Origin of the sequence: Rhodobacter sp. JA431, assembly GCF_900217725.1 — a bacterium.
GTDB lineage: Bacteria > Pseudomonadota > Alphaproteobacteria > Rhodobacterales > Rhodobacteraceae > Rhodobacter > Rhodobacter aestuarii.
The window spans coordinates 1-55,100 of the sequence record NZ_OBMP01000004.1; the positions used below are offsets into that span (position 1 = coordinate 1).

Annotated in this window: 56 protein-coding genes and 1 tRNA gene (1 of these 57 running past the window's edge); 32 read left to right on the forward strand and 25 right to left on the reverse strand. The window is 61.2% G+C overall.

The features are described from left to right. Window positions 1–486: 486 nt before the first annotated feature. Window positions 487–927: an ion channel gene (locus tag CRO18_RS09200; protein ID WP_076484519.1), complete on the reverse strand. Its 441-nt coding sequence runs from the start codon at window positions 925–927 to the stop codon at window positions 487–489. Window positions 928–1,030: 103 nt separating this feature from the next. Here CRO18_RS09200 and smpB point away from each other — a divergent pair, with 103 nt between their 5' ends. The 6 genes from smpB to CRO18_RS09230 all read left to right on the forward strand — a co-directional run bounded on the left by smpB (window position 1,031) and on the right by CRO18_RS09230 (window position 6,796). Further along, the gene (gene smpB / locus CRO18_RS09205) at window positions 1,031–1,504 is read left to right on the forward strand and encodes an SsrA-binding protein SmpB (RefSeq protein WP_076484518.1); all 474 of its coding nucleotides are present in this window, start codon (window positions 1,031–1,033) and stop codon (window positions 1,502–1,504) included. Window positions 1,505–1,567: 63 nt separating this feature from the next. Next, the gene (gene sseA / locus CRO18_RS09210; protein ID WP_076484517.1) at window positions 1,568–2,425 is read left to right on the forward strand and encodes a 3-mercaptopyruvate sulfurtransferase; all 858 of its coding nucleotides are present in this window, start codon (window positions 1,568–1,570) and stop codon (window positions 2,423–2,425) included. Further along, window positions 2,425–3,606 carry an amino acid aminotransferase gene (locus CRO18_RS09215; protein WP_097081927.1) on the forward strand — a complete coding sequence of 394 codons (1,182 nt, stop codon included), beginning with the start codon at window positions 2,425–2,427 and terminating at the stop codon, window positions 3,604–3,606. Before sseA ends, CRO18_RS09215 begins: the two co-directional genes overlap by 1 nt. Before the next feature lie 120 nt (window positions 3,607–3,726). After that, window positions 3,727–4,185: a MarR family winged helix-turn-helix transcriptional regulator gene (locus tag CRO18_RS09220; RefSeq protein ID WP_076484515.1), complete on the forward strand. Its 459-nt coding sequence runs from the start codon at window positions 3,727–3,729 to the stop codon at window positions 4,183–4,185. After that, entirely contained in the window at window positions 4,175–5,263 is a 1,089-nt protein-coding gene (locus tag CRO18_RS09225) for an HlyD family secretion protein (protein WP_097081928.1), read from the forward strand. Before CRO18_RS09220 ends, CRO18_RS09225 begins: the two co-directional genes overlap by 11 nt. Before the next feature lie 3 nt (window positions 5,264–5,266). Then, the gene (locus CRO18_RS09230; RefSeq protein WP_097081929.1) at window positions 5,267–6,796 is read left to right on the forward strand and encodes a DHA2 family efflux MFS transporter permease subunit; all 1,530 of its coding nucleotides are present in this window, start codon (window positions 5,267–5,269) and stop codon (window positions 6,794–6,796) included. 76 nt (window positions 6,797–6,872) lie between these two features. Here CRO18_RS09230 and CRO18_RS09235 read toward each other — a convergent pair whose 3' ends face one another. Together CRO18_RS09235 and CRO18_RS09240 are read right to left on the reverse strand one after the other, a co-directional pair. Beyond that, complete coding sequence (locus CRO18_RS09235; RefSeq protein ID WP_076484512.1) at window positions 6,873–8,222, reverse strand: ammonium transporter; 1,350 nt, start codon at window positions 8,220–8,222, stop codon at window positions 6,873–6,875. 24 nt (window positions 8,223–8,246) lie between these two features. Beyond that, entirely contained in the window at window positions 8,247–8,585 is a 339-nt protein-coding gene (locus CRO18_RS09240) for a P-II family nitrogen regulator (RefSeq protein ID WP_076484511.1), read from the reverse strand. A gap of 258 nt (window positions 8,586–8,843) precedes the next feature. On the opposite strand from CRO18_RS09240, the gene CRO18_RS09245 reads away from it, so the two are divergent. After that, window positions 8,844–11,096 (forward strand): transglycosylase domain-containing protein, encoded by a 2,253-nt coding sequence (locus CRO18_RS09245; protein WP_076484510.1) that lies wholly within the window; start codon window positions 8,844–8,846, stop codon window positions 11,094–11,096. Window positions 11,097–11,151: 55 nt separating this feature from the next. Here the strand turns inward: CRO18_RS09245 and CRO18_RS09250 are convergent, their stop codons facing one another. Both CRO18_RS09250 and CRO18_RS09255 read right to left on the reverse strand, forming a co-directional pair. Beyond that, a complete protein-coding gene (locus CRO18_RS09250) occupies window positions 11,152–11,757 on the reverse strand; it encodes a phospholipid-binding protein MlaC (protein WP_249276030.1) in 606 nt (201 codons plus the stop codon). Further along, a complete protein-coding gene (locus CRO18_RS09255) occupies window positions 11,747–12,496 on the reverse strand; it encodes a VacJ family lipoprotein (protein WP_097081931.1) in 750 nt (249 codons plus the stop codon). The genes CRO18_RS09250 and CRO18_RS09255 overlap by 11 nt, the downstream gene beginning before the upstream one ends. Before the next feature lie 208 nt (window positions 12,497–12,704). On the opposite strand from CRO18_RS09255, the gene CRO18_RS09260 reads away from it, so the two are divergent. Together CRO18_RS09260 and CRO18_RS09265 are read left to right on the forward strand one after the other, a co-directional pair. Further along, complete coding sequence (locus tag CRO18_RS09260) at window positions 12,705–14,441, forward strand: type I secretion system permease/ATPase (RefSeq protein WP_097081932.1); 1,737 nt, start codon at window positions 12,705–12,707, stop codon at window positions 14,439–14,441. Next, a complete protein-coding gene (locus CRO18_RS09265) occupies window positions 14,438–15,829 on the forward strand; it encodes an HlyD family type I secretion periplasmic adaptor subunit (RefSeq protein WP_097081933.1) in 1,392 nt (463 codons plus the stop codon). The genes CRO18_RS09260 and CRO18_RS09265 overlap by 4 nt, the downstream gene beginning before the upstream one ends. Here the strand turns inward: CRO18_RS09265 and CRO18_RS09270 are convergent. Beyond that, entirely contained in the window at window positions 15,826–16,971 is a 1,146-nt protein-coding gene (locus tag CRO18_RS09270) for a lytic murein transglycosylase (protein ID WP_394341446.1), read from the reverse strand. The genes CRO18_RS09265 and CRO18_RS09270 overlap by 4 nt on opposite strands. 220 nt (window positions 16,972–17,191) lie before the next feature. Here CRO18_RS09270 and CRO18_RS09275 point away from each other — a divergent pair, with 220 nt between their 5' ends. Next, window positions 17,192–17,548 (forward strand): hypothetical protein, encoded by a 357-nt coding sequence (locus CRO18_RS09275; protein ID WP_076484505.1) that lies wholly within the window; start codon window positions 17,192–17,194, stop codon window positions 17,546–17,548. A gap of 6 nt (window positions 17,549–17,554) precedes the next feature. Here CRO18_RS09275 and fmt read toward each other — a convergent pair whose 3' ends face one another. From fmt to def (CRO18_RS09290), 3 genes are read right to left on the reverse strand one after another with little or no spacing between them, the layout of a single operon-like run. Further along, the gene (gene fmt, locus CRO18_RS09280; RefSeq protein ID WP_097081935.1) at window positions 17,555–18,448 is read right to left on the reverse strand and encodes a methionyl-tRNA formyltransferase; all 894 of its coding nucleotides are present in this window, start codon (window positions 18,446–18,448) and stop codon (window positions 17,555–17,557) included. Next, window positions 18,448–18,957, reverse strand: coding sequence for a peptide deformylase (def, locus tag CRO18_RS09285; protein WP_097081936.1), 510 nt, complete (start codon window positions 18,955–18,957; stop codon window positions 18,448–18,450). The genes fmt and def (CRO18_RS09285) overlap by 1 nt, the downstream gene beginning before the upstream one ends. 1 nt (window position 18,958) lies before the next feature. Further along, entirely contained in the window at window positions 18,959–19,498 is a 540-nt protein-coding gene (def, locus tag CRO18_RS09290; protein ID WP_076484502.1) for a peptide deformylase, read from the reverse strand. Between the two features lie 190 nt (window positions 19,499–19,688). Here def (CRO18_RS09290) and CRO18_RS09295 point away from each other — a divergent pair, with 190 nt between their 5' ends. The 6 genes from CRO18_RS09295 (at window position 19,689) to CRO18_RS18805 (ending at window position 22,904) form a co-directional block, all read left to right on the forward strand. Next, window positions 19,689–20,867 carry a MalY/PatB family protein gene (locus CRO18_RS09295; protein WP_097081937.1) on the forward strand — a complete coding sequence of 393 codons (1,179 nt, stop codon included), beginning with the start codon at window positions 19,689–19,691 and terminating at the stop codon, window positions 20,865–20,867. A gap of 111 nt (window positions 20,868–20,978) precedes the next feature. After that, window positions 20,979–21,218 (forward strand): GlsB/YeaQ/YmgE family stress response membrane protein, encoded by a 240-nt coding sequence (locus CRO18_RS09300; protein ID WP_076484500.1) that lies wholly within the window; start codon window positions 20,979–20,981, stop codon window positions 21,216–21,218. Then, window positions 21,218–21,451 (forward strand): hypothetical protein, encoded by a 234-nt coding sequence (locus CRO18_RS09305; RefSeq protein WP_097081938.1) that lies wholly within the window; start codon window positions 21,218–21,220, stop codon window positions 21,449–21,451. The genes CRO18_RS09300 and CRO18_RS09305 overlap by 1 nt, the downstream gene beginning before the upstream one ends. 42 nt (window positions 21,452–21,493) lie before the next feature. Continuing rightward, window positions 21,494–22,393, forward strand: coding sequence for an SPFH domain-containing protein (locus CRO18_RS09310; protein WP_076484498.1), 900 nt, complete (start codon window positions 21,494–21,496; stop codon window positions 22,391–22,393). Continuing rightward, window positions 22,393–22,665 carry an NfeD family protein gene (locus CRO18_RS09315; RefSeq protein ID WP_097081939.1) on the forward strand — a complete coding sequence of 91 codons (273 nt, stop codon included), beginning with the start codon at window positions 22,393–22,395 and terminating at the stop codon, window positions 22,663–22,665. The genes CRO18_RS09310 and CRO18_RS09315 overlap by 1 nt, the downstream gene beginning before the upstream one ends. An 83-nt stretch (window positions 22,666–22,748) precedes the next feature. Beyond that, window positions 22,749–22,904 carry a hypothetical protein gene (locus CRO18_RS18805; protein WP_170952619.1) on the forward strand — a complete coding sequence of 52 codons (156 nt, stop codon included), beginning with the start codon at window positions 22,749–22,751 and terminating at the stop codon, window positions 22,902–22,904. A gap of 79 nt (window positions 22,905–22,983) precedes the next feature. Here CRO18_RS18805 and pyrF read toward each other — a convergent pair whose 3' ends face one another. After that, on the reverse strand, window positions 22,984–23,688 hold the full coding sequence (gene pyrF, locus CRO18_RS09320) for an orotidine-5'-phosphate decarboxylase (RefSeq protein ID WP_097081940.1): 705 nt from the start codon (window positions 23,686–23,688) through the stop codon (window positions 22,984–22,986). A 66-nt stretch (window positions 23,689–23,754) separates the two neighbouring features. Then, window positions 23,755–23,964 (reverse strand): hypothetical protein, encoded by a 210-nt coding sequence (locus CRO18_RS09325; protein ID WP_076484495.1) that lies wholly within the window; start codon window positions 23,962–23,964, stop codon window positions 23,755–23,757. Window positions 23,965–24,171: 207 nt separating this feature from the next. Here CRO18_RS09325 and clpB point away from each other — a divergent pair, with 207 nt between their 5' ends. Both clpB and CRO18_RS09335 read left to right on the forward strand, forming a co-directional pair. Next, window positions 24,172–26,787 carry an ATP-dependent chaperone ClpB gene (clpB, locus tag CRO18_RS09330; RefSeq protein WP_097081941.1) on the forward strand — a complete coding sequence of 872 codons (2,616 nt, stop codon included), beginning with the start codon at window positions 24,172–24,174 and terminating at the stop codon, window positions 26,785–26,787. 118 nt (window positions 26,788–26,905) lie between these two features. Continuing rightward, on the forward strand, window positions 26,906–28,168 hold the full coding sequence (locus CRO18_RS09335; protein WP_097081942.1) for a DNA polymerase IV: 1,263 nt from the start codon (window positions 26,906–26,908) through the stop codon (window positions 28,166–28,168). Window position 28,169: 1 nt separating this feature from the next. Here CRO18_RS09335 and CRO18_RS09340 read toward each other — a convergent pair whose 3' ends face one another. After that, the gene (locus CRO18_RS09340) at window positions 28,170–29,042 is read right to left on the reverse strand and encodes an N-formylglutamate amidohydrolase (RefSeq protein ID WP_076484492.1); all 873 of its coding nucleotides are present in this window, start codon (window positions 29,040–29,042) and stop codon (window positions 28,170–28,172) included. 159 nt (window positions 29,043–29,201) lie between these two features. On the opposite strand from CRO18_RS09340, the gene CRO18_RS09345 reads away from it, so the two are divergent. Both CRO18_RS09345 and ykgO read left to right on the forward strand, forming a co-directional pair. Continuing rightward, window positions 29,202–29,276, forward strand: a tRNA-Val gene (locus tag CRO18_RS09345). A 64-nt stretch (window positions 29,277–29,340) separates the two neighbouring features. Beyond that, window positions 29,341–29,466, forward strand: coding sequence for a type B 50S ribosomal protein L36 (ykgO, locus tag CRO18_RS09350; RefSeq protein ID WP_013069105.1), 126 nt, complete (start codon window positions 29,341–29,343; stop codon window positions 29,464–29,466). A gap of 82 nt (window positions 29,467–29,548) precedes the next feature. Here ykgO and CRO18_RS09355 read toward each other — a convergent pair whose 3' ends face one another. The 3 genes from CRO18_RS09355 to CRO18_RS09365 are packed head-to-tail and all read right to left on the reverse strand — an operon-like array spanning window position 29,549 to window position 31,964. Beyond that, window positions 29,549–30,211, reverse strand: coding sequence for an HAD family phosphatase (locus CRO18_RS09355; protein ID WP_097081943.1), 663 nt, complete (start codon window positions 30,209–30,211; stop codon window positions 29,549–29,551). After that, window positions 30,208–30,771: a 16S rRNA (guanine(966)-N(2))-methyltransferase RsmD gene (rsmD, locus tag CRO18_RS09360; protein WP_097081944.1), complete on the reverse strand. Its 564-nt coding sequence runs from the start codon at window positions 30,769–30,771 to the stop codon at window positions 30,208–30,210. The genes CRO18_RS09355 and rsmD overlap by 4 nt, the downstream gene beginning before the upstream one ends. Continuing rightward, window positions 30,768–31,964 carry an NAD(P)/FAD-dependent oxidoreductase gene (locus CRO18_RS09365; protein ID WP_097081945.1) on the reverse strand — a complete coding sequence of 399 codons (1,197 nt, stop codon included), beginning with the start codon at window positions 31,962–31,964 and terminating at the stop codon, window positions 30,768–30,770. Before CRO18_RS09365 ends, rsmD begins: the two co-directional genes overlap by 4 nt. Before the next feature lie 76 nt (window positions 31,965–32,040). Here CRO18_RS09365 and CRO18_RS09370 point away from each other — a divergent pair, with 76 nt between their 5' ends. Further along, the gene (locus CRO18_RS09370) at window positions 32,041–32,529 is read left to right on the forward strand and encodes a peroxiredoxin (protein WP_097081946.1); all 489 of its coding nucleotides are present in this window, start codon (window positions 32,041–32,043) and stop codon (window positions 32,527–32,529) included. 19 nt (window positions 32,530–32,548) lie between these two features. On the opposite strand, the gene CRO18_RS09375 is transcribed toward CRO18_RS09370, so the two are convergent. From CRO18_RS09375 to smc, 5 genes are read right to left on the reverse strand one after another with little or no spacing between them, the layout of a single operon-like run. Next, window positions 32,549–33,739, reverse strand: coding sequence for a GNAT family N-acetyltransferase (locus tag CRO18_RS09375; RefSeq protein ID WP_097081947.1), 1,191 nt, complete (start codon window positions 33,737–33,739; stop codon window positions 32,549–32,551). Window positions 33,740–33,784: 45 nt separating this feature from the next. Next, the gene (locus CRO18_RS09380; RefSeq protein ID WP_394341447.1) at window positions 33,785–34,540 is read right to left on the reverse strand and encodes a glycerophosphodiester phosphodiesterase family protein; all 756 of its coding nucleotides are present in this window, start codon (window positions 34,538–34,540) and stop codon (window positions 33,785–33,787) included. Next, complete coding sequence (locus CRO18_RS09385) at window positions 34,537–34,998, reverse strand: RidA family protein (RefSeq protein WP_097081949.1); 462 nt, start codon at window positions 34,996–34,998, stop codon at window positions 34,537–34,539. Before CRO18_RS09385 ends, CRO18_RS09380 begins: the two co-directional genes overlap by 4 nt. A gap of 12 nt (window positions 34,999–35,010) precedes the next feature. Beyond that, window positions 35,011–35,475, reverse strand: a complete 465-nt coding sequence (locus tag CRO18_RS09390) for a YbjN domain-containing protein (RefSeq protein WP_076484541.1) — start codon at window positions 35,473–35,475, stop codon at window positions 35,011–35,013. A 53-nt stretch (window positions 35,476–35,528) separates the two neighbouring features. Then, window positions 35,529–38,987, reverse strand: coding sequence for a chromosome segregation protein SMC (gene smc / locus CRO18_RS09395; protein WP_097081950.1), 3,459 nt, complete (start codon window positions 38,985–38,987; stop codon window positions 35,529–35,531). Window positions 38,988–39,172: 185 nt separating this feature from the next. On the opposite strand from smc, the gene CRO18_RS09400 reads away from it, so the two are divergent. Continuing rightward, on the forward strand, window positions 39,173–39,529 hold the full coding sequence (locus CRO18_RS09400; protein ID WP_076484483.1) for a CidA/LrgA family protein: 357 nt from the start codon (window positions 39,173–39,175) through the stop codon (window positions 39,527–39,529). Beyond that, window positions 39,522–40,238, forward strand: a complete 717-nt coding sequence (locus CRO18_RS09405; protein WP_097081951.1) for an LrgB family protein — start codon at window positions 39,522–39,524, stop codon at window positions 40,236–40,238. The genes CRO18_RS09400 and CRO18_RS09405 overlap by 8 nt, the downstream gene beginning before the upstream one ends. On the opposite strand, the gene rnhA is transcribed toward CRO18_RS09405, so the two are convergent. From rnhA to CRO18_RS09425, 4 genes are all read right to left on the reverse strand, one after another. Continuing rightward, window positions 40,235–40,696 carry a ribonuclease HI gene (rnhA, locus tag CRO18_RS09410; protein ID WP_097081952.1) on the reverse strand — a complete coding sequence of 154 codons (462 nt, stop codon included), beginning with the start codon at window positions 40,694–40,696 and terminating at the stop codon, window positions 40,235–40,237. The genes CRO18_RS09405 and rnhA overlap by 4 nt on opposite strands. Next, entirely contained in the window at window positions 40,696–41,646 is a 951-nt protein-coding gene (ispH, locus tag CRO18_RS09415; RefSeq protein WP_097082152.1) for a 4-hydroxy-3-methylbut-2-enyl diphosphate reductase, read from the reverse strand. Before ispH ends, rnhA begins: the two co-directional genes overlap by 1 nt. Window positions 41,647–41,743: 97 nt before the next feature. Next, on the reverse strand, window positions 41,744–42,463 hold the full coding sequence (locus CRO18_RS09420) for a response regulator transcription factor (protein ID WP_097081953.1): 720 nt from the start codon (window positions 42,461–42,463) through the stop codon (window positions 41,744–41,746). Further along, entirely contained in the window at window positions 42,460–44,364 is a 1,905-nt protein-coding gene (locus CRO18_RS09425; protein WP_097081954.1) for a PAS-domain containing protein, read from the reverse strand. The genes CRO18_RS09420 and CRO18_RS09425 overlap by 4 nt, the downstream gene beginning before the upstream one ends. Window positions 44,365–44,552: 188 nt before the next feature. On the opposite strand from CRO18_RS09425, the gene CRO18_RS09430 reads away from it, so the two are divergent. From CRO18_RS09430 to CRO18_RS09465, 8 genes are all read left to right on the forward strand, one after another. Continuing rightward, complete coding sequence (locus tag CRO18_RS09430; protein WP_097081955.1) at window positions 44,553–46,718, forward strand: AMP-binding protein; 2,166 nt, start codon at window positions 44,553–44,555, stop codon at window positions 46,716–46,718. Further along, entirely contained in the window at window positions 46,715–47,533 is an 819-nt protein-coding gene (locus CRO18_RS09435; protein ID WP_097081956.1) for an ABC transporter ATP-binding protein, read from the forward strand. The genes CRO18_RS09430 and CRO18_RS09435 overlap by 4 nt, the downstream gene beginning before the upstream one ends. Next, window positions 47,526–48,512 carry a branched-chain amino acid ABC transporter permease gene (locus CRO18_RS09440; protein WP_076484476.1) on the forward strand — a complete coding sequence of 329 codons (987 nt, stop codon included), beginning with the start codon at window positions 47,526–47,528 and terminating at the stop codon, window positions 48,510–48,512. Before CRO18_RS09435 ends, CRO18_RS09440 begins: the two co-directional genes overlap by 8 nt. A 165-nt stretch (window positions 48,513–48,677) precedes the next feature. Further along, the gene (locus tag CRO18_RS09445) at window positions 48,678–48,863 is read left to right on the forward strand and encodes a hypothetical protein (RefSeq protein WP_076484475.1); all 186 of its coding nucleotides are present in this window, start codon (window positions 48,678–48,680) and stop codon (window positions 48,861–48,863) included. Window positions 48,864–48,912: 49 nt separating this feature from the next. Further along, entirely contained in the window at window positions 48,913–49,989 is a 1,077-nt protein-coding gene (locus CRO18_RS09450) for a branched-chain amino acid ABC transporter permease (protein ID WP_076484474.1), read from the forward strand. A 64-nt stretch (window positions 49,990–50,053) separates the two neighbouring features. Beyond that, the gene (locus CRO18_RS09455; RefSeq protein ID WP_076484473.1) at window positions 50,054–51,340 is read left to right on the forward strand and encodes an ABC transporter substrate-binding protein; all 1,287 of its coding nucleotides are present in this window, start codon (window positions 50,054–50,056) and stop codon (window positions 51,338–51,340) included. 58 nt (window positions 51,341–51,398) lie between these two features. Beyond that, window positions 51,399–52,226, forward strand: coding sequence for an ABC transporter ATP-binding protein (locus CRO18_RS09460; protein WP_076484472.1), 828 nt, complete (start codon window positions 51,399–51,401; stop codon window positions 52,224–52,226). A gap of 77 nt (window positions 52,227–52,303) precedes the next feature. Then, the gene (locus CRO18_RS09465) at window positions 52,304–53,524 is read left to right on the forward strand and encodes a phenylacetate--CoA ligase family protein (RefSeq protein WP_097081957.1); all 1,221 of its coding nucleotides are present in this window, start codon (window positions 52,304–52,306) and stop codon (window positions 53,522–53,524) included. A 50-nt stretch (window positions 53,525–53,574) separates the two neighbouring features. Here CRO18_RS09465 and map read toward each other — a convergent pair whose 3' ends face one another. Beyond that, entirely contained in the window at window positions 53,575–54,384 is an 810-nt protein-coding gene (gene map / locus CRO18_RS09470; RefSeq protein ID WP_076484470.1) for a type I methionyl aminopeptidase, read from the reverse strand. Between the two features lie 112 nt (window positions 54,385–54,496). Here map and CRO18_RS09475 point away from each other — a divergent pair, with 112 nt between their 5' ends. After that, window positions 54,497–55,100 carry the 5' portion of a molybdopterin-binding protein gene (locus CRO18_RS09475; protein WP_097081958.1) on the forward strand. The gene runs 125 nt beyond the window's last position, so only the first 604 of its 729 coding nucleotides appear in the window; its start codon is at window positions 54,497–54,499; the stop codon falls past the right edge of the window.

A 55,100-nucleotide genomic window follows, 5' to 3' on the forward strand; every position in this document is an offset into this window, starting at 1 on the left:
GAAGCTAGAGCGCCGATATGTCTCGGTTCGCAGTCGCATTCGCGCCCAAACCGCCCACATATCTCTTCAGATATCCATCAATGTCAAAGAGCAAGGAAACAAAATCAACCAGTAGCGCCAATCACTCGCGGCGCTGCTAGCCAACAGCATCTCCATTTTTCCGTTCGCTTTCAGTGTCTTGCGACCCGTCCGGCGCACCGTCGCGGTGTGTTCCGCTTCGGTGAGGGGGCTTTTACGGAGACTGCCCGAGGGGCGCAACCCCTTTTTTCGCGCCTTCGTGCATTTTCTTTCACGCCCCTGCCAAAGCCCCTTTTTTCATTGGGTCTGACACGCGCGAAAATCTGCTCCAAGACTTCGCCTCCCCGCTGTTGCGGCGCGACCAACACGGGAATCGCGCTTCCCCAATCCGCAAAAATCCTTAGATGACCTTAGGGAAGGGTGCGAAATCCCGAGTCAGCGTCACGTCCGACGCCCGATTTTCCGGAATCACTTGCCCCGATAGGCCTGCAACTGGCTCAGCCGCACATGCCGCAAGGCTTCGACCAGCATGGCCGCCAGAATCCCGAAGTTGAGGAATCCGCCCGCCCCGGTCATCGCGCCGAGAATACGCCAGTCTTTCGGCAAGATCACATCGCCATAGCCCAGCGTCGTATAGGAGGTGAGCGAGAAATAGACCGCCGCCTCCATCGTGTGGAACACGCCTAAGAGCCGGAAGCAGATCGCCCAAAGCCAGACGCCTACGGTGACCACCCCCATCGCCCAGAGCGATACGACCAAAAGCACCATCAGCAATTTGGGGCGATGCGGCTCGCGCAAGAGCCAGCCATGAAGGCGCGAAAAGCCCCACTCCATGATCCAGGCCGCCAAGCCTGCGGCAAGCACATTGGCCAGAATCATGACCGAGCCGATGAAGATCTGAAGCACCATCTGTATACTCCTATATACGGCGCTACTGCGGCCCTGCCGTCCTGTCCAGCACCTTGGTGCCGCACTGGACATAACGCCCCTGCTCGCCTATCTCAGCGAGACCATGGCCAAGAAATCTGATCCCAACTCCAAGCTGATCGCCGAAAACCGGCAGGCGCGTTACCATTATGCTATTCAAGACGACCTTGAGACGGGGATCGTTTTGATGGGCTCTGAGGTGAAAAGCCTGCGCGTTGGGCAATCGAACATCGCCGAGAGCTATGCCTCGGTCGAGAACGGCGAGTTGTGGCTGATCAACTCTTATATCGCGGCCTACAAGGAAGCGGGCGTCTTTGGCCATGAAGAACGTCGCCCCCGCAAGCTGCTTGTCTCTAAACGCGAACTGGCGCGGCTTTGGGCAGCGATTGGGCGCGAAGGCATGACGCTTGTGCCGCTGTCGATGTATTTCAACGACAAGGGCCGGGTGAAGCTGAAGCTGGGCATCGCCAAAGGCAAGAAGGTTGCCGACAAACGCGAGACGGAAGCGAAACGCGACTGGAACCGTCAAAAACAACGCCTTCTGAAGCAACACAGCTGAGGCTTGGCCTTGCCCCCATCAGCGCGCGAGTCTAAGCACGAAGCGATGACTGGAGGGCATGCGATGGCTTTGGACGACCCGAAAACGCTCGTTTCCACAGACTGGCTGGAGACGCATCTGCGCGACCCCGATCTGCGTATTCTCGACGGATCTTGGTTCCTGCCGCAAATGGGGATTGATGCGAAAGCCGCCTATGATGCGGCGCATATCCCGGGCGCGCGGTTCTTCGACATCGACGAGATCTGCGATAGCCGCTCTGATCTGCCGCATATGGCACCGCCAGTTGAAAAATTCGTCTCCCGGATGCGGGCGATGGGCGTGGGCGATGGCCATCAGGTCGTGATCTATGACCAGAAGGGCATTTTCTCCGCCCCGCGCGTGTGGTGGACCTTCCGGCTGATGGGCAAGGTGGATGTCGCCGTGCTGGATGGCGGCCTTCCGAAATGGGTCGCCGAAGGGCGTGAAGTGGAAGACATGCCGCCGATGCTGCGTGACCGTCACATCACCGTGCAGCGCCAAGCGCATCTGGTGAAGGATGTCACGCAGGTGGCCCATGCTTCGAAACTGGGCGATCATGAAATTATCGATGCGCGCGCGCATGGCCGGTTCATTGGCGCTGAGCCCGAACCGCGCCCCGGCCTGCGCCAAGGCCATATCCCCGGCTCGAAAAACGTGCCGTGGGATACGGTGCTGACTGAAAACGGCACGATGAAATCCCCCGAAGAACTGCGCGCGATTTTCGAAGCCGCCGGGGTGGATTTGTCGAAACCCGCCATCACCACCTGCGGCTCGGGCGTCAATGCGGCGCTCTTGGCTTTCGCGCTCGAACGCATCGGCCATCGCGACCATGCCGTTTACGACGGGGCCTGGGCCGAATGGGGCATGTTTAACGACCTCAAGGTCGCAACCGGAGAAGCATGATGTTCAATTCCCTCAAAGCTCAAGCCCCGGATAAGATCCTGGCCCTAATGGGTCAGTATCGGGCTGATCCGCGCCCCGAGAAGGTCGATCTCGGCGTTGGCGTGTACAAAAACGCCGACGGGCTGACCCCGGTGATGCGCGCGATCAAAACCGCCGAAAAACAGCTTTGGGAAGCCGAAACCTCGAAAAGCTACACCGCACTCGCAGGGGAACCGGCGTTCCACGCGGCGATGGCGGAAATGGTGTTGGGTGCGGACTACCCGGCCGACCGTTTGGCCTGCCTTGCCACCGTCGGTGGCACCGGTGCCTGCCGTCAGGCATTTGAACTGGCGCGGATGGCGAACCCGGATATGACCGTCTGGGTCTCCAACCCGACGTGGCCGAACCACCTGTCGATCCTCGCTTTCATGAAGCAGGAGTACAAACTCTACCGTTATTTCGACAATGACGCCCGCGCTGTCGCCTTTGACACGATGATGGAAGACCTTCAGGCGGTGAAAGCGGGCGATGTGGTGCTGCTGCACGGCTGCTGCCACAACCCGACCGGTGCGAACCTGACGCTCGAGCAATGGGGCGCAGTGGCGGACCTTTTGGAAGCCAAAGGCGCCGTGCCGATGATCGACCTTGCCTATCAGGGCTTTGGCGATGGTCTTGAAGACGATGCCGCGGGCACCCGGCTGATTGCCTCGCGTCTGCCCGAGGTGATGATTGCAGCCTCGTGCTCGAAAAACTTCGGCATCTACCGCGAACGCACCGGCTGCCTGATGGTGCTGAGCGATGCGGCCAGCAAAGACGTAACGCAAGGCACACTCGCCTATCTGAACCGCCAGAACTACTCTTTCGCGCCCGATCACGGCGCGCGTCTGGTGACGATGGTGCTGACCGATGCCACCTTGAAAGCCGACTGGATGGCCGAGCTGGAAGAGGTGCGCAACGGCATGCTGGGCCTGCGCGAACAACTCGCCGCAGAACTGCGCCAACTGTCGAACTCGGATCGGTTCGACTTCTTGGCCCGCCACCGTGGCATGTTCTCGCGCCTTGGGGCGAGCCCGGAGGCGGTTGAGAAAATGCGCGTCGATAACGCCATCTATATGGTGGGCGACTCGCGGCTCAATATCGCTGGCCTGAACACGAAAACGGTGCCGCTGCTGGCCCGCGCGATCGTTGACGCTGGCGTCTGATCTGCACAAAAACGCGTGAGAAGGGCGGTCCTGCGGGGCCGCCCTTTGCATTTTCCGCGTCCAGCCCTTGAAATCATAAGCACGCTTATAATATACCCGCTTATCTCTTAGAGGGTCCACATGAGCGATTGCGAACTTCCCCCCGAAAGCCTTGGCTTTCTTATGCATGATGCGACGCGGCTGCTACGCCGCCGATTTGAGGTGCGCGCCGCCGAGTTGGGCCTGACTTCGGCGCAATGGCGGCTCTTGGTGCATCTGATGCGCGGCGGCCCCCAACCGCAGGCGCGGTTGGCTGAATTGCTGGAAATCGAACCGATTTCGCTCAGCCGACTTGCCGACCGGATGCAGGAAGGAGGCTGGGTCGAACGCCAGCCCGACCCGCATGACCGGCGCATCCGCATCCTGCATGCCACCGACAAGACGCGTGCGGTGATCGGCCAAGCCAAAGAAATCGCCGAGACAATTTACGCCGATGCACTAGCGGGGCTGGACCCCGCCATCGTCGAACAACTGATGGCCGCGCTGCGCCAGATCATTTCCAACCTTTCCCACACGACCGAGACCGACCATGACCGCTGAAACCGTTGCCCCGAAGAAGTCTCCGAAGAAACTCCTGATGGCCGCCCTGCCGCTGGCACTTGTGGCAGGCGGGCTATGGGTCTGGTTGGCCTCGGGCCGTTACGAATCGACCGAGAATGCCGCCGTGCAACAAGCCCGCATTTCCGTAGCCTCCCAGCTTTCGGGCCGGGTGACGGAGGTCTTCATTGCTGACAATGCGGTGGTGAAAGCGGGCGCGCCGCTTTTCCGCGTTGACCCGCAACCCTATGAACTCGCGCTTGCGCAAGGCGAAGCATCGCTTGCCCAAGCCCGGCTCGGGGTCGAACAATTGCGCGCCGCTTGGGCTGCTGCTGTGGCGCAAGAAAAGGTGGCGCAAGACAACGCCGATTACCTGCAAAGCGAGCTTGAGCGCCAACAGCAAATCACCGCGCGCGGCGCAGGCACGCAATCGGCGCTGGATGCCGCGCGCCATGATGCCTCCTCCGCGCTTGAAACGCTTTCCGCTGCCAAGCAAAACGTGGCCGCCGCGCTGGCCGCTTTGGGCGGCAACCCAGATGTCAAAACCGATGATCACCCGACCGTGCAGGCCGCGCTCGTGGCGCGCGACCAAGCCGCCTATGATCTGAGCCAAACCACCGTGAAAGCCCCCGCCGATGGTGTGGTCTATAAGGCGGGCAGCTTCAAAACCGGTCAGTTCGTCACGGCGGGCGCCTCTCTCTTCTCGCTCGTCGAAACCGGCGACACATGGATTGAGGCGAATTTCAAAGAGACCCAAATTGGCCACATGGCCCCCGGGCAAAAGGCCACGATCGAATTCGACGCCTTCCCAGGCCGTGACTATGAAGCGGTGCTCGAAGCCGTGGGCGCAGGCACCGGGGCGGAATTTTCGATCCTGCCCGCGCAAAACGCGACGGGCAACTGGGTGAAGGTGACCCAGCGGGTTCCGGTAACCCTGCGCCTTGTGCCCGGCAGCAACCTTGAGGGGCTGCGCACCGGGCTTTCAGCCTCGGTCACGGTGGATACCAAAGCGCAGACGCATCTCGATGCGCTGGTGATGGGGCTCGAAGCCACCCCCGCGCAGGCCGCGACCGGAGAATAAGCCATGAGCGCGCCCACCGAGGTTCCGCATAAGGGGCTGATCACCGCCTCCTTGATGCTGGCCACCATCATGCAGGTGCTCGACACCACCATCGCCAATGTGGCCCTGCCCGCGATGCGCGCCGATTTGGGCGCCTCCTCGGATACGATCAACTGGGTTCTGACCTCTTATATTGTGGCGGCAGCCATCGCCACGCCGCTGACGGGCTGGTTCTCTGAACGCTATGGCCGCAAAGAGGTGTTCATCGCCTCAATCATTGGCTTCGTAGCGGCCTCAATGCTGTGCGGCATCGCCTGGAGCCTTGAGACGATGGTGCTCTTTCGCCTTGCCCAAGGGGTGTTTGGCGCGGCCATCGTGCCGCTGAGCCAAACCTTCCTGCTCGATATCAACCCGCGCGAAAAGCACGGCCAAGCGATGGCGATCTGGGGCGCGGGGATCATGGTCGGCCCGATCATCGGCCCCACCTTGGGCGGATATCTGACGGACACAATCAACTGGCGCTGGGTCTTTTATATCAACGTGCCTTTGGGCGCGGTGGCGCTCCTCGGCTGTGCCGCCTACCTGCCGCATATGGCACGGCGCATTCGGCGTTTTGACTTCATCGGCTTTGCGGCTTTGGCCATCGGCGTCGGTGCGCTGCAACTGATGCTCGACCGCGGCGGCGAGGTGGATTGGTTCAACGCCGCCGAGATTTGGATCGAGCTTGGCATCGCGCTTTCAGGCTTTTGGGTCTTCGTGATCTGGATTTTGGGGACCGAGCATCCGTTCTTGGAACCCGGCATGTTCAAAGACCGCAACTTTGTCACCGGGCTCGTCTTCATCTTCGTGATCGGGATCATTCTTCTCTCGTCACTCGCCCTTCTGCCGCCGATGCTTTCGGGCATTTTCCAATATCCGATCATTACCACTGGCGTGGTGATGGCCCCACGCGGCATGGGCACGATGATCACCATGATCGCAGCAGGCAAACTCTTGCGCGTCGTCGATGCCCGCAAACTGGTGGTGACGGGGCTTTTGCTCACCGCATGGTCGCTCTACATCATGACCGGCTTTGGCCCGCAGATGGATTCAACGCTGATCGTGGTCTCTGGCTTTGTGCAAGGGCTTGGGTTGGGGCTTGTTTTCGTGCCGCTTTCCACCGTGGCCTTTGCCACGCTGGATCCGCAATATCGCGGCGATGCGACGGCCCTTTTCAGCCTTGTGCGCAACATCGGCTCGTCCATCGGGATTTCGATTGTCACGCTGCTGCTCACCCGCAATACGCAAATCAATCACACCGAACTGGTGGCGAACATCTCGTTGCTCGACCCGGAGTTCGCCGCACGCATGAGCGGGCAATTGGGCGGGCTGATGCAATCGCTCACCCTGACACGCGGCGAAGGCGCGTTTTGGAGTGTGATCAACCAATCGGTCAACGCCCAAGCCGCGATGATCTCTTACGTCGATGACTTCAAGGCGATGATGTGGGTCACGCTTTGCGCCATCCCGCTGGCGCTGTTCTTGCGCAAGCCAACCGCAAGACGGGCAGACTGATACAGGCAGAACGCAAACCAACCAAAGCAAAAGGCCCGGGATGATCCCGGGCCTTTCGTTTTCTTGGACTTCACTCTTACGAGTGGTAGGCGCTTTCGCCGTGGGTCGTGAGGTCGAGACCTTGACGCTCGTCATCCGCAGCCACACGCAGGCCGGTGATGGCTTTGACGATGTAGAGCAGGATCAGCGAGCCCACGCCGGCCCAGACGATCGTCAGCACAACGGCTTTGGCTTGGATGAAGACTTGCGAAGCGATCGAGAAGTCCGCGTCGCCGATGCCGCCGAAGGCCGGGGCCATCAGCACGCCGGTCATGATCGCGCCGACGATACCACCGATGCCGTGCACGCCGAAGACGTCAAGGCTGTCGTCGTATTTCAGCATCGACTTCACTTTGGTCACGAAGAAGTAGCAGATCGGCGAGACAAGAAGGCCGAGCACGATCGAGCCAACCGGACCCGAGGTGCCGCAAGCCGGGGTGATGGCAACGAGGCCAGCAACCATACCCGAAGCAGCGCCCAGACCCGAGGCTTTGCCACGGAAGATCGCTTCAACGGCAGCCCAGCTCACCACAGCGGCGGCGGTGCAGACGAAGGTGTTGATCATCGCAAGGGTCGCACCCGAGGTGGCTTCGAGGTTCGAACCGGCGTTGAAGCCGAACCAACCAACCCACAGCATCGCCGCACCGACCATGGTCAGCGTCATCGAGTGGGGGGCCATGTTCTCTTTGCCAAGGCCAAGACGCGGGCCAATGACGAAGGCGAAGACCAGAGCGGTGATACCAGCGTTGATGTGCACAACGGTGCCGCCAGCAAAGTCAACAGCGCCCCAGTTGAAGATCAGGCCAGCGCCATCCCACACCATGTGGGCGATCGGGAAGTAGACAACGGTCACCCACAGCACGGTGAACAGGATCACGGCCGAGAATTTCACGCGCTCAGCAAAGGCACCCACATAGAGGGCCGGGGTGATCGCGGCGAAGGTCATCTGGAAGGCGATGAACAGATATTCCGGGATCTCGACGCCATCGGTGAAGGTTGCCGCGGTCGAATCCGCGTTCACGCCCGACAGGAAGAGTTTGCCAAGGCCGCCCCAGAACGGCGAGGAGCTGCCGCCGAAGGCGAAAGAGTAACCCCAAAGCACCCAAACGATCATCACCACCGAGGTGATCATCGTGGTTTGCATCAGCACCGAGAGCATGTTTTTCGTGCGGACGAGGCCACCGTAGAACAGCGCAAGGCCCGGGATGATCATGAACAGAACGAGAAGCGTCGCGGTCATCATCCACGCCACGTCGCCTTTATCAACGATCGGGCCGGCAGCTTCGACGACTTCGGCAACGACTTCAGTCGCTTCCTGAGCGAAAGCGGGCAGCGCCAGCGCGGAAAGCGCCGCCGAGAGGCCCGAAATTTTTGCAAGGTTTTTCATTGTCTCTGGTCCCCCTGAGCTTGCTTAGAGCGCGTCGTCGCCGGCTTCGGCGGTACGAACCCGCACGGCCTGATTGACGTCGAGCACGAAGATTTTGCCGTCGCCGATTTTATCGGTCTTGGCGGCTTTCAGGATCGTCTCGACAACTTCATCGGCAAGGCCATCGGCCACGACGATTTCGAGCTTCACCTTCGGCACGAAGTTCACGGCATATTCCGCACCGCGATAAATTTCCGTGTGGCCCGACTGTGCGCCGAAGCCTTTAATCTCAGTCACCATCATGCCGCGCACGCCGATAGCGGTGAGCGCTTCGCGCACCTCCTCGAGCTTGAACGGCTTGATTGCTGCAATGATGAGTTTCACTGGATGTCCCTTCCTATTGTCAGCACTCCCCGATGCCCGGAGGCACCGCACTGCCGTAGAAGGCTTGGGAAGGCCGTCAGGCACAAGGATGGCCGCCTGTTTCCTAAGCAGGCAAAATCCGATTCAACGCCCAAAACGCACAATTTGTGCGCAGCGCACAATATTTAAGCTTTCTAAAAACCGAATCGTGAAAGCTTGTGGCTCGAAATGGGGGAACGGGCGGTGTAAGTTGCCCGAAACAACGGGCATGGAACGACAATGGCGGGAACAGGCGGGCGGCGTGGGCCGCTGGTGGCAGACAAGCGATACCCTTCGAAAGCGGCAGCGAAACCGAAGGCGAAATCCGCCCCAACCCGGAAGGCGAAGCCGCCGCGCAAACCGCGTAGCCCGCGCCCTCGCGGCCCGATTTCTGGCTTTATTCTCGGCCTCTTCAGCCTGATCTGGCGGATTATTTGGGGGTTCACCTGGCGTTCGGGCGCAGTGGTGGTGTTGATCCTTGGCCTTGCGACTTTTTACTTCTACGCGCAATTGCCCGACTACACCGCGCTTTTGGATGGCCGCAACCGAGGCTCGGTCACATTGCTCGACGAAAACGGCAAGGTCTTTGCTTGGCGCGGTGAAACCTTTGGCGGGCAAACCACGGCTGGCAGCGTCTCGCCCTTTTTGAAAAACGCGGTCGTCGCCACCGAGGACCGGCGCTTCTATCGCCATTTCGGCGTTTCACCACGCGGCATCGCCTCGGCGATCAAAATCAACCTATCCGAAGGGCGTGGCCCGCTCTCGGGCAACGGTGGCTCCACCATCACCCAACAGGTCGCCAAGCTACTCTGTCTTGGCGTGCCTTATGACCAAAAGCAGTGGAAGACCGAAGCCGAGTATGAAAACGACTGCCGCTCGGGCGGGATCACCCGCAAGATCAAGGAAATCCCCTATGCGCTGGCGATGGAGGTCAAATACTCCAAGGATGAGATCCTGACGATCTACCTCAACCGCGCCTATCTTGGCGCGGGGGCACGCGGCTTTGAAGCGGCCGCACAGCGCTATTTCGGGATTTCGGCGGCGAATGTGAATGCGCAACAAGCCGCAATGTTGGCCGGGCTTTTGAAAGCGCCTTCAACCTATGCGCCGACAACAAACCTCAAACGCTCGCAAGAGCGGGCGGGCATGGTGCTGGCCCTGATGCATGACCAAGGGTTCTTGACCGATGCAGAATGGCAAAAAGCCCGCGCCAATCCGGCTACGCTTTCGGAAGCCGCGCAAGCGCGCGCGGGCGGCTATTTTGCCGATTGGGTGATGGACAGCATTCCGGACTTTTTGTCGAAAGACACAACGGAAGATGTGGTCATTCGCACGACGCTGGATCAACGCATCCAAACCGCCGCAGAAGAAGCGCTGAAAGAGATCTTTGAAACCAAGGTCCGCGCAGGGTCCACCGCGGAAGCGGCGATTGTGGTGATGTCTGCCGATGGCGCGGTGCGCGCGATGGTGGGCGGGCGCGCCTCCAAAGTCTCGGGCGCATTCAACCGCGCCACGCAAGCGCGCCGCCAAACCGGCTCCACCTTCAAACCGTTCGTCTATGCGGTGGCGCTCGACATGGGCTGGACGCCCGACACGATTGTGGAAGACGCACCGTTGACGATTTCGGTGCCCGGCTCTGGGCCATGGACGCCGAAAAACTATGGCGGCGGTTATTTGGGACCGATCCCGCTCTGGATGGCGCTTGCCAAATCCATCAACACCGCCACCGTGCGCGTGGGCCAAGCCGTGGGCTTTGACGCGGTGCGCCGCGCCGCCACCGATTTTGGCTTTGCCTCGAAACTCGCCGAAGGCCCTGCCGTTGTACTGGGCGTTTCTGAATCGACGCTGTTGGAAATGACCGGGGCTTTCGCGGGCATTTTGAATGGCGGCTCTTCTGTGCGTCCCTATGGGCTCACCGATCTGCGGCTGCGCGGCGATAAAGAACCGCTCTTTGGCGCGGGCGGTGGCATGGGTGAGCGGGTGATTTCGGAAAAAGCCGCGCGCGAATTGATCTGGATGATGCACCAAGGGGTCGAGCAAGGCACCGGGCAGCGCGCGAAGCTTGAGGGGCGCGAGGCGGCAGGCAAAACCGGCACCACCCAAGCCGCGCGGGATGCGTGGTTCATTGGCTTTACCGCCGATTATGTGGCGGGCGTCTGGATGGGCTATGACAATAACAAGCCGCTCACTGGCGTGACGGGCGGCGGGCTTCCCGCCGATATTTGGCACGCGGTGATGACACGGGTGGAAGCGGGGCAGCCTGTGACCCCGCTGCCGATGGCCGACCCTGCCGAATGGCGCGGCCAGCCCGACCCTTATGCGGGCTCCAACGCCTATCCGGGGCAGGTTTGGTCTTCGGGCGACCCGATCCCCGAAGGCGGCGTGCCGGTGGTCAATGGCCAATTGATCCGCCCCGGCGGACCTGCGCCCGAACCACAGCGCCCGCAAAGCCTTGGCGAAGCGATCGACTCGCTCTTGCGCCAGCTTTACTAAAGACAAAACGCGGCCCTCACCGGGGCCGCGTTTTCAATTCTGCTGTCAGCCGTGATTAGCTGGCGTTTTTCAGATCCGCGATCAAAGCATCGATATTGCCGCGCCGCGCGTCCAGCATCGCGCCAATTTCGGTGCGCTCGGCCGCCAACATGTTCACGCCCTCGATGATCACGTTGAAGAAGAGCCGTTTGCCCGAACGATCCGACACATGCCACAGCACCTCAAACGGGGCTTGGCCGCGCAAATGCGCAACGGTTTTCACCTCATAGAAGGTTTTCACCTTCCGCGCGCCTTCTACCTCAAACCGGGCGCCAATGAACTCGCGAAACCGCTGACCATATTTGCGCGAGATGTAACCGCGAAACGCCTTGGTGAAGGCCGACATCTGGCTCGCCGAAGCCTGACGCGCGGCAACACCCAAGGCCGAGCGCCCAATCGTGGCCACATCGGCGTATTTCGTGAAGATCGCCTCGAACTGCGCGTAAAGCCCCGGGCCGGTCTTGCCAGAGGCAATCGCAGCATTCACGTCATTCACCGCACGCGAAACCAGTTCCCGCGCCTCGGCATCGGTGAGCGCAAAAGCCGCACCGGGGCGCAATAGCCCCACAGCCAGCACCGTAGCCCCAGCGCCAAGGATCAATTGGCGCCGATCATTCCGCATAGGGGTCTTCATAGGGATCCCAGGCTTCTTCATCATTCGTCTCCTCGCCCGCCAATTGGTGGCGGCGCATCTGCAGATAGAGCAACCGCTCCTGCGCGTAGCTGTCTGCGCTGTCATAATAGACCGATTCTACGGTTTCGCCGAACCGCTTGCGCTTGGCGACCTTGCCACCAAGCGTAAGTGCCATTGCCCCGGTCGCCTCGGCGCCCTCAAGGACTTGGCCAACCGGGTCCAGCGCGATGTCAACAACACGGCCCAAGGCATCGCGCTCGGTTGAGCCACCGAAGAAGGGCAGTTCCATATAGGCCCCCTCCTGCGCGCCCCAAACGGCAAGCGTCTCACCAAAATCAGTATCTGTTTCGGGCAGCGAGAAAGACGACCCCGCCGGATCAAAGATGCCGCCGATCCCGAGGGTGGAGTTGATAACGAAGCGGAACGTGTTCTTGATTGCAGGCTCTGGACGCCCTTGCAGCAGCGAGTTCACGACCTTCCCGGGCAGGGAAAGGTTGCCGCCTGCGTTCGAGAAACTGCGCGTCAGAAGGGTGTCGCGACTGCGCGGCTGCCCCTCGCGGGCCTTGAACAAAGCTCGGTCCAAACCTTTGTTGAAGGCATGAACTTGCCGGTTTCCGGCCTCATAGGGATCATAGATCACATCTTGCTGCGGCACAGTGGGCCGATGCTCCCCACAGCCTGCTAGCGTCAAGCCCACCACCAATGCGAAACCAAAAAATCTACGCATTCAACCTCCGACCGCCCTTCGCATCGGCAGCGAAGATAGGTGACAAACCTCGTTTTTTGGGCCAAACCCTTCCCAAGGAATAAGGAGCCGGAACCGCAGAGACAAGGCACCGATACATTTTTATGGTCGCAACACATTACCCTTCTTGCGATGTTTCAATACGAGCAGGCTTTGCTCAAAAATCAATCGAGCTCGCGGAGACCACCGAATGAAACGAGACGAACTGGCAGCAGGGAAAGCGGAACTACGCGCCGCCCGCGCTGAAAACAGGCGCCTTTTCTGGGCTGTGGGGCTTTTTTCGGTCTTTGTGAACTTGCTCATGCTGACCGGCCCAATGTTCATGCTGCAGGTTTATGACCGCGTTTTGGGCGCAAGATCCGTTGAAACGCTCACGGCATTGTTCCTGCTGGTCCTGTTCCTTTTCACCGCTATGGGGCTTTTGGATTATGCTCGCGGGCGCGTCACCGCCCGAATTGGTGCGCGGGTGCAAGCCTCGCTTGAAGCGCGGGTTTTTGATGCAGCCCTGCGCCGCAATGCGCTGGCGCCCAATGATGCGATTTCAACCGCCGCGTTGCGCGACCTTGATGCGGTCAACAAATTCCTGTCTTCGCCGGTGTTTTTGGCAATCTTCGATTTGCCTTGGGTACCGGTGTTCCTTTCGGCCATCTTCCTGTTCCACCCGCTTTTGGGGCTTTTGTCGATCTGCGGCGGCGTGCTTTTGATTGCCGTTACGCTGATCAACCAATGGGTCACCTCCCGGCCACTGCAAATGGCGACCGGGGCGCAAATCGCCTCGGAACGCATGTCGGACCAGCTGCGCGAGGAAGCCGAACTCATTCAGGCACTCGGGATGCGCAATGCCGCCTTTGGGCGCTGGCGCAAGGCCCGCAGCCAGGCAGCCGATTCGATGCTGGGGGCGACCGATATGGGCGGGGGCTTCACCACCTTCACCAAAACCTTCCGCATCTTCCTGCAATCGGCAATTCTCGCTTTGGGCGCTTATATCGTGCTGCAAGGCGAGATGACCGCGGGGGCAATGATCGCGGGCTCAATCCTGATGGGCCGCGCCCTTGCCCCGGTCGAACAAGCCGTGGGGGGGTGGGCCATTGTATCGCGCGCCCGCGATGGTTGGGGACGGCTCGCACTCCTTCTTAGCACGATGCCGCGCCAACCCAACCATACTGCGCTGCCGCGCCCGAAAGCCGTGCTTGAGGCACAAACGCTCACCGTCGCGCCCCCCGGCTCCCAAAGCCCGACCTTGCGCGCGGTTTCCTTCCGGTTGGACCCGGGCCAAGCGCTTGGGGTGATTGGTCCTTCGGGGGCGGGGAAATCGACGCTTGCACGGGCGATCTGTGGCTTGTGGCGCCCCGCGAACGGTTCTTTGCGTCTCGATGGCGCGACACTCGATCAATATGACCCGGATGTCTTGGGGCAGTTGATCGGTTATCTGCCGCAGCGTGTCACGCTGTTTGATGGCACCATTGCCGAAAACATCGCGCGGCTTTCTGATAACCCGAACCCGGAAATGGTGGTGGACGCGGCGAAACGGGCTGCCGCGCACAAGCTCATTCTCGATCTGCCCGAAGGCTATGACACCAAGGTCACGCAAGCTGGGGGGCGGCTGTCCGGTGGGCAAATCCAGCGCATCGGTCTGGCCCGCGCGCTTTACGGCAACCCGGTGCTGCTGGTTCTGGATGAACCCAACGCCAACCTCGATAATGAAGGCTCGCAGGCGCTCAACATCGCGGTGCGCGGCATGAAAGCGGCTGGCGGCGCGGTGCTGATTATGGCGCACCGCCCCGCAGCGATTGCCGAATGTGACACGCTCTTGGTGCTCGACAACGGCATCCGGCGCGCCTTTGGCCAGCGCGAAGAGGTGCTCAAGGCAATGGTGCAAAACGCGGCTGAGATTGGGCGCAAACCCGGCCCGGGAGGTGTGGCATGAGCGACGATCAAAAAACCACCTCCCAGAGTGCCCCCGTTGCCGCCGACACGGCCAAACCTGCGGCGCTCAAGCTGGCCTCTGCGGCTCCGGCGGGGCCTGACCGGCTCTCCCCCCGCGGCGCGCTGGTGATTGGCTTTTTGACCCTTGGTGTTCTTGTGGGCGGGTTCGGGGCATGGTCGGTGTTTTCCTCAATCGCAGGAGCCGTTGTGGCCAGCGGTCAGGTTGAGGTCGATCAACACCGCCAAGTGGTGCAACACCCCGATGGCGGCGTGGTGGCCGAAATTGACGTGAGCGAGGGCGATACCGTCACCGCAGGCCAATTGCTGATCCGGCTGGACGGTGAATTGGCGCAATCGGAACGCGCCATTGTTGAGGGCCAATTCTTTGAAATTCTGGCGCGTCGCGGGCGGCTTGAAGCCGAGCGCGCCGATGCGCCCGAAATCACCTTCCATGAAGAGTTGTTGCAAGAGGCCGCCCACAACCCCGACGTGGCAGAACTGGTTGACGGGCAGAAACGGCTTTTTGCGGCACGGCTTGAAACGCTGCAAAAATCGCTCGAACAGGTCGCAAAGCGGCGCGAGCAGACCCAAGCACAGATCGTGGGTATTGATGCGCAGCGCCAAGCCCTGCAATCGCAACAAGACCTGATCGAACGGGAACTGGCGGACCAACGCGGCCTTTTGGAAAAAGGTCTGGCGCAAGCCAGCCGCGTGCTGGCGCTTGAACGCGAGGCCGCAAACCTTGCCGGGCAAGTGGGCTCGCTTTTGGCCGAAAAGGCACAGGCCGAGGGGCGCATCACCGAGCTTGAGTTGGAAGCACTACGGCTTTCCTCGCAGCGCCGCGAAGATGCAGAAACCCAGCTACGCGATATTGGCTACCGCGAATTGGAATTGGCCGAGCGGCGGCGCGCGCTGACCGAGCAAATCGACAGGCTTGAACTGCGCGCCCCTGTGGCTGGCCGGGTATATGCACTTGCCGTCACCACCCCGCGCGCGGTGATCCGCGCGGCAGAGCCCGTGCTTTATATCATCCCGCAAGATCGCCCGTTGGTCGTGGCGGTGAAAGCCTCGCCAATCAATATTGACGAAATCACCGTGGGCCAGCCGGTCACCTTGCGCTTCCCGGCTTTTGCGAGCCGCACCACGCCCGAACTTTTTGGCCAAGTGACGCGCATTTCCGCAGACGCGCTGACCGATGAAGCAACGCGAGCCACCTATTTCCGTGTCGAGGTGATGATTGATCCCGGTGAGATCGAAAAACTCGGGGAATTGGAAATCCTGCCCGGCATGCCTGCCGAAGCCTATATCCGCACTGGCGACCGCAGCCCTCTGGCCTATTTGACCAAGCCCTTCACCGATTACTTCGCCCGCGCCTTCCGCGAAAATTAAAGCCGTTGCAACAACGCGGGCGTGGGCCAGGCATCTGCCGGTAGGCCCAGCCGCTTTTGCACACTTTGCACGGCTTCACGGGTCTTTTCCCCCAAGATCCCGTCGATCGGGCCAACATCAAAGCCCTGCGCCTGTAGCTTTTGCTGCAGCGCCTTCATCTGCGCCACGCTCAGCCCCGGCTCGGGCGATTGCGGATCGACCCGCGGCGCGCCCTCCAACCGGGTCGCGAAATAGGCGGCGGTGGTGACGTAGACAAAGCTCTTATTCCACTCAAACAAGACTTTGAAATTCGGATAGGCGATGAAGGCAGGCCCTTTACGCCCCATCGGCAGCAGCACCGAACCCTGCCCCCCCGCAAAGGCGCCCGAGCGCGGTTTCACCCCCATCCGCGCCCATTCCGCAGTGGAGAGCGAGCGGTTCAGTCCGGTCTTCGACCAATCCATTTCCGCAGGCACCGCGATTTCTTGCAACCAAGGCTCACCACGCCGCCACCCCATGCCCGCGATCATCCGCGCCCCGGACATCAGCGCATCTGCGCTCGAGCCTTTCAGGTCCACATGGCCATCGCCGTCACCATCGACCCCGTTGCGCAAAATGTCATCGGGCAGCATTTGCACCTGACCGACTTCCCCCGCCCAAGCACCGATGGTGCGCGCCGGGTCAAAGTCGCCGCGTTTGAAAAGCTCTGCCGCTGCGATCACCTGTGGGCGGAACAATTGTGGGCGCCGGCAATCATGCGCGAGCGTCACCAGCGCGTCGCGGGTATTGAAATCGCCCTGCACCTGACCGAAGTCGGTCTCAAGCGCCCAGAATGCCAAAAGCACCCCGCGCGAGACGCCATAGTCGCGCTCTGCCCGATCAAAGATCGCATCGTATTTCTGCGCCATCCGCGCGCCATTCGTCAGCCGATTTTGCGAAATCACCCGATTCGCGAAATCCAGAAAGCTCATCCGAAACACGCCCTGCGCCCGATCCGCTTTCAGCACCCGGCTGTCTTGTCGAACCCCTTTGAAAAACGCATCCGCCTGCGCTGCGCTCAGCCCGTGGCGTTGCACCTCTGCCTTCAGCCCGGCCACAAAACTGGAGAAATTTCCCCCGCATTGCGCCTGCGCTGTCACGGGGAGCGAAACAGAAAGACACATGGCTGTCATAAAAGAAGCAGAAAGAATGGAACGCATCAAAGCCTCCGACGTTTTGGGCAGGCTATCGCCTGAGGTCGGTCTGGGCAACTGTCGTTGCAAAGGGCTTCCCCCGACGAAAGTACACCTAGTTTACCCGACGATTAACTTGATTTTTACACAAGATGTCACACACTTGGGACAGGAGCGCCTTGGGAGGGGTAGCCCTTATTGGGAGATAGAGATGGAGTTCTTGCCGAACGATATCGCCGCTGGCCTGCGCCAAGCGAGCCATAAAGAAGGCCGCCGTCCGGCGCGGCTTGCGGTGCATGCTGCCGGGAAAGTCTGGCCCGTGCTGCGCCGCTGGGCAGGCGGTTTTTCGTTAGATGCCTCTGATGTTGCGCATCTGCGCGGCCATGTGGATTTTTATGAAGGTGACAAGCATGTCGCCACAGCGCTGATCATGGCAGCCGAGGTCGAAGGGCCTGAGCTGATCTGCACGACGAAGCGCGAAACCCCGGTACGATTCGGCCCCGCGCTCGATTTTGTGCGCGACAATGGTGCTGGTGGCGCGGCGCTTGGCTATCTGCCGCCGATCTAATGTCGCTTAAAGGCGGTCGGGCAGGCTCAATCCTTTGAGCACCTCGGCCGCCAACATCGGCTTCTTGCCCGCGCGCTGCGCTTGCAAGACCTGCACCGACCCGGTGCCACAGGCAATCTCGAAACCGCCCAAAACAGTGCCCGGTGCAGCTTCGCCTGCGCCTAGGTCTGCGCGCAGCAGTTTTACCCGCTCTTCCCCCACAAGGCACCACGCACCCGGAAACGGCGAAAGCCCGTTGATCTGGCGCACGATCTCTGTGGCGGGGCGTGCCCAATCCACCTGCGCCTCTGCCTTGTCGATTTTCGAGGCATAGGTCACGCCCTCTTCGGGCTGCACTTCGGGCGGCAATTCCGGCAACCGATCCAGCGCCTCGATGATCAGCCGCGCGCCCATTGCGCTCAGCCGATCATGCACCTCGCCTGTGGTCTCGGTTGCGCCAATGGCAAGCCGCTCGCGCAAACGCACCGGACCAGTATCCAGCCCCGCTTCCATTTGCATGATGCAAATGCCTGTCTCCGCATCGCCCGCCATCACCGCACGGTGAATTGGCGCCGCGCCGCGCCAGCGCGGTAAGAGCGAGGCATGGATGTTCAAGCACCCAAGCTTCGGCCCATCCAGTACCGCTTGCGGCAAAAGCAGACCGTAAGCCACCACCACACCGATATCAGCGCCCAGCGCAGCCAGAGCCTCCCGGTCTTCGGCGGCTTTGAAGTTTACCGGGTGGCGCACCTCTAGCCCCAGCGCTTCCGCCCGCGCCTGCACTGGCGAGGGGCGCAAGGACTTACCCCGCCCCGCAGGCCGCGGCGGCTGGGTGTAAACGGCCACTACCTCATGATGCTCGGCCAGCGCCTCAAGCACCGGAACCGAGAAATCGGGCGTTCCCATAAAAATGACGCGCATCAGGCTTTCTTTGCGTATTTGGCCGATTTCGCCACCAGCATCTTGCGCTTAAGCGCGCTGAGGTGGTCGACATAGGTCTTGCCGTTGAGATGGTCGATTTGGTGCTGCACCGAAGTGGCCCAAAGCCCGACAAAATCGCGGTCTTCCATCTCGCCTTGATCGTTGAGAAAGCGCACCGTCACTGCACGCGGACGCTCCACCGAGGCCCAGACGCCCGGCAGGTTCGGGCTGCCCTCGTCATGCTTGCGCAACTGCACCGAGGCATGCAGCACTTCGGGGTTGGCCATCCGCACCACTTGGCCGCGCGCCTCAGAAGCATCGACAATAGCGAGCCGCATCATGATACCGATTTGCGGTGCCGCGAGACCCACACCCTGACCGGGCATGGCTTCCATCGTGTCGATCATATCGTCCCAGATCATCCGCACCGTTTCGGTGATCGCCTCAACGGGCTCGGCGGGCGTGTGCAGGCGCTTGTCGTCGTAGCGGATAAAGGGGCGAACCGCCATTTCAGCTCCAGCTGCTCTTGGCTTCGCGGGCCTTTTCGCGCTTCCACTTTTCCAGCTTGCGGGTGATCATCTGCCGCTTCAGCGGACCCAGATGGTCAATAAACAACTTGCCATCAAGGTGGTCCAGCTCATGCTGCGCACAGGTCGCCCACAGGCTGTCGAACTGCTCTTCGTGCATTTGACCATCAAGGCCGAGCCATTGCATCCGCACCTCTTTCGGGCGGGTCACCTCGGCATATTGTTCGGGCAGCGACAAGCAGCCCTCTTCATGCACGTTCTTGTCTTCCGACACCCAAGTGATTTCCGGGTTCACCATCACCATCGGCTCAGGGATGCCCAGCTTATCCTTGGCGCAATCCATCACAAAGATGCGCTTGAGCACGCCCACTTGCGGCCCCGCAAGGCCCACGCCGGGAGCGTCATACATGGTCTCAAGCATGTCATCGGCCAATTGCCGGATCTCGTCGTCAATCGTGGCGACGGGATCGCAATGCTTCTTGAGCCGCGGGTCGGGGTGCAAAAGGATGGTTTTCAGCGTCATGGAACTGATCTAAGCCATGGCTCGCGCGCGTGCAATATCTGCGCAAGGGGCGGCGCGGGCGACCTATCCGCGCAGCCCCGTTCCCGAAAAGGCCAATTTTTCGGGAATATGTTCCATTATTTTACTCTTCACTGGAACATTGGACCGGATTATCACTCTCAACCGGAACACCACCCCCAAGGAGCCCGGCATGACCACCCTTCCCGACTTCGACGAAGTCATCGACCGCATCGGCACCCATTCGGTGAAATGGGACTGTATGGAAGAAATCTACGGCGTCTCGCCGCAAGAAGGCATCTCGATGTGGGTGGCCGATATGGATTTCCGCCCGCCGCAAGTGGTGGCCGAGGCGCTGCAAACCATGCTGTCACAGGGCATCTTTGGCTATTGGGGGGACAACCGCGCCTATCACGCCGCGATTCAGTGGTGGATGGCAAACCGCCACGGCTGGACTGTGGAGCCTGAGTGGATTTTCACCACCCACGGTCTGGTGAATGGCACCGCGCTTTGCCTTGATGCCTTCACCCAACCCGGCGACAGCGTGGTACTGATGACCCCGGTCTATCACGCCTTTGCCCGCGTGATCCGCGCCTCGGGGCGTAAAGTGGTGGAATGCCCGCTCAAGCTGGTCGAGGGCCGCTATGAGATGGATGTTGACGCCTGGGACGCGCAGATGGATGGCTCTGCCAAGATGATGATCTTGTGCTCGCCGCATAACCCCGGCGGCCGAGTCTGGACCAAGGCGGAACTGGAGGCCACCGCCGCCTTTGCCAAGCGCCACAACCTTGTGCTGGTTTCGGATGAAATCCACCATGACCTTGTGATGCCGGGCCACAAACACATTCCGATGGCCGTGGCCGCCCCCGATCAGCCGTTGGTGATGATGACGGCGACCTCGAAAACCTTCAACATCGCGGGCGGACATTCGGGCAATGTGATCATTGCGGACCCAGACCTGCGGGCGAAATTTGCGGGGAGCATGGCGGCGATGGGCATTTCCGCCAATAGCTTTGGCTTGGCGATGTCGACCGCCGCCTATTCGCCCGAAGGTGCGGCTTGGGTCGATGCACTGGTGGCCTATATCGACGGCAACCGGAAAGTCTTTGACGAAACCGTCAACACGATCCCCGGCCTGAAGTCGATGGACCTGCAATCCACCTATCTGGCTTGGGTCGATTTTTCCGGCACCGGCATGGCCCCGGAAGAATTCATTGCCCGCGTGGAAAAAGGCGCGAAAGTCGCTGCGAACCACGGCGCAACCTTTGGCTTGGGGGGCGAAAGCTATTTGCGCTTCAACCTTGCCACCCCGCGCGCACGGGTGGTGGAAGCAGCCGAGCGGCTGAAAGCCGCCTTCGCCGATCTGCAATAATCGTCGCCAAAGAAGCGGCAACCTGCCCCGGCCCGCGTGCCGGGGCTTTTCTTTGCGCGCATCGCTTCACATATTAGGGCCATACCGGTCTGGCGAGCGGAGGAGCCGCCCATGCCCATCATAAGCTTTATCCTGATCGGCATCGCCGCAGGCTTTCTGGCCACGCGGTTGATGAAGATAGATGCAGACATTCCCACCACCATCGCGATTGGCGTCTTTGGCGCCTTGATCGGCGGGCTGGTGCTGCGGTTCTTGATTGCGATCATGGGGCTGATGGCCGGGCTTGTCGGGGCGATTTTGGGCGCGATGGCGCTGATCTGGGCTTGGCAAACCTATGGGGGAAAACGCTGATGTGGGGACCGCTTCTCAGTTTCGCGGGCATGGCGTCGCTGCGCACTGCACTTGGGCTCTTTGGGGTGGGGCTGTGGCTCATGTCGCGCCCCGGCGGCTGGGCAGTGGTGGTCGCGGCCATTTTGGTTGGCGTCAAACTGCTGCCGGGCGGCGGTGATGCAACAGCCGCAATCCCTCCGGCGATCCCCTTTGATCTGCCTGCCAATGCGCCCGCCGACATATCGAAGCCATAATTCCACCGATACTGACCGCGTTTGACCAAAGGAGATTGATCCATGAACACCGAAGACCTTCTAAGAGATCCGTCCCTCTTTGGCGGCAATGCGGTGATGCTCGCCCTCGCCGCCTTTGTCATTTTGTCGATCTTCTTGGGCGTGCGGATCGTGCCGCAATCCGAAAAGCACGTGGTCGAGCGCTTCGGGCGGCTGCGCGCGGTGCTTGGCCCCGGCATCAACTTCATCGTGCCGTTTCTCGATAAGGTCGCGCATAAAGTTTCGGTGCTGGAACGCCAATTGCCCACCTCGCGCCAAGACGCGATTACTGCGGATAACGTGCTGGTGCAGGTCGATACTTCGGTCTTCTATCGGGTGATCGAGCCGGAACGCACGGTCTACCGGATTCGCGATATTGATGCAGCGATTGCCACCACCGTGGCCGGGATCGTGCGCTCGCAAATCGGGCAAATGGAATTGGATACCGTGCAATCCAACCGCTCGGGGCTGATTTCGCATATCCGCGACAATGTCGCGAATGTGGTCGATGACTGGGGGATCGAGGTCACCCGCGCCGAGATTTTGGATGTGAATCTGGATGAAGCCACCCGCGCCGCGATGCTGCAACAGCTCAACGCTGAACGCGCCCGCCGTGCGCAGGTGACCGAGGCCGAGGGGAAGAAACGTGCGGTCGAGCTTTCGGCTGATGCCGACCTTTATGCTGCCGAGCAACAAGCCAAAGCCAAACGCGTGACCGCCGAGGCCGAAGCCTATGCCACCAGCGTGATTGCCGAGGCGATTGCGAAAAACGGGATCGAGGCTGCGCAATACCAAGTGGCGCTGAAACAGGTGGATGCGATTGCCAAGGTCGCTTCTGGCGAGGGCAAACAAACCGTGCTTTTACCCGCCTCGGCGCTTGAGGCCTTTGGCGAAGCGTTCAAACTCTTGAAAGGGCGGTCGTGATGTCGTGGCAAGAACCGTGGATTTGGGTTGTGGCGGGCGTTTTGCTGGGCGCGCTCGAAATGCTTTTGCCCGGTTTCATCCTGCTGGGCTTCGCCGTGGGCGCCATTTTGGTGGGCGGACTTTTGTGGATCGGCGTGATCGGCGACTCACTTCCGCTCGCGGTTTTGGTGTTGGCGCTATCGGCATTGGCCGTCTGGCTGGTGATGCGCAAATTGATGGGGGTACGCCCCGGTCAAACCCGGATTTGGGACCGCGATATCAACGAAAACTGAGGAAAACCTGCATACTCTTGCATACGAGACTGGACGCAACGCCGCATGCGGCGTAGAGACGCAGTATATACAGGAGAACAGCCATGTACGACGATTTTCCGCAAGAGGCCGAAGGCCTGAAGTTCTTTCTCACGAGTGCGATCGTCTGCCTCGTGGGCCTTGTGGTCTGGCTGTCGGTCGCGCAACCGATGGGGCTGGGTCACGGTGCTGCCGCTGCTGAAGCGTCCACCGGCCACTGAGCCAAAGCCGTATCTCACGGCAGAATGATTACGGCGGCCCAAGGGCCGCCGCGCGTATTTCTGGGCTTTGATTTTCGGATCAGATCGCCGCGATCTCTTGCAAAATCGCCTGCGCGGCGGCACGCGGATCTTCGGCTTTCCAGATCGGGCGCCCAACCACCAGATGGTCCGCCCCCGCCGCCAGAGCCGAAGCCGGCGTTTCCACCCGCTTTTGATCGCCTAAATCGGCCCCCGCGGGGCGCACGCCCGGGGTGACAATCAACTTTCCCTTCGCTTCGGGCAGCGCGCGGATCAGCGCCGCTTCGCGCGGGCTGGCAATCACCCCATCCGCACCTGCGGCAAAGGCATTGCCTGCGCGTTCCACGACCAAATCGGCCAGATCACCTTCACGGATCAGCGCGCCATCCAGATCGGCCCGGTCAAGCGAAGTCAGGATCGTGACAGCAAGAATCTTAAGCGGTTTACCCGCTGCCCCCTCTTTCGCGGCTTTCACCACATAGGGGTCGCCATGCACGGTGAGGAAATCGAGATCGAACTGCGCAAGCCCCCGCACTGCCGCCTCAACCGTGGCGCCGATGTCGAACAGCTTCATGTCGAGGAAGATTTTCTTGCCCTGCTCGGCCTTGAGCTCATTGGCCAGCGCCAAGCCGCCGCCCGTGAGCATGCCCAGACCGATTTTGTAAAAGCTGACCGTGTCGCCCAGCTTCGCGGCAAGCTCCAGCCCGGCAATCGCATTGGGCACATCCATCGCCACGATCAGGCGGTCATCGGCGGGCAGGGTCATGGCAATCTCCGGGGCAAAGGACAGTTGGCGCGGTTCTGCCCCCGATCCCCGGTTCGGTCAAGGAAATCAGAACCGACCGATGCCTTGGCGTTGCGCCTCGCGCGTGAGCGCGTGCACTAACCGACGGTGCGCCATATCGGGTTGCGCCTGCACCCGCACTGGCACCCGAAGCGGCACCGGCATCCCCGGCGCGAAAAACTCCACCACCGCCTCAAACCGGCGCAGCGCGGCATTGTAGATCAGTTGCGCAATATGGATCGCGGTCGCGTGATGCATAGGAACCTCCAAGCCTTGGGGGCTCAGGATCAACGCACAAGGTTGGCAAAAGGTTTCCAACGGCACCAAAGGTGAAAAAAAGATTGCCTCGCCCCTCTCCCTCTTGAACCGGGGCCGCGCAAAAACCACCTTTTGATCAAGACCCGGAACCGCGGCGTGCCATGACGGGCGCCGCAAGAGCCGGGGGCTTCATAGAGGAGAGAACCGATGAACATGGAGAAGTTCACGGAACGGTCGCGCGGGTTCCTGCAAGCCGCGCAAACGATCGCGATGCGTGAGGGCCACCAACGTGTGCAGCCCGAGCATTTGTTGAAAGCCCTGATGGATGACGACCAAGGTCTGTCGGCCAACCTGATCCAACGCGCGGGCGGCGAGCCCAAGCGTGTTCAGGAGGCGGTGGACGTTTATGTCTCCAAACTGCCCAAGGTCTCGGGCGGCGACGGGCAAGTTTATGTTGAGCAAAGCCTTGTCCGCGTTTTGGATGAGGCAGAAAAACTCGCCAAGAAAGCGGGCGACAGCTTCGTTCCGGTGGAACGGATGCTGATGGCACTCGCCATGGTGAACACCCGCGCGAAAGATGCGCTTGATGCGGGCGCGGTCACTGCACAAAACCTCAACACCGCAATCAATGACATTCGCAAGGGCCGCACCGCTGACAGTGCCTCTGCCGAAGATGGCTATGAGGCGCTGAAGAAATATGCCCGTGATCTGACGCAGGCCGCCGAAGACGGCAAGATCGACCCGATCATTGGCCGGGACGATGAAATTCGCCGCACCATGCAGGTGCTGAGCCGCCGCACCAAAAACAACCCGGTGCTGATCGGCGAACCCGGCGTCGGGAAAACCGCGATTGCGGAAGGCTTGGCGCTGCGCATCATTGACGGCGACGTGCCCGAAAGCCTGCGCAACAAAAAGCTTTTGGCGCTTGATATGGGCGCGCTGATCGCTGGCGCGAAATACCGCGGTGAATTTGAAGAACGGCTCAAAGCGATCTTGAAAGAGATTGAGGCGGCTGCAGGCGAGATCATCCTTTTCATCGACGAAATGCACACGCTTGTGGGCGCGGGCAAATCCGATGGGGCGATGGATGCCGCAAACCTGATCAAACCGGCGCTTGCGCGGGGCGAGCTGCATTGCGTTGGGGCCACCACGCTTGATGAATACCGCAAATATGTCGAGAAAGACGCGGCCTTGGCGCGGCGCTTCCAGCCGGTGATGGTGGAAGAGCCCACCGTCGAGGATACGATCTCGATCCTGCGCGGCATCAAAGAGAAATATGAACTCCACCACGGGGTGCGTATTTCTGACTCGGCGCTGGTGGCGGCGGCGACGCTTTCGCACCGCTACATCACCGACCGCTTCTTGCCCGATAAGGCGATTGACCTTGTGGACGAGGCGGCCTCGCGCCTGCGTATGGAAGTGGACAGCAAACCCGAAGAGCTTGACGCGCTTGATCGGCAGATCCTGCAAATGCAGATCGAGGCCGAGGCGCTCAAACGCGAAGAAGATGCGGCCTCCAAAGACCGGCTTGAAAAGCTCGAAAAAGACTTGGCCGAGGTGCAAGAACGTTCTGCTGTGATGACCGCTAAATGGCAGTCTGAACGCGATATGCTGGAGGCCTCGCGCAACGTCAAAGAGCAGCTTGACCAAGCCCGCGTGCAACTTGAACACGCCAAACGCGAGGGCAACTTCGCCAAGGCGGGCGAACTGCAATACGGCCGCATTCCCGAGCTTGAAAAGCTTCTGGCCGAGGCGGAAACGGTGGCTGAAACCAAGATGGTGGAAGAAGCCGTCCGCCCCGAGCAGATCGCCGAAGTGGTGGAGCGCTGGACTGGTATCCCGACCTCGAAAATGCTTGAGGGCGAGCGCGAAAAACTGCTGAAGATGGAGGAAGAACTCCACAAGCGGGTGATCGGGCAAGATGCCGCCATCACCGCCGTGGCCAATGCCGTGCGCCGCGCGCGTGCGGGGCTGAACGATGAAAACCGCCCGCTTGGCTCGTTCCTCTTCCTTGGCCCGACGGGCGTGGGGAAAACCGAACTGACCAAAGCCGTGGCCAATTATCTCTTTGATGATGACAGCGCGATGGTCCGCATCGACATGTCGGAATTCATGGAGAAACACTCGGTCGCGCGGCTCATCGGTGCGCCTCCGGGCTATGTTGGCTATGACGAAGGCGGCGTTCTGACCGAAGCGGTTCGGCGGCGGCCCTATCAGGTGGTGTTGTTTGACGAGGTGGAAAAAGCTCACCCCGATGTCTTCAACGTGCTGTTGCAGGTGCTGGACGACGGGGTGCTGACCGATGGCCAAGGCCGCACGGTCGATTTCAAGCAAACGCTGATCGTGCTGACCTCGAACCTAGGCAGCCAAGCGCTCAGCCGCCTGCCGGATGGGACCGATACGTCCGAGGCCAAGGCCGAGGTGATGGAGGCGGTGCGGATGCATTTCCGCCCCGAATTCCTCAACCGCTTGGATGAGATGGTGATCTTTGATCGGCTCAGCCGCGAGAATATGGACGGGATCGTGACGATCCAGCTCGGGCGGCTCGAAAAGCGGCTGGCCGCGCGCAAGATCGCGCTGGCGCTGGATGAGCCCGCGCTCAAATGGCTTGCCGATGAAGGCTATGACCCGGTCTTTGGGGCGCGCCCACTTAAACGGGTGATCCAACGCGCGCTGCAAGACCCGCTCGCAGAACTTTTGCTCGCGGGCGAGGTGAAAGACGGGGCGGAGGTCAAGGTCACCGCTGGCCCGGACGGGTTGGTGGTTGGGGGGCGCGTCTCTGCCTCTCAGCGTATCCAGCCCGAAGATCGGGTGCTGAACTGAACCAGTGGCGGGGGGCTCTGCCCCCCGTCGCGTTCCCGGATATTTACACAAAGTCGAAGGGCCAAAAGCGGCGACGCCCCTCCCGCCCGGCTGCGGCATAGGCTAGATTGCCGCCATCATGCCCGCTTTGTGCCGCGACTGCTTTGCCACTTTTGAGACGAGCCCGCCCCGCTGCCCCCGCTGCGGACGGCCGCGCATGCTGGCACACCCAGAGCTTTTCAGCCTCTCGATCGCGCATATTGATTGCGACAGCTTCTTTGCCTCGGTCGAAAAGCTCGATGACCCAAGCCTTGCCAGCAAGCCGCTGATCGTCGGCGGCGGCACGCGCGGCGTGGTCACCACGTGCTGCTATATTGCGCGCATCGCAGGCGTGCGCTCGGCCATGCCGATGTTTCAAGCCCGCAAGCTGTGCCCGGATGCGGTGGTGATCCCGCCCCGCAAAGAACGTTATGCGGAAGTCTCGGCACTGATTCGTGCGAAATTCACAGCACTCACACCCCTGGTGGAGCCGCTGTCGCTGGATGAAGCGTTTTTGGACCTGACGGGCACGGAACGGCTGCACCATGCGCCGCCTGCGGTGAGCCTTGCGCGGCTGGTGCGCGAGATTGAAACCGAGATTGGCGTCACGGCGTCCATCGGGCTCGCGCATAACAAGTTCTTGGCGAAGATCGCCTCTGACCTTGATAAGCCGCGCGGCTTTTCGGTGATTGGGCGCGCGGATACCGAGGCCTTTTTGCGCGACAAGCCTGCCTCGGTTTTGTGGGGTGTGGGCGAGGCCACGCGGGCCGCCTTGGGGCGCGCAGGGTTGCGCACTTTGGCCGATATTCGTCGCACTAGCAAAAGCGCGCTTGAGGGCCGTTTTGGCGCCACCGGCGCGCGGCTCTATGATCTTGCGCAGGGGGTGGACCATCGCAAAATCACCCCCGATGCCGAGATCAAATCGGTCTCGCATGAGACCACCTTTGCCAAAGATATTGCCGACCGCGAAGAGCTGGAAAACATCCTTTGGACGATGTGCGAAAAAGCCGCCGACCGGATGAAGGCGAAGGGTCTGCAAGGCCGCACCGTGGTTTTGAAACTGCGCCGGGCGGATTTTTCCGCGCTCAGCCGCCAGACCCGGCTCGATGAACCCTCGCAACTCTCTGACACGCTATTTCGCACCAGCCGCGCCTTGCTGGCGGCGCTGCCAGAGAAAGGGCCATTTCGGCTGATTGGTGCAGGCTATACCGATCTTTCGCCTGCCGATGGCAATGACCCGATGGGCGATTTGCTCGATCCGCAAGCGGGCGCACGGAGCAAGGCCGAACGGGCCGCCGATGCGATTCGGGCCAAATATGGGGCGGATGCGATCCGGCTTGGGCGCGGCATGGCCAAAAGCTGACCTATTCCGCCGCCATCTGCCCTGCATCGCCGCGACCCCGCACCAATTCGGCCAGTTCTGCACTCACCGCGCCGATCAACGCCGCAAACATCTCAAAATGCGGCAGCGGTTCGATGCGCTCTTCATCCATGTAAAGCGCGCGTGAAATCTCGATTTGGATCACTTCAATGCCCGATGCAGGCCGCCCGTAACGTTGCACGATATAGGCCCCGGCAAAGGGCGTGTTGCGCGCCACAGACAGGCCCGCGCGCCGAAACACCGATTCGACATGATGCATCGTCTCGCTTTTGGCCGAGGTTCCGAAACGGTCCCCCAGCACAATTTCGGCACAGCGTTGGCGCGGCGTGCTCGCCTCGCTCGGCATCGAATGCACATCAAAAAGAATCGCCCGCCCGAATCGGGCACGCCGCTCCTGCAACAGTGCCCCAAGCCGCGCATGATAGGGCCGCCAGACAGCCTCAATCCGCGCTTTCGCCTCGGCTTGCGGAATTTTTCCCATGAAAATTTCGCGCCCACCAGAAACGACGCGGGGAATCACCCCAAGACCCATCGCCGCACGTGCGCCCCCAGAGCCGCGCGCGACACCATCGATCAAGGCCGGATCGAGCTCTTCTTCGCCCCGGTTCAGATCCACATAGGCACGCGGGTAATTCGCTTCCAACAGCGTGGCGCCATGGTGCGGCACCATGCCCAGAAGCCGATCGACAAAGGCATCCTCAGAAGAGCGCAGGCGCAATAAATCCAGCTGTGCACGGCGCACAAACTCTTGTGGATATTGGCGCCCCGAATGCGGCGAGGCAAAAACCACGCCCGAGGTCAGCACCTCGGGCAGGTGCAGCCGATAGGGGAGATGTGAGTGATCGGCTTGCGACATGAACGCTCCTTATGAGGCAAAGCTTACACCAATTTCTTTTCCTGCCAAAAGGCTCTTGAAAGCCGCCGCGACTCCTTCTATAGACCCCCAGACCGACGCGGTTCCGCCCGCGTCCTTTTCTTTCCGGGAAAGGCGAGACGCGGAATGCAGCAGGTTTTCGGGCGGTTAGCTCAGCGGTAGAGCACTACGTTGACATCGTAGGGGTCACTGGTTCGATCCCAGTACCGCCCACCATTCACCGCCCCTTCGGGGGCATTTGCTTTTCAAGGCGCACGTCGCCGCGAACAGGAGAAGGCCGATGAAGGTCCGCAACTCGCTCCGCTCGCTCAAGCAGCGTCATCGCGATTGCCAGATCGTGCGCCGTAAAGGCCGCGTCTACGTGATCAACAAGACGCAGAAGCGCTTCAAAGCCCGTCAAGGCTGAGGCGTCGCTTCGAGCAGGAATTCAAAAGGCCGCAGGGGCAACCCAGCGGCCTTTTAATTTGTTCGGCGACCAAAGGCGCAGATCAGCCAAGCCCGATGAGCGCGGGGATCTCCCCCAGATCCGCAATCAACTCTGCCCCCACGGCGGTCAGCGTTTCGCGCGCATGGTCTGAACCCTGCGGCGGCACCAAGCCAAAGCAGCGCATCCCCGCCGCAATCGCCGAGCGTGCGCCCGTAGCGCTGTCTTCCACCACAACACAGTCGGTCGGCGCGACGTTGAGGAACGCCGCCGCATGTAGATAAAGACCCGGGTCAGGCTTCGGGCAACCAAGCTCTTGGCCCGAAAAAAGCCGATCTTTTAGCCGCGCCCAAAGCCGCGGGTGCTGACCCAAGCTTGCTTCCATTTTGCGGTGATGTCCGTTTGAGCCCACGGCATAAGAAATCCCCGCTGCATCAAGACGATCCAGCAAGGCCTCAATCCCCGGCATCAAGGGCGTGCCCGCGCGCAGATGGGCATAAAGTTTCTCATAGAACTCCCACACCCATTCGGGCGGCAGCCCCGCACCCATTTCATTGGCGGTTTGGCGCAGCTTTTCCATCGTCCCGCCGATGAAGCGCTGCTCCATCTCTTCAAGGGTCAAGTTCAGCCCATGCGCCGCAAGCTCCACCTGAAGCGCGGCAAAGGTGGCGGGTTCACTATCGACCAGCACCCCATCGCAATCAAACAAAACGGCTTTGATGGTCATGCGGGCATCCGGGCAAGGGTCACAAGCGTGTCGCCATAACGGCGTTGGTCGATTTGCTCGAGCGGGTCCGGCACAATCGGAGCGGTGTTTTCTTCCCACACGACGGTCGCCCCCGGCCCGATCCAACCGTTGGCAAGGCACGAGGCCAGCGCCTTTTCCCCGAGCCCCATGCCATAGGGCGGATCAAGGAAAATGAGATCATAGCCCGCGCCCCGGCACGGCCCCATATTGGTGGCATCGCGCCGCCAGATATCGGTCACGCCCATCGCGCGCATCAGTTCCACATTCTTGCGCAGCAACACCCGCGCGGCGGTGCCATCATCCACAAAAGCCACACGGGCCGCGCCACGCGACAGCGCCTCTAGCCCCAGCGCCCCGGTGCCCGCGAACAGGTCCAACACCCGCGCATCGGGGATCGGGTTGCCGTGGGTGCCGTTGATCAGCAGGTTGAAGATGCTTTCGCGCACCCGGTCGGTGGTGGGGCGCAAATGCGCGCTCGCATCGCCCGCGCCCACATCGGTCAGTTTCAGGCCCCGCCGCTCGCCACCAATGATTCTCATTTCATCAGCACCTTGAGATCGGTGGCCGCCGCAACCTGCTCGGGCGTGACGGGCTTGCCCGCCTCGATCACCCGCTTACCCACCATATAGGCGCGCGGCGCGTTGAGCGCATCCACAGCAATCAGTTTCCCTTCACGGAAATACCAAAAGGACTGCCCCTCCGCCGTGTTGGTCACGATCCGGTCGTAGCCCGTGCCCAGCCCGGCGATTTGCAGCTTGGCGTCGAATTGGTCCGACCAGAACCACGGCTTGGGCACATAGGCTTTGCCCGCGCCCAGCATGTTCTCGGCCACCAACTCGCCCATATCAATCGCATTGCCGACGGATTCGAGCCGCATCGGGCCCGTCTCCCCCGGAAAGGCTGCGCAATCGCCCGCCGCCCAAATCGCCGGATCAGAGGTCCGTCCCTCAGCATCAACCGCGATCCCGTTTTCGACCGTAAGATCCGCCGCTGCGGCAAGCTCGGTTGCGGGGGTCACACCAATCCCGGTGATGACGAAATCGGCGTCCAGCACCCGGCCATCGGCCAATTCCACACCGCTCACGCGACCCACGCCCGTCAGTTGCGTAATGCCAATACCTTCGAGAATTTCGACCCCATGCGCACGGTGCAAATCGCGGACCGCATCCGCCGTTTCCGCACAGGCGACCCGGCCCAAAATCCGCGGCGCGGCTTCGACCAAAGTGACGGCCAACCCGAGTTTGGAAGCAACCGCTGCCGCCTCAAGCCCGATATAGCCGCCGCCCACAACCACAAGCTTGCGGCCTGCGGTGAACTCCCCCGCCATTGCATCGACATCGGCCAAGGTCCGAACGGTATAAACGCCCGCAAGGTCGCCGCCCATCGCGGCTGGCAGGCGGCGCGGCGGTGCGCCAGTGCAAAGCGCGAGTTGGTTATAGGTAAGCCGCTCCTCCCCGATCAGCACCTCTTTCGCGGCGCGATCAATGCCGGTGACCGTCACCCCGGTGCGCAGGGTCACATTATTCGTTTCATACCAATCGGGCGCGCGCAGCGTCAGCCGATCTAGCGGCATATCGCCCAGAAGGTAGCCCTTGGAAAGCGGTGGGCGCTGATAGGGGGCAACCGGCTCGGCCCCCAATATCGTCACCGCGCCCTCATAGCCCAAGCCCCGCAGTTTGGCGGCCAAGGATGCGGCGGCCTGCCCTGCGCCAATGATCACGATCCCGCTCATGGGTCTTCCTCTGGTCAGCTTCCTTGCCCCTCCTATATCGTTCCCCCAAGGCTTATCAATGCGAAGGGAGATCGACATGAGCATTACGGTTGGGGACAAGCTTCCCGGCGCCACCTTCCTGAAAATGGGGGCAGAAGGTCCAGAGGCGGTGCATCTGGGAGACAAAATGGCCGGGCGCAAGATCGTGATCTTTGCCGTGCCGGGCGCCTTTACCGGCGTGTGCACCACCGCCCATGTGCCGAGCTTCATCCGCACCAAGGCCGCGTTTGATGCCAAAGGCGTTGATGAGATCCTGTGCATCTCCGTCAACGACCCCTTCGTGATGGCCGCTTGGGGCGAAAGCACCGGGGCAACGGAGGCTGGCATCACAATGCTGGCGGATGCCGAAAGCGCCTTTACCTCGGCGATTGAGATGGACTTCACCGCCCCGCCCGCTGGGCTGATCAAACGCTCCGCGCGCTATGCGATGCTGGTGGAAGATGGCGTGGTGAAAGTGCTGCACCGCGAAGAAAGCCCCGGCACCTGCGAAATTTCGGCAGGCGAGAGCCTTCTGGCTGAGCTTTGAGATTTATGGGCCGGGGCAGCTAGCCTGCCTCGGCCTGTCCCGCCTGCTGAGCAGCCTTGAACGGCCCCATCTCGGCGAGTTCAGAAACATCATCGGCCACTGCCGCACGTTCTTGCTCCAGATAATCGGCCACTGCCCTGCGCAACCCCGGATGGGCGATGAAATGCACCGAATGGGTGGTGACGGGCAAATAACCCCGCGCGAGTTTGTGCTCGCCCTGCGCCCCCGCCTCGACCCGTGCGAGCCCTTGGGCAATCGCCCAATCGGTGGCTTGATGGTAGCACAGTTCAAAATGCAAAAAGGCGTGGTCTTCGACACAGCCCCAATAGCGGCCAAACAAGGCATCGCGGCCAATGAAGTTGAGAGCGCCCGCCACTGGGCGGCCCTCGCGTTCCGCCACGATCAGCAAAATGTCGTCGCGCATGTCATGCAGCGCATCAAAGAAGGCGCGGGTTAGGTAAGGGCGGCCCCATTTGCGCGCGCCCGTGTCTTGGTAAAACGCCCACATCGCCTCCCAATGGGCTTCCGATATTTCGGCCCCTGTGAGTGCGCGGATCGTGCCGCCAAAGGCTTGCGCCTTCTCGCGCTCTTTGCGCAGCGCCTTACGCTTGCGCGAAGCCAGCGTGGCGAGGAAGTCATCAAAACTGCCGTAGCCACGGTTTTCCCAGTGGAATTGCAGCCCCGTGCGGTGCAGCCAGCCCTGATCTTTCGCCGCTTCCGCCTCCTGTGCATTGCAAAAGGTCAGATGCGCCGAGGAAAGCCCGTTTTGCACCGTCAGTTGCGCGAGCCCCTGCAACAAAGCCGCGCGGCCCACCTCTTCAAGTCCCGCCCGGCACAAAAGCCGCTGCCCCGGCACCGGGGTAAAGGGCACCGCCCCTTGCAGCTTGGGGTAATAGTTACCACCCGCGCGTTCATAGGCATCGGCCCAAGCGTGGTCGAAAACGTATTCGCCTTGCGAGTGGGTCTTTACGTAAAGCGGCGCAACAGCGACCAACTCCCCCCCGACCGAGGCCACCAAATGCTGCGCCGTCCAGCCCGTGCCGGGGCCAACCGAGCCAGAGCGCTCAAGCGCGCTCAAGAAACGATGCGTGGTGAACGGGTCAAAAGGCCGCCCGCCCTCTGCCGTTTCCGGGCAGGCGCAAGCATCCCAATCCGCCTCCGAAATATCGGAGATGTGCGCATGGATACGGATTTCAAACTCTTCGCGCATGGCCCCACCTTCTTGCCGCAAAGGATGGGGCGCAAGCGCGCGCGGTCAAGCCGCGTAGCCCTCGAAGGTGATGTTTTGCGCCACCTTTCGCGCCGTGGCCTCGGCTTCGGGAGAGCGGATCGTCCAGCACAGGATCGCGGCACCTTCGGCCTTAAGGTCCGCCACACGCGGCGCGCCCAAATCCGCCGCCTCATGTGAAATGAAGCAGGCCCCGACCCGGTCATAATCGGGGATGTCACGCAGTTGATCGCGCATCTTCACCGGCAACAGCGGCCAACCCGCCGCATCATAGGCCGAAGTGGTCAACCCCACCGGCACATCCGGCAGCAAAGCATGAAAAGCTGCGACCGAATGCGGGTTGAACGACATCACCGCAAAAGGCCCGGTATAGCTTGCCAAAACCTGGCCCGCCGCGGCTTCAAGCGCCCCGACAGAGGGCCCCATCGCCCCGTCTTGATCCTTGATCTCAATCAGCAGCGGAACTTGCCCGGCGACAATCTCCAACACCTCTGCCAGGGTCGGAATACCTTCGTCGCCGCCCAAAAGCGGCGTGGCAGCCAGCACCGCCGCCGTGAGCCCACAAACACGGCCCGACGTGCCCGTCAGGCGCTTCAGGTCGTAATCGTGAAACACCATCGGCACGCCATCGGCCGAAGGTTGCAGGTCAATCTCGATGCCATATCCGGCAGCGACAGCGGCCCGCACTGCGGCACGGCTGTTTTCAGGCCGCCCCGCAGCAAGGTCATGGTAAGCCCGATGCGCGATCGGGTGTGCGAAAAACGCCTCGGGCAAACCCATCATTCGACCTCGAAGATCGCTTCGATTTCCACCGCAACGCCCATCGGCAGCGAGGCCGCCGAAACAGCCGAACGCGCATGGCGCCCGGCGTCGCCAAAGACTTCCACCATCAGGTCGGAACAACCGTTCACCACTTTGGGCTGGTCAGTGAAATCTGCGGTCGAGTTCACAAAGCCCACAAGCTTCACGACCCGCTTGACCTTATCAAGATCACCGAGCGCCGCACGCGCTTGCGCAAGCAGCGCCAGCCCGCAACGACGAGCTGCCGCCGCGCCCTCTTCCACGCCCAGATCGGCGCCAAGCTTGCCGGTGATCAGCCCATCCGGCCCCGCCGCAATTTGACCAGACACGAAAAGCTGGTTGCCGGTGCGCACAAACGGCACGTAGTTCGCCGCGGGCATCGGGGCATCGGGAAGGGTGATGTTCAGCGCGCTCAGACGCGCTTCAATTGCGGAAGTCATAGTGTCCTCTGTTTACCAGTCGATGAAGTCTTTGAACTCGCCCAACACCACGCGCCACAGATCGATGGTGTCATCGAAATTGCGCCCGCCGCAGCCGTCGAAATCGAGGTTGATGTCATATTCAACGTAGGGGTCACCCTCGTCGTCGAGATAGGCTTTACCGAACCGTTTCTTGCGGTTCCATTCGTTGATCTTCCACGCGCTCATCGGGTCGCGCAGATCAAAGCCCGCAGAGAACTGGATCGAGTCGCAGCGCCCTTTGTTGCAGCCGTAGAAGTAGACCTTGAAGTTCGTGCCTTCGATCCGGCTCGACAGGCGCGGATCGCCAGAATTGTCCGTATCGCGCGAAACCTGCAGACCATAGGATTCCATGAAACTGCGGATCACGTCCGGGTCGCCAACAACCTGCGACTGGACCGGGGTGGCACCGACAAGTGCGGCAAGGGCAACCGCCCCGACGAACGAGTAATGTTTCATGCGAACCTCCATGTTTTTTGGTACCTTAGGCGCACAAATCCCGTTTGGCCAGATCAAGCGACCAGTTGCTCGGCGCGCTTGAGATCGACCGAAACAAGTTGGCTCACACCTTGCTCTTGCATGGTAACACCGAAAAGACGGTCCATCCGGCTCATCGTGACCGCGTGGTGCGTGATGATCAAAAACCGCGTATCTGTGCGCCGGGTCATCTCATCAAGCAGGTCACAAAAACGTGTAACGTTCGCGTCGTCCAATGGTGCGTCGACCTCATCAAGCACGCAGATCGGCGCGGGATTCGCCAAGAACACCGCAAAGATCAGCGCCATCGCGGTCAGTGTTTGCTCGCCCCCCGACAACAGGCTCAGCGTCGAGAGTTTCTTGCCTGGCGGCTGGCACATGATCTCTAGCCCGGCTTCGAGCGGGTCATCGCTTTCCACCAGTTGCAGGCTCGCCGCGCCGCCCCCAAACAGATGGGTAAAAAGCGTGCGGAAACTTTCATTGACCTGCTCAAAGGCGGTCAGAAGCCGTTCGCGCCCCTCGCGATTCAGCCCCGAAATGCCCGAGCGCAGCTTGCGGATCGCCTCTTCGAGATCGGTCTTTTCCTTGGCAAGCGTGTCATGTTCTTCCTGCACCTCGCGGGCATCTTCTTCGGCGCGCAGGTTGACCGCGCCCAAGGCCTCGCGCGCGCGCTTCAGCCGTGCAACCTCGGTTTCCAAATGCTCAGACGAAGGCATCTGTTCCGGGTCGGTTTCAAGCGTGTCCAAAAGCGCTTGCGGGGTCAGGTCTGTCGCCTCGGTGATCCGCTCGGCGGCATGGGCAAGCGTTTCGCGCGCACCATCAAGGCGCGCTTCGGCACGGGCCTTGGCTTCACGCGCTTCGCCCGCCAAGCGCTCGGCATCGCGCTCGGCCATCTGGGCATCGCGCGCGGCGGTTTCGGCCTCGGCCAAACGATCGGCGGCAGTGGCGCGACGTTCCTCTGCCGCGTCGATCGCGTCGTTTAATTCCTCGCGTTTCGCGGCGAGTTCCTCGGGCACTTCGGCGGCGTCTTCAAGTTCGCCCACCGCTTCTTCGCGCCGCGCGGCCAGTTCAGCAGAACGTTTCTCCGCCGTTTCGAGGCGATGCTTCCAGCCCGAGATCTCTTTTGTGACCTCTTGGCGGCGGCGCAAGCGCGCCTCGCCCTCGCGGCGGATTTCATCATGGGAAGAGCGACGGGTCATCATCGTCACCCTTGCGGCTTCGACGGTGAGCTTGATCGCCTCCACCGCGCCCCGCGCGGCATCTAGGTCGGGCAGCGCAGCCAATTGCGCCTCGGCCTCGGCCAGTGCGAGCCGCGCGGTGCCCGCCTCATCACTGTAGCGTTTCGCCGCCAAGCGGGCGGCCTCCAGCTTGCCGCCAAGGATAGAGCGATCCGCCTCGGCCCGGCTCAAAGCCCGGCCTGCCTCGGCGAGCCGCGTATCTGCGGTCCGGCGCGCCTCGCGCGCACGGGCGTCGGCCGCAGAGGCATCGGCCAAAGCGCGGGCCAGCATCTCATGCGCTTGGCGCGCGCCTTCGGCTTTGGCCGCCACCTCTTCAAGATCGCGCTTGAGTTCCACCAAACGGTTGAGTTGGCGCAGGCGCAAAGCCGCGGCGGTGGGCGCATCTTCCGCCCCGGCGCGGAACCCATCCCAACGCCACAAATCCCCCGCCATCGACACAAGCCGCTGACCGGGAGCAAGCTTCTCTTGCAGCCGCGCCCCCTCGGCGGCATCGGCAACCAAGCCAATTTGCGCGATCCGGCGCGCCAAAACCGCGGGCACCTCCACATGGCGTGACAGGGGCTCGACGCCCGAGGGCAAAAGCTGCAAGGTCGCGTAATCGGGCAAAACGGCCCAGCCAGAACGCGCTGCAGCTTCAACCTCGGGGGCGCGCAGATCATCGGCCAAGGCCGCGCCCAGCGCCGCCTCGTAGCCGCTTTTGACCTTTACCCGGTCCAAAAGCTGATGCCCGGTTGCGGCCTCGCGTTCCACCAAACGCGCGAGCGCGGCGACCTCAGCCCGCAGCGCCCCAGCCTCGCCTTCGGCCTCGGACCAAGCCGCCCGCGCTGCACTTTCGCGCGCCTGCACCTCGGTGCGGGCTTCATCGGCGGCAGCCAGCGCCTCTTCCGCGGCTTCGGCTTGATCTTGCGCTTCCTCTTGCGCGGATTGCGCGGCCTCAAACACCTCTTCGGCGCGTGTCAGCGCCGCTTCCGCCTCTTCCCCGGCGGCCTCTGCGCGTTCGGCCTCGGCCTCCGCTTTTGCCACCGTGGCGCGGCCATCACTCACCAGCCGCTGCGCAGAGCCATGCCGAGCCGCGAGCCGGGCCACATCTTCGGTCTGTTCGCTCAACTGCGCTTCGCGCTCGGCCAAGACCGCCGCTGCCTCGGCCGAGGCTTCGGCGGCGGCTTCCAACTTGTCTTCATGCCCCTCAGCAGCTTTGGCCAACTGGCCCAATTCCCACTCAAGTCGGGCGATGGTTTCGCCTGCATCGCGATTGAGCCCGCTTTCGCGTTCCATATCGCGGTCAAGCTGGGCGATGCGCCCCTTCAAGCCCTCAATCCGCGCTTGGGCTTGCGCCTCGGCATCGCTCAGCGCATCGCGTTGTAGGCTGAGCCGTTGCAAAATAGCCCCCGCGACGGCCTCTTCCTCGCGCAAGGGCGGCAACGCTTCCTCTTTTTCGGCCCGCGCCTTGGCTGCCGCGCGCGCGGCAAGTTCCGCCTTTGAGGCCGCCATCAGCGCATTTCGCACCAAATCCTCGGCCTCGAGCCGCGCCAAATCCGCCTCGCGCCAACGGCGATACAAAAGCGAGCCTTCGGCGCGGCGTAGTTCCTCGCCAATCGCCCGATAGCGCGCGGCTTGGCGCGCTTGGCGGGCAAGTGCTGCCAATTGGGTGCCCAATTGTTCAAGCACATCATCGACGCGGGCGAGGTTTTGCTCGGCCCCGTTGAGCTTCAACTCGGCCTCATGGCGGCGCTGATACAGGCCCGAGATCCCCGCCGCCTCTTCCAAAATCCGCCGCCGCGCCTTGGGCTTAGCGTTGATCAGTTCCGAGATTTGGCCTTGCCGCACCAGTGCCGGGCTATGCGCGCCCGTCGAAGCATCGGCAAACAGCATCTGCACATCGCGCGCGCGGACATCCTTGGTGTTGACCTTATAGGCCGAGCCCGCATCGCGGGTGATGCGGCGCACGATCTCAAGCGTGTCGCTGTCATTGAACCCCGAAGGCGCAAGCCGCTCGCTATTATCAATCGAGAGCGACACTTCCGCGAAATGGCGCGCGGCGCGGGTGGCGGCCCCGGCAAAGATCACATCTTCCATGCCGCCGCCACGCATCGCGCTGGGACGGTTTTCGCCCATCACCCAACGCAGCGCCTCAAGCAAGTTCGACTTGCCGCAGCCATTTGGCCCGACAACCCCCGTCAGCCCGTCATGGATGACAAGGTCGGTCGGGTCGACGAAGCTTTTGAAGCCGTTCAGGCGCAGACGAGAGAAACGCAAGATAGGGTCCGATTCCGGGTCGCAGGGCGCGCAGTTTCGGGGTTGGCGCAGGCCCTGTCAACGCCACCTCCCGTTGAATAGGACCGTGACCCGGAAGACGCGCCCCTTATCCACAAGATAGCGCTATCTTGTGCTTCCCCTGCGGAAGCCTGTAGCTGTTTGCGTCCAAAAGACGGAGATGCGCCATGGTTCCTGCTTTATCGATCATATTTGTCTTTCAACTCGTGGGTGAAGTGATCTCGCGCGGGTTGCACCTGCCGCTGCCGGGCCCGGTGCTCGGGATGCTCGGTATGGTGGTCGCGATCTCGGCCAGCGAGAAGTTACGCGATTTGATCCGCCCGGTGGCGCAGGGACTTTTGGCGCATCTGTCGCTTTTGTTCGTGCCCGCGGGCGTTGGCGTGGTGGCACATATGCCCACGCTGATGGCGCATGGACCGGCACTGGCAATCGCACTGGTGGTCTCGACGCTTCTGGCCATCGTGGTGGGGGCCATCGCCTTCAGCCTGGCCGCCAAACTGGTGGGGAGCGTGTCGGATGACTGATGCCGCGCTGATCTGGTCTTATCTGACGTCGCAACCGCTTTTGTGGCTCACCGCCACCTTGCTGGCCTATTGGGCGGGCGACCGCCTGTTTCAGTTGTCTCGCCGCAACCCTTTGGCAAACCCAGTGGTCATTGCGGTGATCTTGCTGGCGACCTTGCTGATTTCGACCGGCACCGCTTACGCGGATTACTTTGAAGGGGCGCAATTCGTTCACTTCATGCTTGGCCCGGCAACGGTCTGCTTGGCGATCCCGCTGCAAGCAAACCTACAAGCCATTCGCAAAGCCTTGGTGCCCATCCTTGTCGCCTTGGTGGCCGGGTCGTTTACGGCTGTGGCCTCCGCACTTGCCATCGCCAAGATTTTGGGGGCCGATGACATGCTGCTGGCATCGCTTGCGCCAAAATCCGCAACCGCCCCGGTGGCCATTGGCATTTCCGAGGCCTTGGGCGGCCAACCCACGCTCACGGCGGTTTTGGTGCTGCTCACCGGGATGATTGGCGCCGTGTTCGTGACGCCCATGCTCAACGCGCTTGGCCTGAGAGACTGGCGCGCACGCGGCTTTGCCACCGGGGTCGCGGCACATGGCATTGGCACCGCGCGCGCCTTTCAGGTGCATGACACGGCGGGCGCCTTTGCCTCGATTGGCATGGGGCTGAACGCGGTCCTGACCGCGTTCATGGCGCCTTTGGTGCTGCACCTGTTCCTTTAAGAGGATTGCGGCTTATAGGGGGCCATGCCCGCGCGCGCCAATTCATCGGCACGTTCGTTTTCGGCATGGCCCGCATGACCTTTGATCCACTTCCACGTCACCTTGTGGCGCGCCTGCGCCGCATCAAGCCGCTGCCAAAGATCAACGTTTTTCACCGGCTTCTTGCTCGCCGTGCGCCAGCCATTGCGCTTCCAGCCGTGAATCCAGCTTTCGACCCCGTTTTTCACATAGGCCGAGTCCGTCGTGATGGTGATCGCGCTTTCGCGGGTTAGCGCCTCAAGCGCAGAAATAGCCGCCATCAACTCCATGCGGTTGTTGGTGGTGTCGGCCTCGCCGCCCGAAAGCTCACGCTCTTTCACCACGGTTTCGCCATCCATAGCGCGCATCAAAACGCCCCAGCCCCCCGGCCCCGGGTTGCCCGAGCAGGCGCCATCCGTCCAAGCAAAAAGGTCTGGCATTAGGCGTCGTGGCGGAAGATCCGCGGGGTCTTGAACTCGATACGCTCTTTCGCGGTTTCAACGGTTTCCACCGTCAGATCAAAATGATCTTTGAACGCGTTCAGAACTTCTTCGATCAGCGCATCGGGGGCAGAGGCCCCGGCGGTCAAGCCGACCTTTTCAAGCCCTTCAAGCGCATCCCACGGAATATCGGTGGCGCGTTCGATCAGGTGCGAAACGGCGCACCCTGCATTGCGGCCCACTTCGACCAAGCGCTTGGAGTTTGACGAATTCGGCGCCCCAATCACCAAAAGCGCCTCGACCTGCGGCGCAACGGCCTTCACCGCCGCTTGGCGGTTGGTGGTGGCGTAGCAGATGTCGTCTTTACCGGGGCCGACAAGGGTCGGGAAACGCGCCTTGAGCGCGGCGACAACCTCAGCCGTGTCATCGACAGACAGCGTGGTTTGGGTGATCCAGGCGATTTTCTCCGGGTCGCGCACTTCCAGCGTTGCAACATCGGCAGCGGTTTCCACCAAAAGCACTTCGCCTTCGGGCAATTGCCCCATCGTGCCGATCACCTCCGGGTGGCCCGTGTGGCCGATCATGATGATCTGAAGACCTTCCTCGGCATGGCGTTCGGCCTCAAGATGGACCTTGCTCACCAGCGGGCAGGTCGCATCGACATAAATCATATTGCGCCGCTCGGCCTCGGCGGGCACCGATTTCGGCACGCCATGGGCGGAGAAGATCACCGGGCGATCCACCGGGCATTCGTCGAGTTCCTCAACGAAAACAGCGCCTTTGTCGCGCAAAGTATCGACGACGTATTTGTTGTGCACGATCTCGTGGCGCACATAGACCGGCGCGCCCCATTTCTCGAGCGACATCTCGACAATTTTTACGGCCCGGTCCACGCCCGCGCAGAAGCCGCGCGGGGCGGCGAGGTAAAGGGTAAGGGCAGGTTTCATGATGCGCTCCGTCTTTGCCCCCAAGAGTTAATCGCCCAAGGCCGCGGCGTAAAGTGCGCCCCTGTCGCGGCGTCCATTGGGCGCGGGGCCAGTTCGCAGGCTATTCCCACCGCACATCGCCCAAGAAAATATAGCCCGCGCCGTAGATTGTTTTGATCAACCGGGGATTTTTGGGGTCTTCGCACAGTTTTGTGCGCAGCCGAGAAATGCGCACATCCATCGCCCGGTCAAAGCTTTCGCCCGCCGCGCCCCCCAAGGTTTCTTGCATCTGCGCGCGCGAAATCAGCCTGTTCGGGCTTTCAAGGAACAGACGCAACACCTCCCCTTCCGCATGGGAAAAGGGGGTTTCAACGCCCTCGGCATTGATCAGAACATACCGCTCAAATGAGGCTTTCCAGTCTGCAAAATAAGCCACTTGCGCCGGGGCCGCGGCATCGGGCCGCGGTTTGCGCAGCCGTGCACGAATCCGGGCGACCACCTCGGCGGGATCGAAGGGTTTGATGATGTAATCATCTGCCCCCAGTTCCAGCCCCGTCACCCGGTCCTGCACCTGCGCACGCCCCGAAATGATGATGATCGCCGCCCCCGATTCGAGCGCGAGCCGATGCACCAGCGCGAGCCCATCCCGATCTGGCAGACCAAGGTCGACCAAGCAGACATCAGGCTGGGCGCGCTTTAGCCCCGCTTCAAATTCGGTCGCGCGACCATAGGCGGTGGTGCGAAACCCCGATTCTTCGAGCGCATCAACCAGCATCCGGCGGATTTCCGGCTCATCATCCAAAATCGCAACATGCGGGACAGTCGTGTTGGGGGCATTCATTGGCGCACTCCAGCGATGAGCGCGGCAAGCTCTGCCGCAACAAAGGGTTTTTGCAGCACCGGGCACGGCGCGGCGGCACGCAGACGATCCCCCGGTGGGAGCGAGGTCATCAGCGCGACCGGAATACGATCCCCAAGCCGATGCGCCAGATCGACCCCGGTTTCTTCTCCGGGCAGCTGAATATCTGAAAGGACCATGCCAATTTCCGGCAAGCTGCTCAGCGCCTCGGCCTCGGGCGCGCTCGCGGCCTCTAACACGGAGTGTCCCAATTCGCGCAGCATTTCGCGGACAGAGGTGCGGATATCGGCATCATCTTCCACGAGCAAAACAAGCGTTGGCGCCAGCGCCGTTTCCACCGGGCGCAACGGCAGCCGCAAGGTCACGCAAGCGCCAGGTTCGCAATTTTCCACCCGCACCGTGCCGCCCGCCAATTTTGTCTGGTCATAGACCATCGAGAGACCGAGCCCAGACCCCTCCCCCCCTTTGGTGGTGAAGAACGGGTCGAGCGCGCGGGTCAGCGCCTCGGGGCTAAAGCCCGGCCCGGTATCGGTGACGGAAAGCTCAATCCAAGTATCTTGCACCGGATGCGCAGCAATGCGGATCGCGCCGCCCCGCGGCCCCATCGCATCGCGCGCGTTTAAAAGCAGGTTCAAGAGGCTGTCTTGCAACGGGCCGGGGGCGAGCAAGATCGGCGCGGCAAGCCCGTCGACATCCAAAGAAATCGCAACCCGGTCGCCCAAAGTCGGGGCCGCCATCGCCACCAGATCGGCCACTAGCGCGGGCAGATTTACCGCTTGCGGACGCAGAGCGCGTTTGCCGGAAATCGCAGCGATCCGATCCAAAAGCGTACCACCCCGGCGCGCGGCTGAAAGCGTGGCCCGCACCGCGCCCAAAGCCTCAGACGGCATGCCCTTGGTGCGCAGAAGTCGCCCTTGCAGCCCCAAGATAATGGTCAGCAAATTGGCAAAATCATGTGCCATGCCCGAGGTGATTTGTGCCGCCAATTCGCGCTTGGCACTTTGCGCAAGCGCCGCGCGCGCCTGCGTTTCCTCGGTCACATCGGTCGAAAGAATATAGACCCCACAAACCGCGCCCGCAGCATCTCGGTCGGGCGTCAGCGCAATGCGGATGCGCCGCCCAGAGGGGTCATGCGTGATCTCCAGCACATTCGCCTCACCCGCTAAAGCCTTGGTAAAGCCGGGCAGAATACGGCGGAAAGTTTCGGCCCCCAAAACCTCCTCTGCCGGGCAGCCCTCGGGCTTATCGAGTGAACCCGGCATCACCGCGCTTAGCCGCCGGTTTGAGAAGGTATAGACGAAATCCGCCCCCATATGCGCGATATGCGCGGGCATCATTTCCGTCACCTGCCGAATGCGCGCAGCGGTTTGCATCAACTCATGCTGCGCCTCTTCCAAAGCGGCATTGGTTGCAGCCAATTCGCGGTTTGCCGCCGCGAGTTGTTCGGCATTTTCCAAGACCTGTTCGGAGAGTTCCTCGGAGCGGGCGCGCAAAAGCATCTCTTGCCGTTTGATCCCGGTGATGTCGGTGTAAACGGTGATCCAGCCGCCCTCGGCCAAGGGCGCGCCCTCCACCGCGATGGTGCGCCCATTGGCCCGGGTGCGTTCCATGTAATGCGGCGCAAAGATTCGCGCCTGCTCCACCCGCGTCGCGACCCAAGTGTCGAGATCATCCACCTCGCCATATTCGCCACGTTCCGCAAGCCAACGGATCGTATCGGCAAAGGTGGTCCCCGGCCGCGTCAGATGTTCGGGTAAATCGAACATCACCTGATACTGCCGGTTAGAGACCGCCAGCCGCAAATCATTGTCAAAAATAGACAAGGCCTGACCAATTAGGTTCAACCCGGCTTGTGTCAGCCTTGCGCGTGCATCCTCACTCATACCCCACGCCTCCCCGCCCCATCGCTAGCACCTTGCGGGCGCGGCGCAAAGTCCCTCCGCCGTGCGGTAAGAATTCGTAAGGATTGGGCAAAAGTCCCGAAAACTTTACCCCCGAACCTCTCCCCATGCTGGATGGAAGGGGAGAGCCATCCGGTCAGACGCCGGTTCAGCGGCGCGAGGGAGGAAAAATGGCAGATCATGGTGCTGCGGAGCAATCCGCGCAGTCGATTCCTGCGCTATTGGCGCGCAACGTCGAAAGGTTCGGGTCCCGTCCGGCCTACCGCGAAAAGGAATTCGGCATCTGGCAAAGCTGGACTTGGGCGGAAGCGGCCGATGAAATTCGGGCCATGGCGATGGGCTTTTTGAGCCTTGGCGTGGAACGGGGCGATCACATCGCCATCATCGGCCGCAACCGCCCGGCGCATTACTGGGCCATGGTGGCCGCGCAAATGTGTGGCGCGGTGCCGGTGCCGCTTTATCAAGACGCCGTGGCCGAAGAGATGGCCTATGTGCTCGAGCATTGCGGCGCGCGGTTCGTGGTTTGCGGCGATCAAGAACAGGTCGATAAGGTCGTCGAGGTCGAAGACCGCATCCACCACATTCAACATGTTATGTACACCGACAAGCGCGGGATGCGGAAATACGACCATTCCCGCATGAACGCGCTTGATGACATTATCGCCGAGGGCAAAGCGGGCCATTTCCGCTATGAGGGCGAGATTGAAAAGCGCGTGGCCGAGCTGGATTATGACAGCACCTGCGTGATGCTTTACACCTCTGGCACCACCGGCAAGCCCAAAGGCGTGGTGCTTTCCAACCGCAATATCATCGAAACGGCGAAGAACTCAGCCGCCTTTGACCACCTTGGCCCCGATGAAGATGTGCTCGCCTATCTGCCGATGGCATGGGTGGGAGATTTCATCTTCTCGATCGGCCAAGCGATGGTGGCGGGCTTTTGCGTCAACTGCCCTGAAAGCCCCGAAACGATGATGACCGACCTGCGCGAGATCGGGCCGACCTATTTCTTTGCCCCGCCGCGCATTTTTGAAACCATGCTGACCAATGTGATGATCCGCATGGAAGATGCGGGCGATCTCAAGCACGGGCTGTTCAAGCATTTCATGGAATATGCCAAAGGCACCGGCGAAGAGTTCGGGATGCCGCGCTATCGGGTGAAACGCTCCAAGCCCACATTGCGGCGGCGTTTCCGTTGGGCCTATCGCTTCTCGATGGGGATCGGCTTTGCCTTTGAAACGATGGTGGAAAACGCGGTTCGGCTTGCCATTGTGCGGCTGCGCCACCCGATGGAGCATCGCAAATATTTCAAAGCCAAAGGGCCTTTGCTCAACATCTACCCGCAACCCTTGCGCGATTACTTCAACTATCGCACCGGCGATGTGACGATTTACGCGCCGCTGAAAAATACGCTGGGGCTAAGCCGGATTCGCGTGGCCTATACGGCGGGCGAAGCAATCGGGCCCGAGATTTTTGAGTTTTACCGCTCGCTCGGCATCAACCTAAAGCAGCTTTACGGGCAGACCGAAGCCTCTGTCTTCATCACTCAGCAACCCGATGGGCAAGTGCGCGCCGATACGGTGGGCGTGCCAAGCCCCGGCGTTGAGGTTAAAATTGCCGACAATGGCGAGGTGTTCTACCGTAGCCCCGGCACCTTTGTGGAATATTACAACAACCCAGAAAGCACGGCCTCGACCAAAGATGCCGAAGGCTGGGTGGCGACGGGTGACGCGGGCTTTTTTGAAGAAGGCACCGGACATCTGCGCATCATCGACCGCGCCAAAGACGTGGGCAAAATGGCTGATGGTCGGCTGTTTGCGCCCAAATATGTGGAAAACAAGCTCAAGTTCTACCCCAACATCCTTGAGGCCGTGGTCTTTGGCGCGGACCGTGACCGCTGCACCGCCTTTATCAACATTGACCTGACGGCGGTGGGGAACTGGGCCGAGCGGAACAACATCGCCTATGCCAGCTACCAGGAATTGGCGGGGCATCCGCGCGTCTATGAAATGATCCGCGAGCATATCAACGAGGTGAATGCGAGCGTGGCCCAAGACCCGATGCTGTCGGGCTGCCAAATCCACCGCTTCTTGGTGCTGCACAAAGAGTTGGATGCCGATGACGGCGAAATGACCCGGACCCGTAAGGTGCGCCGCAACGTGATTGCCGAGAAATTCGCCGATTTGATTGGCGCGCTCTATGACGGCTCAACCAGCATCTACACCGAGACCGAGGTCACCTACGAAGACGGGCGCAAAGGGGCGATCAAAGCCACTTTGCGGATTGAAGACGCCACCGTTGCGCCCGAGGCGCACGCTCACCGGGAGGCTGCGGAATGAAGGATATGGTCGAAGGCTACACCACCCCCGATGGTCGCCAGATCGGCGGCGTGTTGATGGAGTTGAAAAACATCACCCTGCGCTTTGGCGGCGTTGTGGCGATCAAAGACATCAGCTTTGACATCCGCGAGGGCGAAATTCGCGCCATCATCGGACCGAACGGCGCGGGCAAAAGCTCGATGCTCAATGTGATCTCTGGCTTTTACGTGCCGACCGAGGGCGAGGTTTGGTTTCACGGCCAAAAACGCCCCGCGATGCGCCCCTATCAGGTGGCCCGGCTCGGCATTGCCCGCACCTTCCAAAACATTGCACTTTTCGACGGCATGTCCGTGCTCGACAACATCATGACCGGGCGGCTGACGCTGATGAAATCGGGCCTGCTCAGCCAAGCGATGTGGTGGGGCAGCGCAGCGACGGAAGAAGATGAGCACCGCGAAAAAGTCGAAAAGATCATCGACTTCCTTGAAATTCAGAACATTCGGAAAACGCCTGTAGGCCGCCTGCCCTATGGCCTTAAGAAGCGGGTGGAACTCGCCCGCGCCTTGGCCGCAGAACCCAAGATCTTGCTTTTGGACGAGCCGATGGCGGGCATGAACGTCGAAGAAAAAGAAGACATGTGCCGCTTTATTCTCGATGTGAACGACGAGTTTGGCACCACCACAGTTTTGATCGAACACGATATGGGCGTGGTGATGGATTTGTCCGACCGCGTGGTGGTGATGGATTACGGCCGCAAAATTGGTGACGGCCCGCCCGATGAAGTGCGCAACAACCAAGACGTGATCGACGCCTATCTGGGGGTGGCCCATGACTGACCAGCTGCTTTACGCCACCGAAACGGCGCTGAATGGGTTGATGACCGGGGTGATGTATTCGCTCGTCGCGCTTGGGTTCGTGTTGATCTACAAATCTTCTGGCGTGTTCAACTATGCCCAAGGGGTGCTGGCTCTTTTCGCAGCGCTCACGCTCGTCGGCATTCAAAAAGGCCAAGTGCCGTTTGCGCATCTGATCAACGCCATGACCGGCGGCCATCTGGAAAGCTTCCCGTGGCAAGTGCCTGCGCTTTTAGCGATTTTGCTGACGGCCGGGGTGATGGTGATCATGGCAATCATCATCGAGAAGTTGGTGCTCAAACACCTTGTGAACCAAGCGCCGATCATCCTTTTCATGGCCACCATCGGGCTCGCCTATTTCCTCGAAGGCTTTGGCGATGTGATGTGGGGCGCCGATATCAAAACGCTTGATGTCGGCCTGCCGCAAGGCATCAACGAAACGATTGAAACCGTAACGGGCGACCTGTTCGGCTACGGCTTCTTTATCGACAATCTCGATCTTGTAGCCACGCTTGTCGCCGTGCTTTTGGTGACCGCGCTGACGATCTTCAGCCAATATTCCAAACAGGGCCGCGCGCTGCGTGCTGTGGCCGATGACCACCAAGCCGCGCTTTCTGTTGGCATTTCGCTGCGCTTCATCTGGATCTTGGTGTGGTCGATCGCGGGCTTTGTGGCGCTGGTGGCAGGCATCATGTGGGGCTCCAAATCGGGCGTGCAATTCTCGCTTTCGCTCATTGCGCTCAAGGCACTGCCGGTGCTGATGCTGGGCGGCTTCACCTCGATCCCGGGCGCCATTGTGGGCGGGCTGATCATCGGCATGGGCGAGAAGCTTTTTGAGTTCTGGATTGGCCCGCTGATTGGCGGCGCGACCGAGAATTGGTTCGCCTATGTGCTGGCGCTGATCTTCCTCGTGTTCCGGCCACAGGGCCTGTTCGGCGAGAAGATCATCGAGAGGGTGTGACGATGCTGCACGCGCAAGTTGAAAAACCAGTTGATTGCTGGGCCGGGCTGCGACATCCTGTCAAACCTGCGCCCCGTCAGGGAGAGGCGGCGCGCACGAAAGGAAGGTTGCATCACGCGCAGCCTCATATCGTGGCTGCGCAAGAGGTAGGGAGGCCTCTTCGCAATGACGCTGAAAACCTGTTCCATCGCCTTCACCATCGGCTGGCTGGCGGCCCTGACCTTTGGTTGGATCGCCCTGGCTGCCCCGCCGGAAGAACCGGCGCTGATAAGAACCATCAACATCATGTTTGCCGCCATGGGCGCCGGAGCCGGGATCTGGTCCTGGATGCGGATCAAGCGCGGCTGCTGACGGGGAGCGCATCGGCCCTTCCCCGTGTCACAAAACGGGGGAGAGGCTGATGTTTTACCGCGAAGCAGGTGATTTCAAGACAAGCTACCGGGCCGACAGCCAGACCTTTCCGATCCGGCTGGACCGTATGGGCTATTTCGCAGCGTTGATCGTTGCCTATGCCGTGGTGCCCTTCTTCATTGATGACTACTGGGCGAACGCGGTCTTCGTGCCCTTCCTGATCTATGCAATCGCGGCGATTGGGCTCAACATTCTGGTCGGCTATGCCGGGCAGGTGAGCTTGGGCACCGGCGGTTTCATGGCGGTGGGGGCCTATGCGGTCTACAAACTGATGACCACCTTTCCTGAAGTGCCGTTCTTCTTCCATGTCATTCTGGCGGGCGGCGTGACGGCTTTTGTGGGTGTGCTTTTTGGTCTGCCGAGCCTGCGGATTAAGGGGTTCTATCTGGCCGTGGCGACGCTTGCCGCGCAGTTCTTCTTGGTCTGGCTCTTCAACAAAGTGCCGTGGTTTTACAACTACTCAGCCTCGGGCCAGATCACCGCGCCGGACCGCACGATGTTTGGCATCTACATCACCGGGGCGCAAACCTCAGCCGTCGCGAAATATCTGTTTTGCCTTGTGATCCTCACGCTCGTTGCCCTGATGGCGCGCAACCTGACACGCGGCACCGTGGGGCGCAAATGGATGGCCATTCGTGACATGGACATCGCCGCAGAGATCATTGGCGTGAACCCGCTTTCGGCCAAGGTCACAGCCTTTGCGGTCTCATCCTTTTTCATCGGCATCGCCGGGGCGCTGTTGTTCTCCGTCTACCTTGGCGCGGCGGAAGTGGGCGAATCCTTCGGCATCAACAAGTCGTTCTTGGTGCTCTTCATGGTGATCATCGGCGGCTTGGGCTCGATCTTTGGCTCCTTTGCCGGGGCGGCATTTCTGGTGCTTCTGCCGGTATTCCTCAAGAACGTGCTTGTGGGGGCCTTGGGCTGGCCCACCGATGTGGCCGCGCATCTGGAACTGATGATCGTTGGCGCCTTGATCGTGATCTTCTTGATCGTCGAACCGCATGGGCTCGCCCAGCTGTGGCGCATCGCCAAAGAAAAACTGAGACTCTGGCCCTTCCCGCACTGAGGGGCCGGCGCAAGACCCGGGCAACCGGCTGACAAGAACAATACGTCACTGGGAGGAAGAACGTATGAAAAAGAGCTTTGCTGCACTCGCGGCTGCGGCCCTTGTGGCCACCGCGGCCCCCGCATTGGCGGATCTGACGGTGCCGAACCTGAGCTACCGCACCGGGTCTTATGCCGCCAACGGCATCCCTTATGCCGATGGCTTTGCCGATTACTTCACGCTGCTTAATGAGCGCGATGGCGGCATTGGCGGCGAGATGGTCGCGGTGCCCGAATGCGAAACCGCCTATAACACCGAAAAAGGTGTCGAATGCTATGAGGGCACCAAGGGCCAAGCGGCGCTTGCCTATAACCCGCTTTCGACCGGGATCACCTACCAGCTGATCCCCAAAGTCACTGCTGACCACCATGTGCTTTACACCCCCGGCTACGGGCGCACCTCGGCGGCGAATGGCTCTGTGTTTGAATGGGTCTTCAACTACCCGGCCAACTATTGGGATGGCGCTTCGGTCGCGGTGAAATACCTGCTCGATCAAAGCGGCGGCGATCTTTCGGGCAAGAAAATCGCGCTCGTCTATCACAACTCGGCCTATGGCAAAGAACCGATCCGCACGCTCGAGGAACTGGCCAAGAAACACGGTTTCGAACTGAGCCTGCTGCCGGTTGACCCGCCGGGCCAAGAGCAAAAATCGCAGTGGCTGCAAATCCGCCGCGACAAGCCCGATTACGTGCTGATGTGGGGCTGGGGCGTGATGAACCAAGTCGCGATCCAAGAAGCCGTCAACATCCGCTTCCCGATGGAAAACTTCATCGGTGTCTGGTGGTCGGGTTCTGAAAACGACGTTGGCCCCGCGGGCGACAAAGCGATGGGCTATAAGTCGATCAGCTTCCACGGCGTCGGTGACGAATTCCCGATCTATGCCGACCTGAAGCAATATGTCTTCGACCCCGGCAAAGCGGCGGGCGCGGGCGATAACCTTGGCAACGTGCTTTACTCGCGCGGCATGTATGCGGCGATGATCATCTCGGAAGCGATCCGCACCGCGCAAGAAATGGCGGGCCATTCGGCGGTGACCCCGGAAGAGGTGCGCGAAGGGTTTGAAAACCTTAACCTCACGCAAGAACGCCTGACGGAACTGGGCCTGCCGGGCTTCGCGCAGGAAATCCACGCCACCTGCGCCGACCACGGCGGCCCCGGCTCGGCGATGATCTTGCAATGGGATTCGAGCACCAAGAAATGGAGCGCGGTCTCTGACTGGATCACCTCTGACGCCGACGTTCTGGACCCGTTGATTGCCGAAGATTCGGCGGCCTTCGCGGCAGAATCGGGCATCACGCCCCGCTGCAACTAAGCCACTCACGCCAATGCCCCCGGCTTACGGGCCGGGGGCTCCGCATAGGGAGACTGCCATGCTCGACGCCGCCAAGACCGAAGCCGATACGCTTTTGGAAGTGAACAATATCGAGGTGATCTACAACCACGTGATCTTGGTTCTGAAAGGCGTCAGCCTATCGGTGCCGAAAGGTGGCATCACCGCGCTTTTGGGCGGCAATGGCGCAGGCAAGACAACGACCCTTAAGGCGATCTCGAACCTTCTGCGCTCTGAACGAGGCGAGGTCACGAAAGGCGCCATCGTCTACCGCGGCGAGCGGGTGCAAGATATGTCTCCCGCCGATCTGGTGCGCAAAGGCGTGATTCAGGTGATGGAGGGGCGGCATTGTTTTGAGCACCTCACGGTCGAAGAAAACCTGCTCACGGGCGCCTATACCCGCACAGATGGCCGCGCCGAGGTGATGAAAGACCTCGAAATGGTCTATAGCTATTTCCCCCGCCTGAAAGAGCGCCGCAAATCCCAAGCGGGTTATACTTCCGGCGGCGAGCAACAGATGGTGGCGATGGGCCGGGCGCTGATGTCGCGGCCCGAAACGATTTTGCTGGATGAACCCTCAATGGGCCTTGCTCCGCAATTGGTGGAACAGATCTTTGAGATCGTCAAAGCCGTGAACGAGGGTGAAGGCGTGACCTTCCTATTGGCCGAGCAAAACACCAACGTCGCGCTGCGCTATGCACATTACGGCTATATCTTGGAAAGTGGTCGCGTGGTGATGGATGGCCCCGCCAAACAATTGCGCGAAAACCCGGATGTGAAAGAGTTCTATCTGGGCATGTCCGATGATGGCCGAAAAAGCTTCCGCGACGTGCGCAGCTACCGCCGCCGCAAACGCTGGTTGGCCTGATAACCCTCTGTATACATTAAATTGCTGCGCAGCATTTTGCAGCGCAGAAACCCCTGACCGCAGCGAAAGGCCCACCCATGAGCCGTTACTATGACGATCTGGAAACCCGCTCTGCTGATGCCCGTGCGGCGGCCTTGGCGCAGGCGCTGCCTTTGGCGGTTTCACGCGCGCTATCTTCACCCGGCCTTGCCGCACATCTCGGGGCCGTTGAGGCGGCGCAGATCACCAGCCTTGAGGCGCTCGCCACCCTGCCCGTGCTGCGCAAGTCAGACCTTGGCGCGGCGCAAAAAGCGGCAGCGCCCTTTGGCGGCATGACAACCAAGCCCGCCCACGCCTTTGCGCATATCTTCCAAAGCCCCGGTCCGATTTATGAACCCGGCGACACCAGCGCCGATTGGTGGCGGATGGGGCGGTTCTTGCATGCTGCGGGCGTGGGCAAGGGCGACATCGTGCAAAACTGCTTTGGCTATCACCTGACCCCGGCGGGGATGATCTTTGAATCCGGCGCGCGGGCCGTGGGTGCGGCGGTGCTGCCCGCAGGCACCGGGCAGACCGAGTTACAGGTGCGCGCGGCGGTTGATGTGGGCACCACGGTTTATGCGGGCACGCCCGATTATTTGAAGGTGATCTTGGATAAAGCCACCGAAATGGGCGAGCGCCTCGCCATCACCCGCGCGGCGGTAGGGGGTGGCGCGCTCTTCCCGAGCCTGCGCGCAGAATATGCCGAGCGCGGCATTTCCTGCCTGCAATGCTATGCCACCGCCGATCTGGGCAATATCGCCTATGAAAGCCCGGCGATGGAGGGGATGATTGTCGATGAGGGCGTGATTGTTGAAATCGTCCGCCCCGGCACCGGCGACCCGGTCGCGCCCGGAGAGGTGGGCGAAGTGGTCGTGACCTCGCTCAACCCAGGCTATCCGCTCATTCGGTTTGCCACCGGCGATTTGAGCGCGGTTTTGCCCGGCGTCTCGCCCTGCGGGCGTACCAATATGCGGATCAAAGGCTGGATGGGCCGCGCCGATCAAACCACCAAGATCAAGGGCATGTTCGTGCGCCCCGAACAACTGGCCGCCTTTGTCGCCGCCCACCCAGAAGTCAAACGCGCCCGCGTCATTGCCACGCGCGAAGGCGAGATGGATGCGATGACAGTGCAGGTTGAGACCGAAACCTGCGAGCCGGAGCGTTACGCAGCAGGCGTGGTTGAGGCGCTGAAGCTGAAAGGCAAGATCGAGCTTGTCGCGCCGGGCAGCCTGCCCAACGATGGCAAGGTGATCGACGATCAGCGCAAATACGACTGAGCCGGAGCAATCGCCCCGGCCCGTTTAATTTTTAACGTTTGGGGGCGATCTTAGCCCCAAGTCGGGTGGAACCGATCCGCCGGGGACAGGGTAAAAATCTCCACCCCATCGGCGGTCACGCCCACCGAATGCTCAAACTGCGCCGACAGCGATTTATCACGGGTCACCGCCGTCCAATCATCCGATAGCACTTTGGTTTCGGGGCGACCCAGGTTCACCATCGGCTCGATGGTGAAGATCATGCCCTCTTCAAGCACCGCGCCCGCACCTTTGCGGCCATAGTGCAGCACGTTCGGCGGGGCGTGGAACACGCGGCCCACGCCGTGGCCGCAGAAATCGCGCACCACGCTCATCCGCTGCGCTTCGACATAGCGCTGAATCGCAAAGCCAATATCGCCAAAGGTATTGCCGGGCTTCACTTGCTCAATGCCGATCATCAGCGCGTCATGGGTGACTTGGATCAAGCGTTCTGCTTTGCGCGACAGGTTGCCCGCCACATACATCCGCGAAGTGTCGCCAAACCAGCCATCCAAAATCACCGTCACGTCGATGTTGAGAATGTCGCCGTCTTTCAGGATCTTCGGGCCCGGAATGCCGTGGCACACCACATGGTTCACCGAAATGCAGGACGCGTGCTTATAGCCGCGATAGCCGATTGTCGCCGAGGTCGCGCCCAGTTCTTCCACCCGGTTGCGTACGAAATCATCCAGAACGGCCGTGGTCGCGCCGGGCACCACCAAGGGTGCCACTTCATCAAGGATGCGCGCCGCCACATGGCCCGCCGCCTGCATCCCCTCATATTCCGCCACATCGTAAATCCGGATACCGTCTTTGGTCACGCGTCCTTGGGCGTCAGTCACTGCACATCTCCTGCTTCGTGGGCCCTAGATAGTCACAATCGCGCCGCTTGGCCAGAGCCGGGCTTTTCCGCAACGTCGCAGCCGCTTATACCGATGCGCGAGGAGAGATCACATGCCCAACCCGACCGCAGCTATTTTGATCATCGGCGATGAAATCCTGACCGGGCGCACCCGAGAAGGGAACGCCCATCACCTCGCGGGGGTGCTGGTGCAACACGGCATCGACCTGCGTCAAATCCGGGTCATTTCAGACGATGCGCAAACCATCATCGCCGCCGTGCGCGAATTGGCGGGCGCGCATGATCATCTGTTCACCTCAGGCGGGATTGGGCCGACGCATGATGACATAACTGCCGATGCAGTAGCCGAGGCTTTTGGCCGCCAAATTGGCGTGCGCGAAGATGCGCGCGCGATTTTGGCCGCGCATTATGCCGCGCGCGGGGTGGAATTTACCGAGGCGCGTTTGCGCATGGCGCGCATTCCCGATGGCGCAGCGTTGATCGACAACCCCGTTTCCGGCGCGCCGGGCTTTAGCGTGGAAAACTGCCATGTGATGGCGGGGGTGCCTAATATTTTCCAATCGATGGTGGCGGGGCTGGTGCCGCGCCTCGCGGGTGGCAAGCCGCTGATCAGCCGTAATTGGCAGTTGATGGTGGCCGAAGCCGCTATTGCAGATGCGTTGCGGCAACTGGCGGCGGACCACCCAGAGGTGTCTT

Bases quoted from the DNA above. Each gene is read 5' to 3' on its own strand.
- CRO18_RS09200 (WP_076484519.1), bottom strand. From the start codon at position 927: ATGGTGCTTCAGATCTTCATCGGCTCGGTCATGATTCTGGCCAATGTG.
- smpB (WP_076484518.1), top strand. From the start codon at position 1,031: ATGGCCAAGAAATCTGATCCCAACTCCAAGCTGATCGCCGAAAACCGG.
- sseA (WP_076484517.1), top strand. From the start codon at position 1,568: ATGGCTTTGGACGACCCGAAAACGCTCGTTTCCACAGACTGGCTGGAG.
- CRO18_RS09215 (WP_097081927.1), top strand. From the start codon at position 2,425: ATGTTCAATTCCCTCAAAGCTCAAGCCCCGGATAAGATCCTGGCCCTA.
- CRO18_RS09220 (WP_076484515.1), top strand. From the start codon at position 3,727: ATGAGCGATTGCGAACTTCCCCCCGAAAGCCTTGGCTTTCTTATGCAT.
- CRO18_RS09225 (WP_097081928.1), top strand. From the start codon at position 4,175: ATGACCGCTGAAACCGTTGCCCCGAAGAAGTCTCCGAAGAAACTCCTG.
- CRO18_RS09230 (WP_097081929.1), top strand. From the start codon at position 5,267: ATGAGCGCGCCCACCGAGGTTCCGCATAAGGGGCTGATCACCGCCTCC.
- CRO18_RS09235 (WP_076484512.1), bottom strand. From the start codon at position 8,222: ATGAAAAACCTTGCAAAAATTTCGGGCCTCTCGGCGGCGCTTTCCGCG.
- CRO18_RS09245 (WP_076484510.1), top strand. From the start codon at position 8,844: ATGGCGGGAACAGGCGGGCGGCGTGGGCCGCTGGTGGCAGACAAGCGA.
- CRO18_RS09250 (WP_249276030.1), bottom strand. From the start codon at position 11,757: ATGCGGAATGATCGGCGCCAATTGATCCTTGGCGCTGGGGCTACGGTG.
- CRO18_RS09255 (WP_097081931.1), bottom strand. From the start codon at position 12,496: ATGCGTAGATTTTTTGGTTTCGCATTGGTGGTGGGCTTGACGCTAGCA.
- CRO18_RS09260 (WP_097081932.1), top strand. From the start codon at position 12,705: ATGAAACGAGACGAACTGGCAGCAGGGAAAGCGGAACTACGCGCCGCC.
- CRO18_RS09265 (WP_097081933.1), top strand. From the start codon at position 14,438: ATGAGCGACGATCAAAAAACCACCTCCCAGAGTGCCCCCGTTGCCGCC.
- CRO18_RS09270 (WP_394341446.1), bottom strand. From the start codon at position 16,971: ATGTGTCTTTCTGTTTCGCTCCCCGTGACAGCGCAGGCGCAATGCGGG.
- CRO18_RS09275 (WP_076484505.1), top strand. From the start codon at position 17,192: ATGGAGTTCTTGCCGAACGATATCGCCGCTGGCCTGCGCCAAGCGAGC.
- fmt (WP_097081935.1), bottom strand. From the start codon at position 18,448: ATGCGCGTCATTTTTATGGGAACGCCCGATTTCTCGGTTCCGGTGCTT.
- def (WP_097081936.1), bottom strand. From the start codon at position 18,957: ATGGCGGTTCGCCCCTTTATCCGCTACGACGACAAGCGCCTGCACACG.
- def (WP_076484502.1), bottom strand. From the start codon at position 19,498: ATGACGCTGAAAACCATCCTTTTGCACCCCGACCCGCGGCTCAAGAAG.
- CRO18_RS09295 (WP_097081937.1), top strand. From the start codon at position 19,689: ATGACCACCCTTCCCGACTTCGACGAAGTCATCGACCGCATCGGCACC.
- CRO18_RS09300 (WP_076484500.1), top strand. From the start codon at position 20,979: ATGCCCATCATAAGCTTTATCCTGATCGGCATCGCCGCAGGCTTTCTG.
- CRO18_RS09305 (WP_097081938.1), top strand. From the start codon at position 21,218: ATGTGGGGACCGCTTCTCAGTTTCGCGGGCATGGCGTCGCTGCGCACT.
- CRO18_RS09310 (WP_076484498.1), top strand. From the start codon at position 21,494: ATGAACACCGAAGACCTTCTAAGAGATCCGTCCCTCTTTGGCGGCAAT.
- CRO18_RS09315 (WP_097081939.1), top strand. From the start codon at position 22,393: ATGTCGTGGCAAGAACCGTGGATTTGGGTTGTGGCGGGCGTTTTGCTG.
- CRO18_RS18805 (WP_170952619.1), top strand. From the start codon at position 22,749: ATGTACGACGATTTTCCGCAAGAGGCCGAAGGCCTGAAGTTCTTTCTC.
- pyrF (WP_097081940.1), bottom strand. From the start codon at position 23,688: ATGACCCTGCCCGCCGATGACCGCCTGATCGTGGCGATGGATGTGCCC.
- CRO18_RS09325 (WP_076484495.1), bottom strand. From the start codon at position 23,964: ATGCATCACGCGACCGCGATCCATATTGCGCAACTGATCTACAATGCC.
- clpB (WP_097081941.1), top strand. From the start codon at position 24,172: ATGAACATGGAGAAGTTCACGGAACGGTCGCGCGGGTTCCTGCAAGCC.
- CRO18_RS09335 (WP_097081942.1), top strand. From the start codon at position 26,906: ATGCCCGCTTTGTGCCGCGACTGCTTTGCCACTTTTGAGACGAGCCCG.
- CRO18_RS09340 (WP_076484492.1), bottom strand. From the start codon at position 29,042: ATGTCGCAAGCCGATCACTCACATCTCCCCTATCGGCTGCACCTGCCC.
- ykgO (WP_013069105.1), top strand. From the start codon at position 29,341: ATGAAGGTCCGCAACTCGCTCCGCTCGCTCAAGCAGCGTCATCGCGAT.
- CRO18_RS09355 (WP_097081943.1), bottom strand. From the start codon at position 30,211: ATGACCATCAAAGCCGTTTTGTTTGATTGCGATGGGGTGCTGGTCGAT.
- rsmD (WP_097081944.1), bottom strand. From the start codon at position 30,771: ATGAGAATCATTGGTGGCGAGCGGCGGGGCCTGAAACTGACCGATGTG.
- CRO18_RS09365 (WP_097081945.1), bottom strand. From the start codon at position 31,964: ATGAGCGGGATCGTGATCATTGGCGCAGGGCAGGCCGCCGCATCCTTG.
- CRO18_RS09370 (WP_097081946.1), top strand. From the start codon at position 32,041: ATGAGCATTACGGTTGGGGACAAGCTTCCCGGCGCCACCTTCCTGAAA.
- CRO18_RS09375 (WP_097081947.1), bottom strand. From the start codon at position 33,739: ATGCGCGAAGAGTTTGAAATCCGTATCCATGCGCACATCTCCGATATT.
- CRO18_RS09380 (WP_394341447.1), bottom strand. From the start codon at position 34,540: ATGATGGGTTTGCCCGAGGCGTTTTTCGCACACCCGATCGCGCATCGG.
- CRO18_RS09385 (WP_097081949.1), bottom strand. From the start codon at position 34,998: ATGACTTCCGCAATTGAAGCGCGTCTGAGCGCGCTGAACATCACCCTT.
- CRO18_RS09390 (WP_076484541.1), bottom strand. From the start codon at position 35,475: ATGAAACATTACTCGTTCGTCGGGGCGGTTGCCCTTGCCGCACTTGTC.
- CRO18_RS09400 (WP_076484483.1), top strand. From the start codon at position 39,173: ATGGTTCCTGCTTTATCGATCATATTTGTCTTTCAACTCGTGGGTGAA.
- CRO18_RS09405 (WP_097081951.1), top strand. From the start codon at position 39,522: ATGACTGATGCCGCGCTGATCTGGTCTTATCTGACGTCGCAACCGCTT.
- rnhA (WP_097081952.1), bottom strand. From the start codon at position 40,696: ATGCCAGACCTTTTTGCTTGGACGGATGGCGCCTGCTCGGGCAACCCG.
- CRO18_RS09420 (WP_097081953.1), bottom strand. From the start codon at position 42,463: ATGAATGCCCCCAACACGACTGTCCCGCATGTTGCGATTTTGGATGAT.
- CRO18_RS09425 (WP_097081954.1), bottom strand. From the start codon at position 44,364: ATGAGTGAGGATGCACGCGCAAGGCTGACACAAGCCGGGTTGAACCTA.
- CRO18_RS09430 (WP_097081955.1), top strand. From the start codon at position 44,553: ATGGCAGATCATGGTGCTGCGGAGCAATCCGCGCAGTCGATTCCTGCG.
- CRO18_RS09435 (WP_097081956.1), top strand. From the start codon at position 46,715: ATGAAGGATATGGTCGAAGGCTACACCACCCCCGATGGTCGCCAGATC.
- CRO18_RS09440 (WP_076484476.1), top strand. From the start codon at position 47,526: ATGACTGACCAGCTGCTTTACGCCACCGAAACGGCGCTGAATGGGTTG.
- CRO18_RS09445 (WP_076484475.1), top strand. From the start codon at position 48,678: ATGACGCTGAAAACCTGTTCCATCGCCTTCACCATCGGCTGGCTGGCG.
- CRO18_RS09450 (WP_076484474.1), top strand. From the start codon at position 48,913: ATGTTTTACCGCGAAGCAGGTGATTTCAAGACAAGCTACCGGGCCGAC.
- CRO18_RS09455 (WP_076484473.1), top strand. From the start codon at position 50,054: ATGAAAAAGAGCTTTGCTGCACTCGCGGCTGCGGCCCTTGTGGCCACC.
- CRO18_RS09460 (WP_076484472.1), top strand. From the start codon at position 51,399: ATGCTCGACGCCGCCAAGACCGAAGCCGATACGCTTTTGGAAGTGAAC.
- CRO18_RS09465 (WP_097081957.1), top strand. From the start codon at position 52,304: ATGAGCCGTTACTATGACGATCTGGAAACCCGCTCTGCTGATGCCCGT.